This is a genomic window from Massilia frigida (assembly GCF_011682175.1).
Taxonomy (GTDB): Bacteria; Pseudomonadota; Gammaproteobacteria; order Burkholderiales; family Burkholderiaceae_D; genus Telluria_A; species Telluria_A frigida.
In genome coordinates this window covers 1-47,485 of the sequence record NZ_WHJG01000050.1, presented here as the reverse complement: position 1 = coordinate 47,485, position 47,485 = coordinate 1, and the positions used below count along the sequence as shown (strand labels likewise).

The window sequence follows — 47,485 nt, the reverse complement described above, 5'->3', positions numbered from 1 at the left end:
CAGCTTAGCCTCCACCGCGTCCAGGCGTGCGAACAAGGCGTCAATGAGACGATCCTTGTCTTCATGGGACAAGCCGGTGAGATTGAGACGGGGAGGTTTTGGTGGCATGCCCAAATCATGCGCGATAGCAGCACAGTTTACAACTGTTTATTGCGGCCTGTACTCCGGCTGAACAGTTACCTATCGGTTTTGGTTGTGCGCGAGACGCGCGGCCACGCACAATTGGAAGCCGCAATGGCAGCAACGCACGGAGCGGCCATCGTGCCGTCGCAGCGCTCGATTTTCTGGCAGACCAGCGTACGCGACCCCAACCTGTCGTCGATTAGTCAGGCCGGACTTGTGAATAACCTCAACGACGGCATGGCATGGGGGTTGTTCCCTTTTGTGTTCGCCAGCGCGGGCATGACTCTAATCCAAATCGGCACGCTCGCCGCGATCTACCCGACCGTTTGGGGAGTATGCCAACTCTTCACCGGCGCGCTGTCGGATCGGATTGGTCGTAAGGGATTGATCGTGGCGGGGATGTGGGTGCAGGCAGCCGGCATCGCAATTATCGCGTTCCGGTCCTCGTTCGCATGGTATGCGACGGGCGCGATTTTGCTGGGAATCGGGACTGCCATGGTCTATCCGACGCTTTTGGCTGCCATCGGCGACGTAGTCAACCCGGCCTGGCGTGCTTCGACCGTCGGCGTTTACCGCTTCTGGCGCGATCTCGGCTATGCCATCGGAGCGTTAATGGCGGGCGTTGTAGCCGACCTGTACGGCGTGGTCAGCGCGATATGGCTAGTCGCAGCAGTCACGTTCCTGTCGGGCGTGATCGTCGCAGTCCGAATGCGCCATTGACTCTCCACTATGCTAAAACGCAGTCGGTCGCAGGCTGCACAAGGGGCCAGAAATGACCTGCCATTGCCACCAGCGAGAGACTGAATCGAATGCCACGCCGCTCACTACTTTCTGAAACCGAACGTGCAAGTTTACTGATTCTGCCCCAAAATCAGGATGACCTGATTCAGCAATACAGTTTTACGGACGCCGACTTGGCGTTAATCCGGCAACGCCGTGGCGCCGCCAACCGCCTCGGCTTCGCGGTGCAGATGTGTTTGCTGCGCTACCCTGGTTATGCGCTGGCAAGCGACACCGCGCTGACCGACACGGTGCTCCACTGGATCGCCAAGCAGGTGCGCAGCGACGCTGGGGCCTGGCTTGAATACGGAGAGCGGGAAAAAACGCGCAATGAACACCTCCACGAACTGCGCGCCTACCTGGGGCTGTCGGTGTTCGGCCTGCCGGACTACCGCAAGCTGGTGCACAGCTTGGCCGACCTTGCGGTGCAGACGGACAAGGCAATGGTGCTCGCCGCTCACTCCCTTGAAACGCTGCGCCAGAAGCGGATTATCCTGCCTGCGTTGACCGTCATCGAGCGGGCCTGTGCCGAGGCCGTGACGCGGGCCAACCGGCGGATCTACCGAGCGCTGATCGACCCACTGGAGCGGCACCACAAGCGCTCCCTGGACAACCTGCTCAACGTCGCGCCCGACATGAGCATTACTTGGCTGGTATGGTTGCGCCAGTCGCCGCTCAAGCCGAATTCCCGCTACATGCGCGAACACATCGAACGGCTCAAGGTTTTTCAGTCGCTGGCACTGCCTGAAGGGCTTGGCCGCGAGATCCATCAGAACCGTCTGCTAAAGATGGCGCGGGAGGGCGCGCAGATGACGCCGCGCGACTTGGCCAAGTTTGAGGACGAGCGACGGTATGCCACGCTGGCGGCGTTGGCCATCGAGGGCATGGCCACCGTAACGGACGAACTGGTCGACCTTCATGACCGGATCATGATAAAGCTCTTCAGTGCTGCCAAGCACAAGCACCAGCAAGACTTCCAAAAACAGGGCAAGGCGATCAACGACAAGGTGCGCCTGTACTCGAAGATCGGCCAGGCCCTGCTCGAAGCCAAGGAATCCGGGCTGGACCCGTACGCCGCGATCGAGGCAGTACTTCCGTGGACCGACTTTACGCAAAGTGTCGCCGAGGCCGGCCAGCTGGCGCAGCCCGAGTCCTTCGATCACCTCTCTCTGATTGGCGAACAGTACAGCACACTGCGGCGCTACACGCCCGAATTCCTAGATGTACTCCAGCTGAAGGCGGCGCCGGCCGCGCAAGCGGTCCTGGACGCGATCGACGTGCTGCGCGAGATGAATATGACGGGTGCTCGCAAGGTGCCCGACGATGCGCCTGTTTCGTTCGTGAAAGCACGTTGGAAGCCGCTCGTCATCACCGACGAAGGGTTGGATCGTCGCTTTTACGAAATCTGCGTGCTGTCGGAGTTGAAGAATTCGCTGCGATCCGGCGACATCTGGGTGCAGGGATCGCGCCAGTTCCGCGACTTCGAAGAATACCAGCTGCCGCCGGCGAAGTTCGGGGAGATGAAGACGGCGAGGGAACTGCCGATCGCGGTCAACCCCGACTGCGACCAGTATCTGCAAGACCGCCTATTGCTGCTCGAAGAACAGCTAGCCAAGGTAAACCGCCTGGCTCTGACCAATGAGCTACCCGATGCGATTATCACGGAGACAGGACTGCGCATCAGTCCTCAGGATTCCCTGGTGCCAGACGAGGCGCAGGCGCTGATCGATCTCACCGGCGGCCTGCTGCCTCGTATCAAGATCACCGAATTGCTGATGGATGTGGACGATTGGACTGGGTTTACCCGGCATTTTGTCCATCTTAAGAGCGGGGAGCAGGTCAAGGACCGGACGCTGCTGCTGTCCGCGATCCTGGCCGACGCGATCAACCTCGGCCTCACCAAGATGGCGGAATCGAGCGCTGGCGCCACCTATGCCAAGCTGTCCTGGCTACAGGCATGGCACATCCGGGACGAAACCTATTCGGCGGGCCTGGCCGATCTCGTGAACGCACAATTCAAGCATGCGTTCGCCGAGAATTGGGGCGACGGCACCACATCGTCATCGGACGGCCAGCGCTTCCGCGCCGGCGGCCGGGCGGAGAGCACCGGTCACATCAACCCGAAATACGGTGCCGAGCCGGGCAAGCTGTTTTACACCCACATCTCCGACCAGTACGCCCCGTTCAGCACTAGGGTGGTCAACGTCGGCGTGCGCGACTCGACCTATGTGCTGGATGGCCTGTTGTACCACGAATCGGATCTGCGTATCGAGGAGCATTACACCGACACTGCCGGCTTCACCGACCACGTGTTCGCGCTGATGCACCTGCTCGGGTTCCGCTTCGCGCCGCGCATCCGCGACCTAGGCGACACCAAGCTGTACGTGCCAGGAAAGGTAACGGATCATCCGGCGCTGCGGTCTATGATCGGCGGCAGCCTGAACATTAGGCACCTGCGCGCGCATTGGGACGACGTGCTTCGCCTGGCCGCCTCGATCAAGCATGGCACCGTCACGGCATCTCTCATGCTGCGCAAACTTGGCAGCTACCCTCGCCAGAACGGCCTGGCGATCGCGCTGCGCGAACTAGGCCGCATCGAACGAACGCTGTTCATCCTGGATTGGCTCCAAAACGTCGAACTGCGCCGGCGCGTGCACGCAGGTTTGAACAAGGGGGAGGCGCGCAATGCGCTGGCCAGGGCGGTATTCATCCACCGGCTGGGCGAGATTCGCGACAGGACGTTCGAGCAGCAGCGGTACCGCGCCAGCGGCCTAAACTTGGTGACGGCCGCCATCGTGCTCTGGAATACGGTCTACCTGGAGCGGGCGACGCAGGCTTTGCGCGACTCTGGCACCCCGCCTGACCCCAGTATGCTGAAATTCCCGTCTCCGTTGGGCTGGGAGCACATCAATCTGACCGGAGATTACGTCTGGAGGCAGAGCAGAATGGTCGACGAGGGCAGATATCGGTCGCTGCGAGACTTCAAAAATCGGTAACAGGGCTTAGCGCCCGATTTTTTCCGTTTTCCCTATTCGCCCCTATATTGAAGCCATGAGCCCGCACAACGTCCCTCTCCTTCGCACCGGCCCGGCAGTCCATGCCGCTGCCGGCCTGCGCCTGGACGCGGGCGTGGCGCGAATTATCCGAGCGACCACACACGTCGCTCGCTTTCGTGTGTCGGTCGTCGGATAAATTTCAAGCGAGCACTTGGCGGTAATTCGCGAAGCGTTCCGCGCAAGTCTCATCCAGCTTTGCTCCCGACTTATCGGAGCACGTCATGCACACCGCGTTTTCCCCATCGCACGACCACGCCGCCAGCACGCCCGCGGCGCCAAGCTACGCCTTGCGGCTGAAGCAGCCCGCCTTCTGGAATACCCCCAACCCGCTAATGGAGGAGCGCCTGCTGGCCCACTGGCACGCCACCGGCCAGCGCCAGCAGCTCGATAGCGCGCGCCACGGCAAGCCGCGCTACTGGCTGCTCGACGGCCCCCCGTACGCCAACGGCGACGCCCATCTCGGCCACCTGCTCAACAAGACGCTCAAGGACGTACATGCCCGCTACGCCAGCGTGTGCGGCCACCGGGTCACCTGGCGTGCCGGGTGGGATTGCCACGGACTGCCGCTCGAACTGGCGGTCGAAAAGCGACACGGCGCGCACGCCAAGGACGACCCGCGCCTGTTCATGCGGCAATGCCGCGACGAAGCGACGCGCTGGAAGGATCAGCAGGCGTCGTCGATGGCGCGGGTCGGGCTGATGGCGGACCTGGACCGGCCCTGGCTGACCATGGACCCCGAGCGCGAGGCGTCCTCCTTGTCGCTGCTGCTCGACATGTGGCAGGCGGGCTTGCTGGTGGAACGCCATTCGCCGGTGCACTGGTGCCCGGCGTGCCGCAGCGCGCTGGCGGCCAGCGAACTGGAAAAGACCACGCGCGAGCGCATGGAAACCTACTTCACTGTACCGCTCGCGCCCGCCTCCTGCCAGGCGCTGGAACAAAGCGCGCGCCAGCACGGGGTGGCCTGGCCGGCCGGACCGCTGCATCTGCTGTCCTGGACCACCACGCCGTGGACACTCTGGGCCAATGCCGGTTTCGGCCATCCCCAAACAGGCGCCTTGACCGTCGCCACGCTCGATAGCGGACTGCGCGTCATGCTCGCGGTGCAGGCGCGCGAGCGTTTGCTGTGCGATTACCCGGCCATGTTCACTCACCCGGGCCATGAATACGATGGCGCGTTCGACTTCGCCCAGCTCGGCGCGCTGCGGCTGGCGGCCGTCAGTCCGCTCACCGGCCTCGCGGCGCCCTTGCTGGCAGCGGCGTTTGCCAGCGAAAGCGAAGGCTCCGGCTTCGTGCACCTGGCGCCGGCGTTCGGACCGGACGACTTCGTGCTTCACGAAACCGATGGCGTGCGCCTTGACTGCCATGTCGGCAAGGATGGCCGCCTGCTGGACGTCGGCACGCTCGCCATGCCGGACGCGCTGCGCGGCGCCACCTTGGACGTGGCGTCGCAGGTCTCATGCGACTTGCTGGCGCAGGCCGGACGGCTGGTGCATGTCGAGCGCAGGAGCGTGGAAACCACCATGTGCTGGCGCCACAAGATGCCGGTGTTCTATCGCGCCAGCCAGCAATGGGCACTCGATCTGCATAAGTCCTTCGACGGCTGCCCTGAGGGACTGGCACAGCGCGCCATGACCGCTCTCGGGCATACCGTGTTCGTGCCGGACGAGAAGGCACGCGCGCCGCTGGCCCTGATGATGTCGACCCGCCGCTTCTGGACCCTGTCGCGCGACCGCCTGTGGGGTTTGCCGCTGCCGTTCTTCCGTCATGAGACGAGCGGCGAGCTACATCCCGACACCGCCGCCATGTGGCGCGAGCTGGTGCTGCGCGTGCGTAGCGGCGGCGTCGAAGCCTGGCAGGCGTTCGAGACCCCGGCCGGCTACGCAAAGAGCATGCAAAGCGTCGACGTCTGGTTCGACGCCGGCGCCGCCTGGCATAGTGCGGCCGAAGATGGCTGCGGCCAGCCCGACCTGGCAGTCGAGGGCCAGGACCAGACGCGCGGCTGGTTCCTGTCCTCGTTCCTGCTGCACGCCTTCAAAAGCGCGCTGCCACCCTTCAAGAAGGTGATGACACACCGTTTCGTGGTCGATGAAAAGGGCATGAAGTTTTCCAAATCCGACGGCGGCACGCCGGACCACAAGGCGCTGTTCGCCAAATCCGGCGCCGATGTATTCCGCCTGTGGGTGTGCAGCCAGGACGTGGGCGACGAAATGAAGTGGTCCGCCACGTCGCTCAAGCAGGCCACGCAGGACGCCAGGGATTGGCGCAGTTTCCTGCGCTTTTATCTGGCGAACATGGAAGACAATCCGGATGCCGCGCGCCCGGCCAGTCTGCGTGACCTCGACCGCCTGGCGTTGAGAAAACTGCAGGAGGCACGCCGTCAGTGGCAAGCATGCATGGAGGGAGGCCGCTTCTATCAGGCGCTGACCTGCCTGGCGCAATTTCGCCAGTGGGCCAGTGCCGAGTGGTTCGAGCTGTCCAAGCGCACCTTGTACTGCGCAAAAGCCGGCAGCACCGGGCTGGCGAGCGTGCAATGGGCGCTGCGCGAATCGTTCCTGTGGTGCGCACAGATGCTGGCGACGGTGATGCCGTTCGCCTGCGAGGAAGCTTACCTGGCGTGGCCTGCCCATCCTCGTGCGTCGCTGTTTTTGCACCAGTTGGCGGAGCAGGACCATCCGCCCGGCATGGACCCGGCGCTATTGCACACCGAAGCGATGCTGGCCTGGCGCCGTTCGCTGCAACCGCTGGTCGAACGCGCGCGCGGTCTGGCCGATAAGGGCACGCCCGTGTGCCTGGCGTTCGAGGGCGGCCATGACCGGGAGAGCGAAGACCGGCTGCGCGCCCTGTTCCCCGGTTGCTTCGTTCTGCTTGGCGAGAACGCCAGCGCGCTCGACGCGTTTGAAGCCGGGCCGCCCGGCGACGCCGTGCCGGTGCGTGCCGGCAGGCCCGTTGCCGCCTTCCGGCCGCACAGGTGCGATCGCTGCCGGGATTATCTGAGGGGGGCGCTCGATCACCATGGGCTGTGCCACCAGTGCGCCGCCGAGGTAACGCGCTAGACACGGCCGCCGTTGCGCGCTGCCGGCTAAACATGTTCGTCAATACACAACGTTGTTGAACAGCGGCGCGCGCAGGGCTACCCTTTGTGCTCGATCACATTTGTATCAACGATCATCAGTGCCTGGGGCAAGCAGGTCGTCGCCGGCCCGGCCGACCTGAGCTGGAGGGAGTCGATCAGGAGCGACGGTGATGGCCCGGCCGGCGTCACCAGTCCCAACAACATCCGGACCGGCGAGTATGACCACGCCAATGAGCACAAGCGCAAGGTGTACAGCCATCCGGACGTGATCACGCTGGACAAGCTGCCGCGCTTCTGAGAATCAGACCATGTCGGTGGCGTCGAGGAAGGCCTGGACCATCGCTTCGAGGCCGACGCGATCCTCTTCGCTGAAGCGGTCCGGCAGCGGGCTATCGATGTCGAACACGCCGTACAGCTGGCCGTCCTTGAGCAGCGGGATGACGATTTCGGCGTTCGAGGCGCTGTCGCAGGCGATGTGGCCCGCGAACGCGTGCACGTCGGCGACCACGATGGTGCGGCGCTCCTGTGCGCAGGTGCCGCATACGCCCCGTCCCAGGGGAATGCGCGCGCATGCGACCTTGCCCTGGAACGGGCCGACCAGCAGTTCCTGGGCGCCGTCCTTTTTGCCCGGACGGAGCAGGTAGAAACCGGCCCAGTTCAGGTCCGGGATGGTGGAATAGACCAAGGCGGCGAATTGCGACGCGTTCGCGGTCAGGTCGCGCTCGCCGTCGAGAATGCTGCTCACTTGACGCGCGAGAAGAGAATAGTCACCTGTGCTGCTGGAAATGTCGGGGTGCATACGGCTGGCTGTTTGTCTGGTTAATGTGAAAAAGAAAGCGATGGATTGCGGGCGGCTGCATTGTAACGCGTGTCGCCAGGGATACTGTATCGAAGCTTGGGTGGACATGGCGAGGATCGATCAGCGCAAAGCGCTGTTTCAAGGCCTCGCTCCGCTTAGCCGCTTGCTCAAGCAAGGCATCCGCGTGAGGGGCCGATAGAGGCCGAATCTGAAACGGAATGCCTTAACGAACTATTTTTCCAGAATCCCGTATTCTCCCCTCATTGTCGGATGTCTGGCTCTGAGACACGGCACTGTGGGCTGGAATCGCGTACCGTTCGCGCAGTTTTCTCAGTGCCCCTGAGGCTTCGAGATGCTTGATGCCGTTGGCCAGGACGCGCAGCCAGGTCGCGCTGCGGCTGTCTTCGCGCGCGAAGCCGATCGTCAAGGGCAGTGCTTGCTTCAAGCATCCGGCTTGTCTAAGCTGCGCGGTCACACCCAGCTTGTGTGCTTGAAGGCCGACGACGGCTTCGTGCTCGAGCATGACCAAAAAGCGTCCGGCAAGCATTTTTTGCAGATTGGTCGTACCGGCCTTGGCGCCATGGGAAAAGTCGAGCGCATGGCGGTCTGCGCGCCTGGCCACGATATAGGCGTCCATGGCCCCGTCGTCATAACCGTAGTCGGCGATGACGCCGACGGTAATGCCTGCGAGCGAGCGCTGGTCGCGATAGGCCCATTTCGCGTTCGCGCGAGTATAGAAGCAGGCCGTGGAGTAGGCTATGGGTGCGCTCAGGCGCAACCTGTCGTCGACCGGTGGAGCGTAGACGCCTTCGATATCGCCGGTGCGCGTTTCGCGCATGGCCCGGTTCAGCGGCATCAGGATCGGCTCGACCAGATAGCCGGCGGCGCCCATCGCCTGCAACGTGGCATCCACGAGATAGCCTCCGGTGAGTTTTCCGTCCGTCGCACAGACAAACGGACACCAGTCGTCCGACGCCATACGGATCACGTCGCTGGCGGCGGCCGGTACGGGAAGTATCAGCACAGCGACCAGGCTGAAACAGAAGGCGGTGTCGCACACAAATGACATGGTCTCACTTCACTCGGGGATACGGTAAGGATTGCTTCGTGTTGGCGCTGGCGCCGACCAGGTTGGCAGCAAGGCCCGCACCGACTTTTTCTCGCCATGGCTAGCCGACTTCCCCCTGCGGCCAGGTCTGGCCGGACCGCTTCGGCCATCTTGAAAACGCCGACCTCCCGCATCAGCTTACCAGCCTGTTCCTGGGCGGCGCAAGCTTTGCGCGAAACCGGAAAGCTATCCAACAACGGCATGCTGCGATACTTGCCGCCCACCTTGCGGCTAAATGCCATTCAGAAAAGCGTCGCGCTAGTGCGCCAGGAAAGATTCGCTCGATTAAGTCGCACTTTGAAACTAATCTTGAAATTTCTCTGGTTCGTCGAGCCGCATGAAAAATAGCTTGCGGTTTCATTTTGAAACTAAGTACAATGAAAACATGTCAACTCAATCGAACCTTCCTCAGGAGTCCAGTGTGAATGACGTTATCTGCACCGTCGACACGGTCCTGCTCACGCTTGGCGACGAGGGCTTGGCGGTCGCCCTGCTCAAGCGCGAACGCGAGCCGTACAAGGCTGTCGCCGCCCTGCCCGGCGGCTACATCCACACCGACAAGGACCGCCATGGCTTCGACGCCGCCCTGCGCGTGCTCAAGACCAAAACCGGCATCGACGTTCCCTACCTGGAACAACTGGCCGCCTTTTCCGGTGCGGCGCGCGATCCGCGCGGCTGGTCGCTGTCGCTCGCCTATTACGCGCTGGTGCCGCACGCCGTCATCGCCGCGGCCGGCCATCCGGGCGTGAAGCTGGCTCCCGTCGACCGGCTGCCGCCCCTGCCCTTCGACCACGCCACGATCATTGCGGCGGCGCTCGAACGGCTGCGCAGCAAGAGCCAGTATTCCTCGCTGCCCTGCTTCCTGGTCGGTGAACTGTTCACGCTGCCGCAGTTGCAGCGCGTGTATGAAGCGCTGATGGGCGAACCGCTGAACAAGGTGAGCTTTCGCCGCAAGATGGCCGAACTGGACGTGCTGGAAGCGGCCGAGGGACAGATGGATGCGTCCAGCCCCAGCCGTCCGGCGCAGTTGTACCGGCTGCGCCCGCAATTTCGCGACCGCCCCGGGCTGCTCAAGCGCGGCATTTGACCAATCAAGCATGGAGAACACGATCATGGCCATTATCGACAGGGTGAAGTGGGACGGCGGCCCGAGCCAGCTGGCATGGAAATACCCCTCGCAGGAACTTTCGACGATGACGCAGCTGATCGTCAACGAGTCGCAGGTCGCCTTCGTGGTGCGCGACGGCGTGTACGAAGGGCCGTTCGGCGCCGGCCGCCACACACTCTCGACCGGCAACATCCCCTTGCTGCGCAAGCTGGTGGGCCTGCCGTTCGGCGGCCAGTCGCCGTTTTCGGCCGAAGTCTGGTTCGTGAACCTGGCCACCACGCTCGACGTACGCTGGGGCACGCCGGACCCGATCCAGCTGCAAGACCCGAAATTCGGCATCATGGTGCCGGTACGCGCCTTCGGCCAGTACGCCATCGAAGTGGCCGATCCGAAGCTGTTTTTGATGAAACTGGTCGGCACCGCGCGCAGCATGGATGCGGCCACCCTGGCCGAGTACTTCCGCGCCATGAGCACCACGCGCATCAAGAGCGCGATTGCCGGCGCGATCAGCGCCAGCGGCGTGTCGGTGCTGGAGATCTCGTCCCGGCTCGATGCACTGTCGGCCACCATCGGCAAGGCGCTGGCCGGCGAGGTTGCGCAGTACGGCGTGGCGCTGACGCAGTTCAGCATTGAATCGATCAACGTGCCCGAGACCGACAGCGCGGTCCAGAAACTCAAGGCGGCCCTGGCGCGGCGCGCCGAAATGAACATCATCGGCTTCGACTACCAGGAACAACGCCGTTTCGACGTACTGCAAGCGGCCGCGCGCAATGAAGGCAGCGCCGGGACGGTGCTCGGCGCCGGCATGGGCGTCGCCCTGGGCAGCACGCTGGGCGCGAGCGTCGGGAAGATGGCGGGATCGATCGTGCCCGATGCGCCGGCCCAGCGCATGGCACTGCTGCGCGACCTGGCGGCACTGCGCGAGCAGAACATCCTGACCGACGCCGAGTTCGACGCCGAGAAAAAACGCATCCTGGCATGACGTCGACATGACTCCGCTCACCCTGCTTTGTCCTCAGTGCGGCAGCCCGCTGCCCCGGCAAGCGCTGTGGCGCATCGTCACCTGCACGTATTGCGGGGCGGACGTCACGCGCAGCGAAGACCTGGTGCGCGCCGCCGATTTTCATGAAGCCTACCTGCGTTCGCGAGCCGGCGACAGCGCGGCGGACATCGCCTGCGGCGGCCAGTGCTACAAGACCATCGCCCACCTGGGCGCCGGCGGCAGCGCAAGCCTGGCGCTGGCCGAACGCAGCGGCGCCATGCCACGGCGCGTGGTGCTGAAAATCGCCCACGCCGGTGCGCCCGCCGGCCAGCTGGCGCGCGAAAAAGCGATTCTCGACCAGTTGCAGGCGGACGACGTGCCCGGCGCCGCCTATTTCACCCAGCGCCTGCCGCAAGCGGTGGCCGTGGGCAGCAGCGCCAGCCCGGATGGCCAGCAGCGCGAGGTGCTGGTGCTGCGCCACCCCACGGGATTCTGGGGCAGCCTGGCCGACGTGCGGCTTGCGTATGGCCGCGCGATCGATGCCCGCCACGCGGTGTGGATGTGGCGCCGCGTGCTCGAAGTGCTGGCCTATGTCCATGCGGGCGGCTGGAGCCACGGCCGCCTGGCGCCCGAGCATCTGCTGGTGCATCCGGCCGATCACGGCGTGTTGATCATCGGCTGGTCCGGCGCGCGCCGCAGCCGGCACGATGGCGGCGCTCAAGGGCGCGACCTGATGCAACTGGCCTGGGCGATGCGCACCATGCTGGCCGATGCACCCGGCGAGCCGGCCATCTCGCGTGCCACCCCGCCACCGCTGGCGCGCCTGCTGGAACGCGCCAGCCTCGATCGCGCCTGGTGCGCGGCGCTGGGCGCGGAAGGCATGCGCCAGGCGGTCGGCCGCGCAGCGAAAGAGGCGTTCGGTCCGGCCAGATTCATCGACTTCAATCCCACCCCGTCCAACTAGACAAACAAAGGAACTATCATGGGTCAAGGTAATTACTCCCACGCTGCCCACGCAGCACTGGTCGCCGACCGCGCGTCGGCATCCCGCAGCGAAGTGTTCACCCAGCGCGGTTGCCACCCGCTGATGAACCCCAAGGGCTTGAAAATCCGCGAATCGCGCGACAGCGACGACCATCCCAATTCGCTGGGCATCGTGTTCGCTCTCGACGTCACCGGGTCGATGGGCGATATTCCGCAAAGCCTGGCCACCAAAGAGCTGCCAACCTTCATGTCCCTGCTCAACGCGGTCGGCGTCGCCGATCCGCAACTGCTGTTCATGGCCATCGGCGACGCCACGTCCGACCATGCGCCGCTGCAGGTCGGCCAGTTCGAATCGACCGCGGAGCTGATGGACCAGTGGCTCACGTGGAGTTACCTGGAAGGCGGCGGTGGCGGCAGCGGCGAAGAGAGCTACGAGCTGGCCTTTTACATGGTGGCGCAGCATACCGACATGGATTGCTGGGTCAAGCGGCGCAAGAAGGGCTACCTGTTCATCACGGGCGACGAGCTGCCTTACCCGGCGGTCTCGCGCCACCAGATCGGCAGCCTGGTGGGCGACACGCTGGATGCGGACGTGCCGATTGCCGAAGCCATCGCGGCGGCCGCCGAAACGTATCACGTGTTTTTCCTGATTCCTGACCTGGGGCGGCGCGGCCGCTGCGAAAAGCGCTGGCGCGACCTGCTGGGCGACCATGTCATTTGCATGGAGGAGCCGGGCGATGCCTGTGCGGTGGCGGCCGCCATCGTCGGCCTGACCGAGCGCGCCATTCCCGACATGGATGCGCTGGTGGCTACACTGGGCGCCAATGCCATCGCGCCGCAGCGCGTGTCGGCCATCGTGCGCGCCCTGCGTCCGTATGCCGACCTGCTCGATCCGAATGCGGCCGCGCGCGTACACGTTACCGCAGCGGGCACGCCGGCAGTTCCGTCGGCGTGGTGGAAGCGCATGTTCGCGTAAGGATGGCCATGTCTTCGACCCGTCTGGTATCCCTGCTGGGGCTTGGCTTTGGCGATTGCGGCAAGGGCTTGTTCACCGATTACCTGTGCCGGCAGTGGGGCGCGCATACGGTGGTGCGCTTTAACGGCGGCGCCCAGGCCGGCCACAATGTGGTGCTGCCCGACGGCCGCCATCATACCTTCGCACAGTTCGGCGCGGGCAGCTTCGTGCCGGGCGTGGCTACCTTGCTGGCCTTCCCGGTGATCGTGCATCCGACCGCGCTGCTGGTGGAAGACGCCTACCTGCGCCGCGCCGGGGTCGATGATGCCCTTGCGCGCATCCTGATCGATGGCCGCTGCCGCGTCACCACGCCGTTTCACCAGGCGGCGGGACGCATGCGCGAGTTGCAGCGCGGGGTTGCGGCGCATGGCAGCTGCGGGGTCGGCGTGGGCGAGACGGCCGGCCATGGCATCGACCATCCGGACCAGATCCTGCGTTATGCGGACCTGGTGCGGCCGGCGGTGGCGCTGGCAAAGCTGGAACCGATGCGCCGCACGCTGCGCGCCGCTTTCGGGCCGCGTTGCGCGGAGCCGGCCAGGCAGGATGCCTACGCCGCCGAACTGGCGCTACTGGACGACGCCAGCATGGCCGCGCGCTGGCTCGAGCGCGTGGCGGAGCTGACGCGCCAGGTGCCGCCGGCCTCGCATGCGCAGGTAGCGCAGCGGCTGCACCTGCCGGGCTGCGTGCTGTTCGAGGGTGCGCAGGGCGTGCTGCTCGATGAGTGGCGTGGCTTTCACCCGCATACGACGTGGAGCAGCATCCATCCGGCGTCGGTGCAGGCGGTGGCCACTGACGCTGGCCAGCATGCGCGCATCGAACACCTGGGCATCCTGCGTTCGTACATGACGCGCCACGGCAACGGGCCGCTGCCCACGCACGACGCGCGGCTCGATCACCTGCCCGAGCCGCACAATGCGTCCGACGGCTGGCAAGGGCGCTTCCGGCGCGGCCACCCCGATGCGCTGCTGCTGCGCTACGCGCTACAGGTGGCGGGGCCGCTCGACGGCTTGCTGGTCAGTCATCTCGACGTATTCAAGCGCGAACGCGCGCTGCGCTGGTGCAGCGGCTACGAGGCCGATGCGGTAGCCGATGGTTTGTGTGTGCGCGACCCGGATTCGGGGCGAATCAGCGCGATCCTGCCCGGCGCCGCGCACGATCTGGCGCACCAGGAGCGGCTGGGACACTTGCTGGCGCGCGCCACCCCGCACTATGCGGGCGAGCCCGTGGCCGATGCCGCGTCGTTCGTGGCGCAGTTGGAAGCGCTGACCGGATTGCCGGTCCTGCTGGGATCGCATGGACCAACACACGCGACGGTCAGCAAGCCAGACCTGTTGGGGGCGTCTCAGAAAACGGAAAAAATCGTACGCTAAGCTGGGTCGCCTCAGAAGCCAGATCATCCAAGGCACGGACGATTTTTCGGAAACTGGACAAGCCGAATGGCACCATGCCCAAGTAGGTGCGCAATTCAAGCAGATGCTCGCGCCGGGTTTCCTCGCGCCCGGCATACTGTGGCCAACACGCAGGATCGATGCGAATTTGATGAGCGACCCACTGTACGAATGACGAGGGCAGGACCGCATCGACCGGCAAGCCATAGCCGGGGTAGCGTAGCAGGCAAAGTTGCACCGCGAAACCCAGGCGGTTGGCATCGCCACGACGCTGACGAATCAGCGCCAGATCGGATTCGTTGAATGTGTCGTGCCGGATTAGGTGATCTTGCGTATCCGGCAACGTCAGTAGGCTTTCCCGCTCTGCGGCGGACAGAATGGAACGACGAGGCATGTCGACTCTCGAAGAAGTGGAAATGCCCGCACACGATTCCCATGGCGTATACATGGTGCGTAAATGTATTGCATAATGATTGTCATTGGCAACAGGTTTGTGCTGAACGAACCGTATCGAGGAGCAAGCTGGTGGAACCGCAAGACATACAAGCTGCAGCCGCAACAACCGGTCTGGCCGGCGACATTCGCGTCTTGATCGGCGAAGCGCGGGCCGGACTGGCCGCCACGGTCAATTCGGCCTTAACCATGCTTTACTGGCGCATTGGCCGACGCATATGTGCCGAGGTGCTCCAAGGGGAGCGGGCCGGCTACGGCGAACAGATCGTCGCTTCGCTAGCGCGACAATTAGAAGTCGAACACGGGCGCGGCTTCGGCGCCAAGAACCTGCGCCACATGCTGCGCTTTGGCGAGGTGTTCGAGACCGAGGAGATTGTCTACGCGCTGAGTAGACAATTGAGCTGGACCCATTTGCGTAGCCTAATTTACATCGACGATCCCCTCAAGCGGGAGTTCTACCTGGAGATGTGTCGCGACGAGGGCTGGAGCACGCGCACCTTGCAGGGCCGGCTCGACTCCATGCTGTTCGAGCGCACGGCGCTTTCGCGCAAGCCCGACGAATTGCTGACGAACGAACTGGCGACCCTGCGCGATCAGGGGGTACTTGGCCCGAACCTCGTGCTGAAGGATCCCTACGTGCTGGACTTCCTGGGGCTGCGCGATCGCTACCTTGAGAAAGATCTCGAAGACGCCATTCTGCGTGAATTGGAAAATTTCCTGTTGGAGCTGGGGAGTGGTTTCAGCTTTGTCGCCCGCCAAAAACGGCTACAAATTGACAACAACGATTTTTACATTGACCTGCTGTTCTACAACCGCCGCTTGCGGCGCCTGGTCGCCATCGAACTCAAGCTCGGCGAATTCAAGGCGGCCGACAAGGGCCAGATGGAGCTCTACCTGCGCTGGCTGGCCAAACATGAACAAGAGCCGGGCGAAGCGCCGCCACTGGGCATTATTCTTTGCACGGGCAAGAACCGTGAACAGATAGAACTGCTGGAACTTGACCAAAGCGGCATTCACGTCGCCGAGTACCTGACCGGCTTGCCGTCCCGGCAACTGCTGGAGCAAAAGCTGCATGAAGCGGTGGCGTTGTCGAGGGCGCGGCTGGAGAATCGGCCCGGCCCGGATCGGCCCGGACCGGCCGCAACCGAAGTCAAGTAAGAAAGGACTGCTCCATGCGAATCGGATATGCCCGCGTCTCCGCCCAGGACCAGGACAACACGGCACAGATCGCGGCGTTGAACGCGGCGGGATGCGGACGGATATTCGAGGAGAAGGCGTCGGCGGGCCGCTGGGATCGCCCCGAACTGAGCCGCCTGCTCGATCAGTTGCGCAAGGACGACGTGCTGGTCGTTTGGAAGCTCGACCGCCTATCACGCTCGCTCAAGGACGTGCTGACTCTCATGGAGACGGTGGAAAAGACAGGCGCGGGATTCCTCAGCCTGACCGAAGCCGTCGACACCACCTCGCCGGCCGGACGCATGATGATGCAGATCGTGGGATCGTTCGCCGAGTTCGAACGCGCCATGCTGCGCGAGCGCACCCGCAGCGGCTTGTTGGCCGCCCGCGGAGAAGGCCGCATCGGCGGCCGTCGCCCCAAGCTCACGGCGCGACAACAAAAGGAAATTGTCCACTTGGTCGATTCCGGTCAGAAAACGGCCGCCGAATCGGCGCGCCTGTTTAATGTCCATCCGTCTACGGTGGCGCGACTGCTGGCCCGCAACAAACTCACAAATTAGCTGAGCAACCCGGAAAAAACCTTAGCGTACGATTTTTCCCGTTTCCCCTGTTCTCCCCTTTTAGAACGCACCAACAAGCAGAACAACCAGGATTGAAAAAAGTGACAAATATCGACGACGACACGCCCATCATCTATTCCCCTCTGAATCGGACAGTAAGCCGTAACGGAAGGAGTGTCGAGGTGGAAATCTATCGCGCAGAGAATGAGGATTGGATACTCGAGGTAGTCGACGAGCACGGTAACTCGACCGTTTGGGATGATCTATTCCCGACCGACCAGGGGGCGCTGGACGAGGCCATGCGCACCATTGATGAACAGGGCATCGACGCGGTGATCGGCCCGCCGCCCGGCAAGGACAAGCGCAACCCAACCATGCACGGCTTGTCCGATCCCGAACTTTGCGAGCTTGATGATTTTCTTGGCGACGAATCGATAGAATCGACGTCGATGGATCTCGCGATGCTCGACGGCTACCTTGCCGCGATCGCCATCGGTCCCGGGCTGATTCCCCCGTCCGCATGGTTGCCATGGGTATGGGACCATGTCGATGGCCGGGCCGAGCCCGTGTTCGACAACTCGCATGCGAACCGCGTCCTCTCGTTGCTGATGCGGCATTACAACGCGGTCGTCGAGGCTTTCAACACCGACCCGGCCGGTTTCGAGCCCATGTACATGCGCGGCGCAGACTACGGCGCCGCCGAATGGTCAGATGGTTTCCTCTGCGGTTTCCAGTTCGACGAGCGCGCGTGGAGCCTGCTCGCCGTCGGACAACCGACCTGGTTCGCGCCATTCATGCGTTTGGGGACCGAAGACGGCATTGCGATCACCGACAAGCAAGGCGATGCTGCCCGATGGATCGGTGCCATAGTGCCGTCGTTGGTCGAGATCGCAGCCTATTGGAAATCGAGGCGAGCGATGCCCGGCCACGCGCCCATGCGGGCGATGCCCATCGTCCGGGCGACACCGAAGGTCGGGCGCAACGATCCTTGTCCTTGTGGCAGCGGTAAGAAAGTCAAAAAATGCTGTGGCGGTACGCCGACGGCGCCATCAACACTGCACTGAGGAGGGAGCAGCATGTCTGAAATCGTCTGTGAAGATTGCGGCCAGAAATGGCCGCCGATTCGGCACGCCTGTTCAATGTTCATCCGTCCACGGTGGCGCGACTGCTGGCGCGCAGCAGGCTGAAAAAATAGCTGCGCGGCTTGGCGTACGATTTTTTCCGTTTTCTGAGACGCCCCCCTGTTGCTTTAAACGCAGGGTTTGTGTTGCATTAATAGATTCATTTGTTGAAATAAAGTTAATTTGCTTGTATTGTTGAAAACACAAACCCGTGGTTTGGGCTAAACCTTCAAGCAAAGGCGCCAATCTTGTCTACCAACCTACCCGAAGTGAGGCCGGCGATGTTTGCCGTTCCAATGATGCGGCTGTGGAGGAGCTTGAACGGTTGGCGACAGCTCTCGGTCGGCCCGGTTTCCCTCTTCTACCGTTTCGGCCGCAGCGTGCCGGTATCGAATAACCGGCGCCGTCAGCATCAGCGCGTGAAGCTCGATCGGGGCACGCCGGTGCCGCCGGCGAGCGCCGCCTCCCCTCTGCGCGACTATGACAGCGAACGCGATGCGTCGACCGAAACGGCGCTGATCGTCGGCGTCGGCCCCGGGTATGGTTTTGAACTGGCGCGGCGCTTCGCGGCATCCGGCATGCGGGTGGCGCTGGCGTCGCGCAACGCCGAGCGGCTCGACGACCTGGTGGATGAATTGAGCGCTGCGGGCGGACAGGTGAACGCCTATGGCTGCGACGCCACCGACGAACGTTCGGTCGCCGCCTTGCTCGCCACGGTTACCGCCGAACTGGGCGCACCGCACCTGGTGGTCTATGCGGTGCAGGGTTTTTGCCCCGGAACGGTGCTCGACACCGAAGTGCCGGCGTTCGAAGAGAGCTGGCGCCAGAACTGCCTGGGCGGCTTTATCGTGGCGCGCGCCGCGGCCCGGATGATGGTGCCGTTAGGCCGGGGCAGCATTATCCTCACCGGTTCGACGTCGTCGCTGATCGGGCGTGAAGATCACCTCAATCTGGCGGTCGGCAAATTCGGACTGCGGGCGCTGGCCCAGGTGCTGGCGCGCGAGGTGTGGCCGTCGGGGATCCACGTGGCGCACGTGGTGATCGATGCGGACGTGAAGGATTCGGATATTTTTGAGGCCGGCTATACCCAGGCCGAGCCACGGCACCTGGCCGATGCGGTGTTCGGCCTGCACCGCCAGCCGCGCACGGCGTGGACCAGCGAAATGGACTTCCGTCCGTGGAACGAGAAGTTCTGGCAGCATTGCTGACCTGGCATTCACGGCCCGTCGCATCCCCTGCCTGGGCGGGGGTGACGGGCCATCCGCCTATACGCTGACGCCGAACGAGGACGCCAAGGGGCCCAGGCCGCCATTGAAGCCCTGGCCGACCGCGCGAAATTTCCAGTCGCCGGCATGGCGGTAGACTTCGCCGAAAATCATGGCAGCTTCGGTCGAGCCGTCTTCGGACAGATCGAAACGCGCGATTTCGGTGTTGTCGGCCGCATTGATGCAGCGTACGAACGCATTCGATACCATGCCGAAGTTCTGCTTGCGCGCGAGCGCTTCGTGGATGGTGACGCACACCGAAATCTTGTCGATGTCGGCAGGTACGCGGCTCAAGTCGACGGTGATGCTTTCGTCGTCGCCATCACCGGCGCCGGTCCGGTTGTCGCCCGAATGCGTCACGCTGCCATCGACGGATTTGAGGTTGTTATAGAAGATCATGTCGGTGTCGGCGCGGACTTTGCCGTCGGCCTTCAACAAGAACACCGAGCCGTCGAGGTCGAACTCGACGCCGCTGGTGGACCGGGCGTCCCAACCCAGGCCGATTACCATTTTCGTCAGGCCGGGCGCTTCCTTGCTCAGGTTGACGTTGCCACCCTTGGTCAGACTGATTGCCATCTTGAATTCTCCTGTTTTAATGACTGCACAAGCCCTCATTATAGGGGCTGCGCGCGCGCGGGGCTGAAGGCGGCCTTAAAAAATGGCGCCTGTTTCACTGCGCTTTCAGGTAGTCGAGCAGGTCGAGGCGATCTTCCCTGGTCAGCGGGGGTACGGTTTTGTCGCCCTTGACGGCGGCGACCGAGCCGTATTCGTGACCGGCGTTGCTGTTTCCCGGCAGCCGGGTGTCGAAGGTGAAGCCGTCGTAGCCGCCGCTGCGGAGGCCAACCTTGACGGGATCGAATTCGCGCGATCCGACCTGGAATGTGGCGGGGCGGCATTCGGCCTGCTTGTCGCCCGGCTGTTCGAGCGCCATGAAGAAGTCGTAAGGCAGCAGGTTCGAGCCCTGCGTGGTGGTGTAGAACCACAGGCTGTCTTGCGGCTGCCAGTTTTGCTCGAGGTAGGCCACCTTGGTGAAACTGTCGCCGAACGCGTCCTGGGCAACGGTGGCGGCGCCGCGGCCGGGGTCGGAATCCGACGCCTCCTGGTGGTGCAATAGCGACAGTACCAGCGGCGGCACGGCGAACACCAGCAGCAGGACGAGCACGAGGGCAAGCAGCCAGTGCCTGAATATGCGGCGAACCATGGTCAAGTACCTCCCGAGGGTGGGCTTGCGTCCAAAAAACAGCGCATTTCATGGCACGCCCGGCCGGGGGCCGGCACAATACTATCTAAACGACCAGCTCGCAGAAAACCGGGCTTTATGCACACGCCTCAGCACGAGGCATGACGATGGCGCTTGCACCGGTGAGGCCGGGTGTAGGCTTGTCATCTATTTCTGGCGATGATTCGACCTGAGCAGGGTACCGGCGGCGTTGTCCTCGAAGCGGCCGGCCTCTTCTATATAGCCTTGCACGGTGCCATCGTGGCGCCAGCCGCCCTGCCGTTTGATATCGCGGAAATTGGCGCCGGCGCGGTGCGCGCTGGTGGCCATGCCGCGCCGCAGGCTGTGGCTGGACAGGTCGGGAACGTAGTCGAGTCCGGCCAGCCGCGCGCATTGCTCAAGGATGGTGTTGACGCTGCCTTCGTGCAGGGAGGCGGCCGACACCTCGCCCCATTTGCTGATCGGGCGGAACACCGGGCCGCTGGCGATGCCGGCGGCATCGAGCCAGGTGCGCAGCGCCGTGGCCGGGCAGCAGGCGCCGTCGCCGTAAGGAATCGCCTTGACGATGCCCTCCCCCGTCTGGTCGGTTTTCGAACGCGGCAGGGTGATGGTCATGCCTTCCGTTTGCAGGCCGATGTGGCTCACGTCAATGGCCACGAGCTCGCTGCGGCGCAATCCTCCGAAAAATCCGATCTGCAGCAAGGCGCTGTCGCGCGCCGCTTTCAGCGTGCCCAGGCGCGCGAGTTCCCCGACGATCCGTTCCAGGTCTTCCACCGGCAGTGCCTTGGCCTTCTTTTTCGGTTTGCCGTTGGTGCGGGTGATGCCGGCCAGGGTCTTGCGGACGGTCGGCGTGGACGCCGGATCGGCAAAGCCCTGATGTACGTGCCACTGCGACAGCGCAGTAAGTCGTAGTGCCAGCGTGCGCGGGTTGAGCGAGGCGGAAAATGCCAGCAGGTAGCGGATCATGGCCGGCTCGTCGGCCGGCAGCACCCCGCCCCAGGACAGGTAATGCTGGATGGCCGAGCGGTAAGTGCGGCGCGTGTTGTCCGAGGTGGCGGCGGCGAGGAAGGCACGGTGCTGCGCGCTCAGCTCGGCATCGAGGGGCGTAATGGCGTTACGCGGGGGCGCCAGACCGGCGGCGGGCGCTACAGGAACGGGCAGGATGGTATCGGGCATGGCGGGTCGCGGGAAAACGCGATTTGTAACGGGTATTACGCAGCATATCACGGCGGGAAGACGGATAACTCACGATAACATCTCTTATCGCGATCAACAAAAACGCTGTTTAAGGATGCGTCTTAACGTAATATAAGGTAATATTACGTAACACGTAATATGTTACCTTATTCAGGAATCCCCCAATGGCACGTGCCGGCATCCTCTATTCCCACGTTGCAGCCGCCGCTGCCGGTCTCGCTGCCGATAACAAGAACCCCACCGTGGACACCGTTCGTGAAGCGCTTGGCGGCACCGGCAGTAAAAGCACGATCGCGCCCATGCTCAAGCGTTGGAAGGAAGAACACCAGCAGGCGCCCGCCCCCGCCACGCCCGGCGTGCCGCCGAGCCTGTTGCAAGCGGTCAAGGGGGTGTATGAGTCGATCAAAACGGATTTCCAGCAGAATCTGGACGTGGAAAAGCTCGCCCACGCGGCTGGGCTTGAACAGCTCGCCGATGAGTTGCAACAGTCGCGCGCGGAACGGGCCGTGCTGGAACAGCGGGTGAAGGCGCTCGAAACCGAGCTCGATGGCGCAACCACCACCCTCGCGCAGGCCCATCAGGCGAACCACCTGCTGACGGTCGACCTTGCCGGCGCCCGCAGCGAACAGGCTGGCCTGCAGCAGCGCCTCGCCGACCGCGCCTCGGAAGTCGTCTCGCTCAACGCCCAGCTGACGCAGGCGCGCGCCCAGTTCGACCATTACCACGCGGCCACCGCCGCCCAGCGCGCCGAGGAACGCCAGGGTTTCGAGCAGCGCGCCGCCCTGGTCGACCGGGAATTGGTGACCTTGCGCCAGCAATTGCTGCATCACAAGGGCCAGGCCGCGCAGCTTGGCGGCCAGCTCTCCCAAGCCGGAACCGAGAATGCACGCCTGCACCAAGCCGCCGAGGCCGCACACAGCGAGGCCGCGCGCGCACGCACCGAATCCGAACGGGCCGCGTTCCAGGTGGCGGCGCTGTCCGCCCAGCTCGACAAGTTGCAAACCCGGCACGATGCCATGCAGGCCGAACTGAGCGACAGCAAGATCGCTTTGGCGGTACGGGCGCGCGAGTCGGAAATCGCCGCCTCGCGCCTGGCCATCGCCGACAGCGCGGCACACGCCGGCGCCCAGGAAAAACAGGCGTTGATGCGTCAACTGACCGTGCTGGAAACCGAGTTGCGCCAGGAGCGGGCGTTGAAGGTACAGTGGAACGGAAAATCGGATTAAGCCGCTGCGTCACTCTCAGGTATTGATAGAGGAACTCGCGACTGAGGCCGAACTCCCGCGCAAGCGCAGCTTTCCGCTCGCCGGCACCAGCGCGGCGACGCAGCTCGACAACCTGGTCGTTCACTAGCGCTTTCTTGCGACCTCAGTAAGCGCCGCGCCGCCTGGCCAGTGCGATTCCTTCAAATGATCGTGGCCCCGGGTTGGCGGTACGCCGACCCGGGCGCCAGGGCGGACGGCGCCGCCCTTACCCGGTATGCGGCGCGCTCAATGAGTTGCCGTCAAAACCCCACGCTCAGGCCAAGCTCGACCGAGCGCCCGTGACCCGGCAATGGCTGCAAAGCGCCGGCGGCACGCAGCCCCGACAAATACACACCGCCCAGCGGCTCGGCGTACGCCTTGTCGAGCAGATTGCTCACGGCGGCCGTCAACTGCACGTTTTTGCGCATCTGGTAGCTGGTGCGGGCGCCCAGCAGCGCATAGCCGGCGGTTTCCGGTTCCAGGCGGCGGGCATCGATCCGCTCCTTGCGGGCCACCAGCTTGCTCTCCACCCGGCTGTTCCAGGCGCCATTGCTGTGTTCGAGCGTCAGCAAGGCGTTGAACGGCATGATGTGGTACAGGTCGCCGCCGTCCGCGCGCTTGCCGCGCGTATAAGCCGCGTTCCCGCCGAATTTCACTGATCCCAAGCTGCCGCTGCTGGCCAGCGGCATGCTCCACGACAGATTGGCCCCGTACAGTCTGGCGTCATGATTGGCGAAGCGCAGCAGCGCGCGCCGCGCGTTTGCGACCCGGTAGGGCGTGAACTGACCCACCACATCGACGTCGATGTAATCCTGCACCCGGTTGTAATACGGATTGAGCTTCACGAACCAGCTGGACGGCCCGCCGGCGCCGCGCCAGTGCGCGGTAAATCCCAGCGTGGTGGCCGTTTCCGGCTTCAGGTCGACCTTGCCCACATAGCCATTGCCGTCGCCAAACCAGTTGGTCATCGTCATCGCCATCGTGCCCCGGCCCCAGGAATAGCGCTCGTACAGATTGGGCGAACGCGTCTTGCGCGCCGCCGCCAGTTCGTAGGTGCTGCCCGCGTCGGCCTCGAAGCGCGCCAGTGCGGTCAGGTCCAGATTGCGGTCGCGCTGGCTGCGTCCGGCCGCGTTGAAGGCGGCTGCGGCGGCGGCATCGGCCGCATTCATCATGTTCTGGGCATACGGCTGGACCACGCCGGCGTCCATGCGCACCGATTCCCAGCGCGCGCCCAACAGCGAAGTCCAGCGCGCGTCATGCCGGGTTTCGGCCTCGCCGAACAGCGCGACGCGGTCGCGCCGGCCATCGTTGATATTGATATAGGTGTTCGGACCCATCATCATCGAGCCCGCCACGGCCGGCCAGAAATCGTCCAGCCGGAACCGGTGGAACTCCTGGCCCAAGCGCAGCGTGCTGGCATCGCTCAAGGGCAGCGTGGCTTGCAGCGCGTAGCCGGCGTTGCGGCCCTGCGTCAGCATCGGCATGTTGCCGGGCCGCTCAGGCGAGAAGAAACCCATCTCGTGGTCGGTGCTTTGCCAGTAGGCGCTGGCGTCGAGTTCACCCCAGCCGAACTTGCCGGCATAGCCCGCGTTCGCGAACTTGCCGTCGTTGCCCGTCATGTCCATGAACTGGTTGGGAAAACCCTGGTAGGGAATGCGCTGGGTGCCGACACGCATTGTCAGCTGCTGGTTCTGCTCGCGCAAGGCCAGCACGGCCGACTGGTTGATGCTCTCGTACAGGCTGCCCGCCACGCGCCTGCCGTCGCCATCCTCGTAGCTATGAGCGTGCGAATACGCCGCGTTGTAGCCGAAACTCATGCTGTCGCTGGCGACCGTGGCCGACACCCCCGCGTTGACCGCCTCGCCGTTGCTGCGCCCGCTCAACACGAGCTTGCCGCCGGTGCGCAGCGCCTCGCCCGCCTTGGCGAACACGGGCGCCGCCGACTTCACGGTGATGGTGCCCCCGATGCTGTCGCCACCGGCGCTGACTGGCGTCACGCCGGCCAGCACCTCGATGCGGCCGACCTGGCTGGACGCAATGTTCGACAGCGGCGCATTCATATGGTTGGCGCAGGCCGAGGTGATTTCCATGCCGTCGATGCGAATCTTGAGGCGGTCGTCGCCCAGGCCATTGACGAACGGCAGGCCGGATACGCCGCCGCCCTGTGCCACGCTGTAACCCGCCGTGGAACTGAGCAACAGCGCCGTGTCGCCGGCGCCGGAGCTACGCGGCTGCAAGCCTTCGCCAATCGCCGAGACGATGACTTTCATGTGCGGCGCGAGTTCCTGTGCGGCGTCGCTCTGGGCGTGCGCGTTCAGGCCAGCGCCGCCGGCGGCGGCCAGACAGACGGACAGATAAAGCGGTTTCATGGTAATTCCCTGATAAGTGATGTGTTGTGAAGTCAAAAACGCTGTTGCAAGGGCAAATCGACGCAGCTGGTCACGATGCTGGCCGCGGCGCGGCCAGCATCGATGCATCCGGCTTGCGGACGACTGCCGTGCGAAATCAGTGCACTGGCTGGGTCAGCGCAATGAGCTGCATCGGAAAGGCCGGCAACGGCGGCAGGCAATACGATGCGAAATAGAAGAACGCCAGCGCGACAAAAGCGGCGGCGTTAAAGCAGCGCAGCGTGCGCAGGAAGATGGCCAGGCTGGCTGGCGCGGCAAAAAACGATGGGTTCATGGAATACTCGTCAAACAGGTTTCAGATGGCCGCGACAAGGCGGCAGCGTGCACCGGCGGACCGGCGGACCGGCGCGCAAGGCTGTAACTGGATGTGTGGCCGCGCGGACGCACGAATGTGCGCCGCAGCGGTCGATCAGACGAGGTGGGGAGGCGCGCGCGGATTGGCCGTGGACCAGGCGTGCAGGGATCCGGGTGCGGTGTAGAAAAGCGGCGGATAAACATCGCGCACGGCATCGAACGCCAGCCTTTCGGGCAGCGCGCCGCTCAAGCCGAGCGAGCCGCCGTGCGTGAGGCAGAAAGCGCAATGCTCCATGCCGTGTTGTGCCGACCCCGGCGTCTTGCTGGCGTCGGCGTCACCGACCTTGACCAGCTTGTAGCCATTGGCGGTACAGATTTCCATCGTGCCGGCGGTGGCGCCGGAAGCGGACATCGCGCGCGCCATTCCGGGCGCCAGCGTACTGAACAGGATGGCCAGCATGGCGATCCAGATGTGCAGTGTTTGTCGCTTTGCAATGTTGATCATGGCAAATATTATAGCCGAAGGAAGGCTTCTCCACGACACCATTTTTGCCGTTCGCGCCTGCTCCCATTCGCAAAATGGCAGGCACTCCATCGGTCATCCACCGACGCGGTACAATCATTGCCCGCACGGCGGCCGGTGGCCGGTGGCATTCATCCCGAAGGAGTCCCATGTCCGACAGCAAACCGACATTTCCATCCACGCGGCGCCAGTTCTGCGCTGGCGGCGTCAGCCTTGCGGCACTCGGTTCGCTGGGTCTCACCGGCTGCGGCGGTGGCGGCGTGGACGACGCCGGCAGCTCCATCAGCGTCACCGAATCGAAGCGCTCGAACGCCATCGCCCCTGCCGCGCCACGCCGCTTCGTCCACCCTGGCCTGCTGCATACCGCCGCCGACTTCGAGCGCATGCGCGCCAAGGTCGCCGCCAACGCCGAGCCATGGACCGGCGGCTGGAAAGCCCTCATCGCCAACGGCCGCTCCCGGCTGAACGCCACGCCGCGTCCCCTGGAAACCGTCATCCGTGGCGGCGCCGGACAAAACTTCGCGCAGCTGTACATCGACATCGCCCGCGCCTACCAGCTCGCGCTGCGCTGGAAAGTCTGCGGCGACACAGCCTATGCCGACCGCGCCATCGCCTTCCTCAACGCCTGGTCATCCACCCTCACCACCATCAGCGGCAACGCCGACCGCTTCCTCGCGGCCGGCATCTACGGCTACCAGTTCGCCAACGCCGCCGAAATCATGCGCACCTACGCCGGATGGGCGCCAGCCGATGTCGCGCGCTTCCAGCACATGATGCTCACCGTGTTCTACCCGCTCAACCATCAGTTCCTGGTCCAGCACAACGGCGCCGAGATCACCAGCTACTGGGCCGCCTGGGATCAGTGCACCCTCGCCTCCATCCTCGCCATCGGCGTGCTGTGCGACCGCGAAGACCTGTACCACGAGGCCCTGAACTATTACATGACGGGTCCCGGCAACGGCGCCAGTTCCCAGGCTGTTTACTACCTCCACCCCGGCCACCTCGGCCAGTGGCAGGAAAGTGGCCGCGACCAGGGCCATGCCACGCTCGGCATCGGCCTGGCCGGCGCGTTCTGCGAAATGGCGTGGAACCAGGGCGACGACATGTACGGCTACGACAACAACCGCTTCCTCGCCGGTGCCGAATACGTCGCCAAATCCAATCTGCGCGATGGCGCCGGCGCCTTTTACCCGGTGCCCTACACGCCCTACCAGAACATCAACGCCTGCCAAAGCGCCTTCTCGTCCGAATCGCAAGGCATCCTGCGTCCCGTGTGGGAAATGGTTCACCAGCACTACGCCAACCGGCGCGGCCTGGCCGCTCCCTGCACCGGCGCGCAAGCACTGCAAACCCGTCCCGAAGGCGATGGCGGCAACGGCGACCAGCTTGGCTTCGGTACCCTGACCTTCACGCGCGAACCCATGGCCGGCAGCGTCCCGAGCGGCCTGTCGGCGCGCCAGACTGCGGGCAAGGTCGTTCTCAGCTGGTGGGGCTGCGCCCAAGCCAGCAGTTACACCGTCAAGCGCGCCACGGCCTTGGGTGGCCCCTACAAAGTCCTGGCCAGCGGCATCGGCGGCCTGCTCAGCTACACCGACACCAGCATGCCCGCCGGCGTCGTTTACTACGTGGTGACAGCGCATATCGCCGGCAAGGAAAGCGCCCCCTCGGTCGCGGCGCGCGTTATCGCGGGACTGGCGCCGCACACCCGGCTGAACATGAACGAAGCATCAGGCACGGTGGCGGCGGACGCCAGCGGCAACGGCCACGCCGGCACTCTGGCCAGGGGCGCCACCTGGACCGCCGGCCGCACCGGCAGCGCGGTCGCCTTCGATGGCGCGGGCGGCCATGTCAGCCTGCCCAACAACCTCGTTGCGGACCTGGCCGACTTCACCGTGGCCACCTGGGTCTACCTGGACGCGGCCACGCCATGGTCGCGCGTGTTCGACTTCGGCAGCGGGCCGGGGCACTACATGATGCTTACGCCGCGCAACAACAAAGGCGTGGTCCGCTTCGGCATCAGCACCAACTTCCCCGCCGGCGAACAAGGCATTTCCGGCAACGCCGCGCTGCCCGTGGGACAGTGGGTCCATGTGGCGGTCACCCTATCGGGCAGTACGGGAATCTTGTACGTCAACGGCGCCGAAGTGGGCCGCAACACGGCCCTGGCGCTGGCGCCCTTCCGCCTGGGACCGACCAGCCAGAACTGGCTAGGCCGCTCGCAGTTCCCCACCGACGCCTCCTTGCACGGCAACATCGACGACTTCCGCCTCTTCCACGGCGCCTTGGGCGCCGCCGAACTGGCCGCCCTGATGCGCGCCTGACCCCAGCATGATTCCACACCACCCGCTCACCAGCGAGCAGATCGACATCTGGCTGGTGTTCTACCAGACCCTCACCGCCCCCGCGCTGCAGGCGGCCATGCTCGAGCTGCTCAACGACGCCGAGCGCCAGCAGCAAATCCGCTTCTACCGTGAGGACGACCGCCTGCGCTACCTGGCCACGCGCGCGCTGGTGCGCACCACGCTCTCGCGCTATGCGCCGGTGGCGCCGGCCGACTGGACCTTCATCCCGAATGAGTACGGCCGCCCCGCCATCGGCAACGCGCACCCCGACGCGCGTTCGCTCAACTTCAACGTCTCGCACACGCGTGGCCTGATCGCGCTGGCCGTCACGCGCGACCGCGTGCTGGGCGTCGACGTTGAAAACCTCGCTACGCGCCAGGTTTCCGGCGACCTCGCCGCGCACTGTTTCGCGCCGGCCGAAGTGGCCGAGCTGGCCACCGTGCCCGAAGAACGGCACCAGGACCGCTTCTTTGAATACTGGACTTTCAAGGAAGCCTACATCAAGGCGCGCGGCATTGGCTTGTCGATCCCGCTCGACCGTTTCAGCTTCCATTTCCCGGACGAGCGCAGCGTCGCCCTTGCCGTCGACCCTGAACTGGGCGACGATGGTGCGCGCTGGCGCTTCTGGCAATTCCGGCCCACGCCCGAGCACCTGCTCGCGCTATGCGCCGAACGCCTCGACGGCGCCGTCCCGCAGCTCACCGTGCGCAGCGTGATTCCGACCGGCGCCGACACGCCTTTCGCGTGGAACCTGCTGAAACGCAGCCCATGACAGCGTCCCCCGACCCGATTGAAGCGCTACGGCGCGAATTCCATGCCGATGACGGCTTCCTGGTCGAGCTGCGCTGTTTCGCCCGCTGGGACAAGGCCGCGTTCGCGCGCCTCATCGCCGTCATGCAGCGTTATCTGGAAAGCGCCGACCACGGCGACCGGCTGGAGCGCTGGATGGCCGAAGGCTTCTGGCTGCACGACGACATGGTCAAGGTACTCTCATCTTCCCCAGGATTTCGCAACCAGCTAGGCCAGGCCTACCTGGATGCCGCATACCAGCGCTTGAGTGAACTGGCCCACTGGTTCTTCATCGGGGAGTCGGCTTATCAGGACAACACCATGCCGCCATTCGACGCCTGATTCAGGCGGCCGCATCCCGGCTTGGAATTTCCAGCCCTTTCGCCACCGCCGGACGCGCCACGAACTGTTCCAGCGCGCGCGTCACATGCGGGAAATCGGCGATACCGACCAGGTCCCCGGCCTCGTAAAACCCGATCAGGTTACGCACCCAAGGGAAGATGGCGATATCCGCGATGGTGTACGTATCGCCCACGATCCAGGTGCGCTGCGCCAGCCGTTCATTGAGCACGCCGAGCAGGCGCTTCGCTTCCGCCACGTAGCGGTCGCGCGGGCGCTTGTCTTCGTAATCCTTGCCCGCGAATTTATGGAAGAAGCCAAGCTGGCCGAACATCGGTCCGACGCCGCCCATCTGGAACATCACCCATTGAATCGTCTCGTAGCGCCCCGCAGCATCGGGCGGCAGGAACTGGCCACTCTTTTCGGCCAGGTAAATCAGGATTGCGCCCGACTCGAACAGCGCCAGCGGTTTGCCGTCCGGGCCATTCGGATCGATGATGGCGGGGATCTTGTTGTTCGGGTTGAGCGACATGAATTCCGGCGTCAGCTGGTCGTTGTGATCGAAGCGCACCAGATGCGGCTCGTAGGCCAGTCCCGTTTCTTCCAGCATGATGGAGACCTTCACGCCGTTCGGCGTCGGCAGCGAATACAGCTGGATGCGCTCGGGGTGCCGGGCGGGCCATTTTTTCGTGATCGGGAAAGTCGTCAGGTCGTTCATAGCTCTATCCTTTAAAGCGTGTCAAAGTGATCTGACAACATAGCAGAAATTTCATGTTTGCTGTTGTCGCGCCCTCCCCGCGCGCCAGGCGATGGCCAGCGCCGCCGCCAGCAGCACGGCGGCGAGCGCGAACGTCCTGCGCATGCCCGCCGCCGCCGCGTCCGGCGGCGCCGTGGCGGCCGCCGAGCCGAACGCAAAAACCGCTCCCATGAGCGCGGCGCCGGTGACCAGCCCCAGATTGCGCGCCAGATTGAGCATGCCCGACACCACGCCGCGCTGGTCGGCGCTGGCATTGGCCATCAGCGCCGTATTGTTCGCCGCCTGGAACAGCGCATAGCCAATGGTGATGACGACCAGCGGCACGACGTAGCCCGGTACGCCGCTCGATGCCGGCAGCAGCGCCAGCGGCAGCGTCCCCGCCAGCATCAACACCAGCCCGGCGATGGTCACGCCCGCAGTGCCGGCGCGGTCCACGATCCGGCCCGCCGGCACGCCGCACAGCGCCGCCACCAGCGGCCCGGCCGACAAGACCAGGCCGATGGCGGCCGGCGCCAGCGCGAGTGCGCGCGACAGATAGAACGGCCCCACGACCAGGGTCGCCATCATCACCGTCGACACCAGCGTCGTCGTACCAAGGCGCGCACCGAACAGCCGGTCGCGCAACAGCGCCAGCGGAATCAGCGGCGACGCGACCCGTGTTTCGGCCAGTACGAACAAGCCGGTTCCCACGGCTGCGGCGAGCAGCAGACCCAGGTTGAGTATCCCAAAGCTGCCGCTGCCCGCCGTCATGGCCAGTGCGTACGCGCCCAGCGTCAGCGCCAGCAGCAGCGTGCCCACATGATCGAACACCGCCTGCCGCCGCACGTCCCCGGGCAGCGTGCGATACGCCAGCACCAGGGCCGCCATCCCCAGCGGAACACTGACGAAGAACAGTGCGCGCCAGCCGGCCGCCGCGATCAGCACGCCGCCGAGCGACGGCCCGAGCGCGGTGCCGATGGCGGACATCGTTCCCAACAGCCCCATCACGCTTCCGGTGCCCGATGCTGACGCGGTTTCGGTGGCGAAGCTCATGGTCAGCGCCATCATTACCGCCGCGCCCAGACCTTGCAACGCGCGCGCGGCAATCAGCCATGGCAGCGCGCCCGCCATCCCGCACAGGGCCGAGGCAAGGGTGTACAGGCCGATGCCGGCCAGCAGGAGCCGGCGCCGTCCCGCGATGTCGCCGAGCCGTCCGACGCCGACAATGAGCGTGGTAATCGCCAGCAGGTAGGCCAGCACGACCCACTGCACCTGCCCGAAGGTGGCGCCGAACGCCTGCGCGAGCGTCGGCAAGCCCACATTGGCGATGCTGGTACCGAGCGACGACAGCAGCATCGACAGCGACAACGCGGCCAGCGTCCAGCGCCGCTGTGCGGACGGCTGCGGGTTCATTGCAGCAGCCACACCGCTTCTGCCGCCGGAAAACGGCCCTTGAAGCCACCGGCCACCCCGGCCCTGGCCAGCAAGGTCAATCCATACGCGTGGCCGTAGCGCTGGGCGACTTCCTCGTCGCTGATGGAAAACGGCGGCCCAGCCATCAACGCCTGCTCGTACTGGTAGCAAACGAGCAGTTGCGGCGCCCGCCCCGCCAGTTGCGTCACGTGGGTGGCGTACGGCCCGCGCATCGATGCCGGCAATGCGACGAACGCTGCGCGGTCGTACACCGCGTCCACCTGGCCGAGCGTCTCGCTATCCAGGCAAAAGATGTCGCCTACAAAGATATCGATGTCTTGCGCGCGGTAGTGAAGCAGTTCTCCCGCCTGGCGCACGTCGGGCGTCAAACCCAGATCGGCAAACAGCTGGTCGACGGCAATCTGGCTCAATTCGGCGCCCGCCACGCGGTAGCCTTTGGAGAGCAGCCAGTGCAGGTCGAGCGATTTTCCGCACAAGGGCACGAACACGCGGCTGCCTGCAACCAGTCCCAGCCGGCCTACATGCGCCACCAGGAGCGGATTGGCCGCGCATTCATGAAACCCGATCTCGTCGATTGCCCACTTGCGATGCCAAAATTCCCTGTCCATATCATTCCTTGTCTGCTGGTGCCGCCCGCCGGCACCCAAACCCAGTCTAGCCGCCCAGCAATCATGGCGGAAGATGCACGGCTTGCACTTTATTGCTGCGTCGAACGCCATACCTCATGAATGCAAATAGTTTTCGACTATCGTTTCGATATTTATAATTGCGTATACATATCGCGGTGATTTCCTTATTGTTTAAACACGCTTACAAAAAAAGGAATCGACATGATGATGACAACCCAACTGCGCACTTCCGGAGAACGTGGCGCAGCAAGCTCGGCAATAGCATTTGCCATCGCCGCGCTGATCTCCCCCTTCACCTCGGCGGCGCCACAACTGACGCGCGACAATGGCGCCCCGCTCGGCGACAACCAGAACTCCCAAACCGCAGGCCAGAACGGCCCCACCCTGCTGCAAGATGTTCACCTTCTGCAAAAACTGCAGCGTTTCGACCGCGAACGCATTCCCGATCGCGTCGTCCACGCGCGCGGCACCGGCGCCCACGGCGTCTTCGTCGCCAGCAGCGATGTGTCGGCGTTGACCCGGGCCAAGGTCTTTACCAAAGGCACCGAAACGCCGGTATTCGTGCGCTTCTCGACGGTTATCCACGGCAATCATTCGCCCGAGACCCTGCGCGATCCACGCGGTTTTGCCACCAAGTTCTACACCGGCGAAGGCAACTGGGATCTGGTCGGCAATAACCTGCCGATCTTCTTCATCCGCGACGCCGTCAAGTTTCCGGACATGGTGCACTCGCTCAAGCCTGCGCCCGAGACCAATGTGCAAGACCCCAACCGTTTCTTCGATTTCTTCTCGCACCAGCCGGAATCGACGCACATGCTGACCCAGGTGTACTCCGACCTCGGCACGCCCAAAGGCTACCGCTTCATGGACGGAAACGGCGTGCACGCTTATAAATTCGTCAACGCCGCTGGCACGGTCAACTATGTCAAATTCCACTGGAAGTCGCTGCAAGGCATCCAGAGCCTGACCGGCCCCGAAGCATCGGCCGTGCAAGGCAAGGATTTCAACCATGCCACCAACGACCTGGTCGACGCCATCAAGCGCAAGGAATTTCCGCGCTGGGAACTGTATGTGCAGGTGCTCAAGCCGGCCGAACTGGGCAAATTCGACTTTGACGCGCTCGACGCGACCAAAATCTGGCCGGGCGTGCCGGAAACCAAGCTCGGCACCATGACCTTGAACCGCAACCCCGCCAATATCTTCCAGGAAACCGAGCAAAGCGCCTTCGCGCCATCGAACCTGGTGCCCGGCATCGAGCCGTCTGAAGACAAGCTGCTGCAAGGCCGCGTGTTCTCGTACGCCGATACCCAGATGTACCGCCTTGGCCCCAACGCCTTGCAATTGCCGATCAACCAGCCGCGCGTGGCGGCAGTCAATCACCACCAGGATGGGGCGATGAATGCCGGCAAGCGCGCCGGCAATGTCAACTACGAGCCGAGCCGCCAGTCGCCGCTGGCGGTCAACCCCGACTTCAAGTCGAGCCAGCTGCCCCTGTCGGGCAGCACGGTACAGCAGCGCATTGCCAAGCCGCAAAACTTCCGCCAGGCGGGCGAGTTCTACCGTTCCTTGCCTGCGCAGCAGCAGAAAAACCTGGTGGCCAACCTTGCCGGCGACCTTGGCCAGGTCAAGGATGAGGAAGTGCGCTACATGATGCTGTCGTACTTCTACAAGGCCGATGCCGCCTACGGAACGGCGCTCGCCGCCGCGCTGGGCGACAAGGTTGCGCAAGTCGCGTCGCGCGCCGCGGCCCTGGCCGACTGATGAGAATGCGGCCGCCTGCGGGCGGCCGCATGGGAGACTGCCATGACATACCTGATGACAATTGCCGCGCTCGCCATGGCGCAACTGGTGCACGCGGCGCCACCCGAGCCGGCGCGCCTGGCCGAACAGCTCAAGGGCTACTACTTCGACGCGGCCCGGCGTGGCGATGTGGCCATGCTCAAGGAATTCACCAGCGCGGCCTACGATCTGGACACGCGCGACGAGAAAGGCTACACGGCGCTGATCCTGGCCGCCTACCACGGCCAGGGGGCGGCGGTGGACCTGCTCATTGGCGCCGGTGCCGACCCGTGCGCGGGCGACAAGCGCGGCAACACGGCTTTGATGGGGGCGATATTCAAAGGCGAGCTGCGCATTGCGCGGCGGCTGGCCGATACCGCGTGCCAGCCGAACCAGCGCAATCATGCCGGCCAGACAGCGGCGATGTACGCTGCGCTGTTTCAGCGCAGCGAAATCCTGCAAGCGCTGGTCGAGCGCGGTGCGGACCTGAAAGCGGCCGATGGCGCCGGCAACACCCCCGCCAGCCTGGCCCGGGGTGAATTCCGCCAGGCGCAGCGCCAACCGTAACAACGACGCCGTGCCTGCGGCGGCGCCCGCAATCCCGCCTGGCTGCCGCGCGAGCATGGCGCACGACGCACGGCTTGCCCCGGATTCGCGCGTCTGACGCCACACCCGGCGCAAATTGCGCTATCGTAAGCACATGTCCCTGCCCGACCTTAATCTCTTGATCACCCTCGACGTCCTGCTTGCCGAAGGCAGCGTCGCCCGTGCGGCGCGCCGTTTGCGCCTCAGTCCCTCGGCCATGAGCCGCGCGCTGGCCCGCCTGCGCGACACCACCGGCGACCCGCTGCTGGTACGGGCCGGGCGCGGCCTGGTGCCCACCCCGCGCGCCATCGAACTGCGCGAGCAGGTCAGCCAGCTGGTGCACGACGGCGTTGCCGTGCTGCGCCCCGTCGACAAGCTCGACCTGGCACAGCTGGCGCGCACCTTCACCATCCGCACGCGCGAAGGCTTCGTCGAAAATTTCGGTGCGGAACTCATCACACGCCTGTGCGCCGACGCGCCCGGCGTGCGCCTGCGTTTCGTACCCAAGCCGGACAAGGACAGTACGGGTTTGCGCGACGGCAGCATCGACCTCGAAACGGGTGTCGTGGGCAAGTCCACCGGCCCTGAAGTGCGCACCCAGGCCCTGTTTCGCGACCGTTTCGTGGGCGTGGTGCGCGCCGGCCATGCGCTGGCCGAAGGCGCGCTCACGCCGGAACGCTATGCGGCGGGCGAGCATATCGGCATCGCGCGCGAGGGCGCAGCAAAAGGCCCGGTCGATGACGCCCTGATGCCGCTGGGGCTGGAACGCGCGATCGCGGTCACGGTCGCCGGCTTTTCGCCCGCGCTGGCGCTGGCAAGGGGAAGCGAACTGGTCGCCACGGTTGCGGAACGGCACACCGGCCTGTTACGCGGCGGCATGCATAGCTTCGCCCTGCCCTTTTCCATGCCCGAATTTACCGTGTCGATGCTCTGGCATCCCCGGCTCGACGCCGATCCCGCTCACCGCTGGCTGCGCGGGCATGTGCGGGCGGTGTGCGGTGCGCTACGGTAGTTCGGGGCGACAACACTGAAACTTACCCAAGTGCACAATTTCAACAATGAAGCTCAGAGAACACATTGAAAAGCTTGTGGACGGCAAACCATACCGCCACGCCTTGTTTTACAACTTCCCCGGGGGCTTGCGCTTGCGGATGTCCGAAGGCGGCGACTATTTTGGCCGTGTTCTGACTGCCTTGCGCAAGGCAACGGCGGTATGCGAGGACGTGTTTGCCGGCGCGGATACCATGGTGGTGCACCTTCAACGCTATGCGACGCCGAAGCGCTTCGATCTGCGCTTTGCGCTCAAGCAACTTGACCTGGCCGGCATCACAATTCCACGCGCTCGCGACATCTGGGCGGAACTTGTCCCGCGCGACGAGCCCGACGACGATGACAATTGGTGGGTCCATCTGGTCTTTGAACTGCCCCGATCGCAGTTACAGAACCTCCTTTGGTGCGCGTTTGCGTGCGATGTCTGGGAATTGCGTCCGAATCCGCATTGCCTGGTCTACCTGATCAACCCCGAACTGGGACTCATCGTGCATCCCTACGACGACAGGGGGATGGATGTGATCGGAAAAAATGGGAGTGCGCTCAAGCACCTGTACACCGTCCATCAAACATTGCTGCTCGAGTATGACCTCGACGTCATGTACCAGACATTCGCTGTCGACGCCACCGGTCCGGCGCACTAGCAGTTCGTGTATTTCCAGTTACGCTGCTTGCGGGAGCAATCCGGAAAAAGGGTATGATCCAGACGTAATATTTGTCACAACATGCGTAGACAAAGGCCGACACCATGCACGCTCCCTCGCAGCCACTGCCGCAAACCGGATCCGACGTCCGGGCCGATGCCGTTTCGACGGCCGCCTCCAGGACTGTGCCTCAACGGAAGGCTAATGCAGGCAAGCTGCCAGAGACGGTGGCGCAACGCAAGTTGGCAGCGATGATCGACAATAGTGCGCACATGCTGCAACGGCAAGCGATCGCCGACAGGATCGATACCAGTACGCGCATGCTGCAACGACAGCCCGGAAACGCCCTTCACGATCATCCACGGATGGTGGCGCAGCGAAGGGAAACGGGCGCGCCAGCCTCCAACCATACCGGCCTGCCCGACCAGCTCAAATCGGGGATTGAATCCCTTTCCGGCATCAGCATGGATCATGTGAAGGTCCATTTCAATTCATCGCGCCCGGCCCAATTGCATGCGCACGCGTATGCGCAGGGAAGTGATATTCATCTTGGGCCGGGCCAGTCGGCGCATTTGCCGCATGAGGCGTGGCATGTCGTACAGCAGGCGCAAGGTCGGGTGCGTCCGACCATGCAGATGAAGTCCGGTGTGGCGGTCAATGACGACGCAGGATTGGAGCGCGAAGCCGATGTGATGGGGGCCAGGGCGATGCAGATGGCTTCAGCAGCGGGCGGCCCGCAGCAGCATGGTGCCACTCCGGCTTTCGCCAATTCCCCGGTCGCGCAGCGCGCGATTATCGTGAGCGGAACCGAGATTGCTTTTACCGATCCGGCTATCGCTTTCGAGGAATTTCGGGCCAGTTTTCCCGAAGCGAGCAGCGAGCATCTGTATGCGGTATTGACCGAACTGTGCACGCAAGTGCGCGATGAGTATAAGAGCCTGGACGAGGTCAAGGTGAATATTGGGAATTTGCTCACTATGCAGCCCGCTGCCGCCGAGGTGAATATCGGACAGGTGATGGAGTCGGTCGCATCCCTGGACGAGTTCACAAAAAGGCAAGATCAGTTTCAATCGTCCTTGCTCTCCATGGACGGCTTGCAAAGTGCCGGCTTTGAATTCGAGTTCGCTTCTTTCACGCAGACACCGGACACACCCTACTCCGACCAGGAAATTATTCCTTCTCACCAGGAGATGGGGAAATCTATCGATTTCGGAAATTTTTTCAAATTGCCTTGGAAGCTGGAATCGGACGCGCTCAATACCCTGGAATTGGTGACACCACCATTTGTTTTTCCCAAAAACCAACACGGCGATGCGGCACGGATTAGCGTAAACGAAAAAATCGCCTCCGTTTTGCCGGCGATTTCCACGACCGCCAAAAACGAGAAATTCACTTTGCCGCAGCTCGTTGCCGCGCTGGCGGCAAGCGGACTCGGTAGAGGATGGACGATTGACGGCACTTATCTGAATTTCGGCGCGATAAAGAAAGTGAAATCGGGTTCGGAAGTCTACGGTCAAACCAATGCATCGCTGTATCCCGCCGAAATCGGCCAGCTTCTGGAAAACAAATTTGCGGAATACGATAGTTTACAAGGTTCGTTTGACGGTACCGCCCCGACCAACCTGGCCCGCAAGATTCGCTATGCATTTGGCTTGAAAGCGGACGATGAAGGGCCGCTGAAACAGGCCGTGGCAGTGTTTGCACGCTACGCGTCGAATGTGCTTGCCATTCCCAGCATGATGCACCGTCAAGCCACTCAGACGCGAAAAGACAACATGCCGACGGATGTGAAGGAAACGTTGGCAGTGTGGGTGAAAACAGATGCCTTGAATCTATTAAAAGGGATTTTAACGACAGGTGAGAGCCGCATAGATTTCTCCACCAAGCTCAATCAATTCGCGCCGGTCGTGGTTAACCTGGTGTCTGTCGAAGGAAAGAAAATGGAGGCCGCCGCAAGAACGGCAGTAGCGTCGAAGGAGAAGAAGTTCGTTGAAGACCATCCATTGAAAGACTATGTGCCGAGCCAGGAAGTGTTAAAAGATCTGGATTCCAATGGGAAGGTGGCTGCGATGAGAAAGGGGAGAGATGACCAAATGGCCGCACTTGATACGTTCAAGCTGACCCTGATGGGCGAGGTGCCCGCGATGGACTCCTATGTCAAACACATGATGGTTGAAGCCCAAGCGTTCATCGCAAGAGCGCTCGATGTCGAAAATCACGAATTAACCATTCCCACGTCAACGACCAAGGAATTCTTGTCCGAGAAATATGGTACTGGCGAAGGCGTGCGCAAGGGAACCTATCTGGGCGGGATAGCGACGAAGGATGGTCCGATGTATGTCACCGAAACGCGGTAAGCGCACTGACTGGCGAACGAAAAAACCCGCCGGCGTATCACGCGGGCGGGTTGCTGTCGGCAGAACAGCGGCGGCTTAACGCAGGTTGAGCGCCTCGGCCAGCGACCACTTGAGCGGAGTGCCACTGGCGTCGGTGATCGTGGTCAGGTCGCCGAAGATGCGGCCTTGCATGCTGTCCGGCAGGCGCACGAAGTTCGCATTGCCGATAATCGCGTCACCATGCGCAAAACCCCATGCGAAGAACTTCAGGGCGGCAATCGTCTTTTCCGGATTGTTGGTGGCCTGTGCCGCCACGATGAAGGTGCCCGACGTGATCGGCCACGTGGTCGGACCGACGCGGTCGGTCAGCATTTCCTCATACTTGGCCTGGGTAGCCCATGGGCTGTTCAGCAGTGCTGCCGTAAAACCATCAGCGCCTGGCGATACAACCTTGCCGTCGCGGTTTTTCAAGCGGGTGAATGCCAGCTTGTCCTGCACCACGTACTGATAATCGACGTAGGCAATTGCGCCCGGCGTCTGCTTCACCGCATTGACGGCACCGTTGCTGCCGTTGACCTGGGTCACGCCATTCGCCCACGCAACCGTGAAGTTGCGGCCGTACGCCTGTTTCCACGCCGGGCTGGCCTTGCTCAGATAATCGCTGAAGTTGTAGGTGGTGCCCGAGCCGTCCTGGCGCGCGATCACGGCAATGGACAGGTCAGGCAGCGCCACGCCTGGGTTGATGGCGGCCAGCTTGGCATCGTTCCATTTGGTGATCTTGCGCGAGAAGATGTCGGCCAGCAGTTCGCCGGTCAGCTGGACTTCGCCGCGCTTGAGGCCCGGCAGATTCACGACAGGCACCACGCCCGAGACCGCGCTCGGGAAGCAGATCAGCTTGCCGGCCTTGAGGTCCGCCTGGGACGGGGCAATGTCGGTCGCGCCGAATTCGACCGTTTTGGCCTTGGCTTGCTTGACGCCTTCGCTGGAACCGCTCGGCTGGTAAGTGAGCTTGACGTTTTGCGACTTGCCATACACGTCGGCAAGTTTGACGTACAGCGGCTGCGCAGCGGACGAGCCGGCACCGCTGATATCGATCGCATGGGCCGCAAATGCGGAGACAAGAAGTGTCAAAGTGACAGTGGTTTTTACAGCAGAGAACATATATCCCCGGGATCTAGAGAAAATCGGAACCGCGCCGGCCGCCAGGCAGCCAGGAAACGAACAACCGACGATAATAGCAGAGCTACAACATTGCAGCAATGCGTGTAAATACGTAGTCAGCCGATAAAATCGGCTAATTTCCGCTATTTGCAGCGATATTATCGGTGTTGCATAAATTTCATTCTTTATGCATGATTATCTATCCCGACACCTGCGCATTTGCGCATCTGCTGTTACAATCCGGCCATGCGACGCCTGCTGATTATTTTTTTGCTGATGGTTTTCCCGCTCCAGGTGAGCTGGGCGGCGGCGAGCGCCTATTGCGGGCATGAACCCGCCGCCACCGTCGCGCATCCCGGCCACCATCAGCATGCCGATGATCACCAGGCCGACCCTGACGATTCTCCCTTCGGTTTCGACACAGACTGCGGCGACTGCCATTTCACCAGTGTCGGCATCACCGCCACGCCAAGCGGCGACAATGCGCCGCCACCCACATCGTATGCCGATGCAGCCGACGCGGCATGCCTGGCGACCCTGCGGCCCGCCCGCCCGGAACGGCCCAAATGGCAACGCGCCGCCTGATCCGGCTGCCGCTGTCGCTTTCCTGATATCCGCTTAGCGCGGTTCATCATCGCCGTCAACAATACGCACACCGCTAGCGCGCCTGGCCGGATTCCCTTGTCTATTTAACCAGGAGAATTCGATGTACAAACTCGTCTTGCCATTGGCAATTGCCGCGGCGTGGCCCTGCCATGCGCAGGCCCGGAACCTGCCAGCGCCCGCATTCACAGTGGCGTCAACGGTGACGCCAGAAACCCAAGCTGTTCCCACGCCGCTCATGGCCACTGTATTGGCGCTTTCCGGCGCGGCGTCCGTCGCACCTCATCAGGGTGCGCATACCGACGCGCCGTCCGCAGCAACTCCCCATGGCGCGCTTGCTGACGCACCGTCCGTCGCACCTCATCAGGGCGCGCTTGCCGACGCGCCCCCCGTTGGCGCTCCAGTATCGGCCGCCGCGCCCTTGTCCCTGGCTGGCGCGCTGTCCCGCGTCCTGCAAGCGAACACCGACCTGCGCGCAGGTGCCCTCGAAATCGACGCCCAATCGGGCGCCGTCTTGCAGGCCGGGGTTGCCCCCAACCCGGAACTGGCCACCCTGGTCGAAGATGCACGCGAACCGACCAGAACCACAACGGTGCAACTTAACGTGCCGATCGAACTGGGCGGCAAGCGTGCGGCGCGCGTCAACGCCGCCCAGCTCGGGCACGACGCCGCCGGCGCCGGACTGGCCGTCAAGCGCAATGCCGTGCTCGCCTCGGCACGCGCTGCCTTCCACGACCTGCTCGCCGCCCAGCAACGCCAGCAGATCGCCGCCGAATCGCTCACCCTTGCCAATGGTGCGCTCGCTGCCGCGACCAAGCGCGTCCTGGCTGGCAAGAACTCGCCGGTCGATGAAACGCGTGCCCGCATCGCCGCGTCCAGCGTCAAAGTCGACCTGGCCCAGGCAGCCGGCGAACTGGCCGGCGCAAAAAACCACCTCGCCGCGCTTTGGGGCGGGACCGGGCGCGACATCGGCCGCGCCGAGGGCTACCTCGACCGTCTGCCCACGCGCGCTTCCCTGCCCCATCTCATGGAACAGCTCAAGGCCGCGCCCGCGTTACGGCTTGCGCACATCGAACTGGCGCGCCGCCAAGCCTTGTCGCAGGTCGAACGGGCCGGCCGCGTGCCCGACCTGACCGTCAGCATCGGCGCCAAACGCGACCAGCAAGCGGGCCGCAACCAGGCTGTGTTCGGCCTGGCCATTCCCCTGCCCCTGTTCGACCGCAACCAGGGCAAGCTGCACGAAGCGCTGCAACGCAGCGAGAAAGCCCGCGCCGAACTCGATGGCGCCCGCGCGCGGCTAAGCAACGAACTGGCGCAGGCGCACGAAGCGCTGAGCGTCGCCCGTGAACAAGCTCAGTTGCTGAACGACGAGGTCCTGCCCGGTGCGCAAAGCGCCTACGAGGCGGCCCGCACCGGTTTCGAGTACGGCAAGTTCAACCTCATCGATGTGATCGACGCCCAGCGCACCTTGCTGCAAGCCCGCACCCAGCACCTGCGCGCCCTGGCGGACGCCCATCGCGCCGCCGCCGATATCGACAGCATCCTCGGCGTCCCCGGCGCCGCCCAGACAGTGGAGTAATGCATGAAATACCCTTTCGATAAAAAACAAACCATCGTGATGATCGTCGTCCTGCTCATTGGCGCCGTGCTGACAATGCTGATCGTTGCGCGCAAACCCGCCCAGCCGCAGCACGACGACCACGAGGAACACGGCGGGCAAGCGGACGCCGCCCAGGTGGACCACGGCGGCAAGCCGCACCAGGAAGACGCCGTGCCCGCACGCGGCCCCCATGGCGGCAAGCTGTTCGTCAGCCAGGGCTACGGCCTGGAGGTCACTATCTTGGACCACAGCGCCGGCCCGCAGTTCCGCCTTTTTACCTACCAGGATGGCAAACCGCTCGATCCCGCGGCCACCAAGGCCACGCTGACCCTGGAGCGCCTGGGACGGACGCCGCAAACCATCCGCTTCGCGCGCGAAGACGACTATCTGCGCGGCGACGCCATCGTCGGCGAGCCGCATTCCTTCAAGGTGGCCGTTGCGGCCCAGTCCGGCGGCAAGACTTACCGCTTCGCCTACCAGCAGGTCGAGGCGCGGGTGACGATGTCGGAAACACAAACGGCGCAGAACGGCATCGATGTCCACACCGCCGGCCCGGCGCGCATCAAGAGCGTGCTCAAACTCAATGGCGAGATCCAGCTCAACGCCGACCGCACGGTGCACGTGGCCCCGCGCCTGGCTGGAATGGTCGAATCGGTCAGCGCGAACGCGGGCCAGACGGTGCGCAAGGGCCAGGTGCTGGCGGTGCTGTCGAGCCAGGCACTGGCGGGCGAACGCAGCGCCTTGCTGGCGGCGCAACAGCGTTTGGTGCTGGCGCGCAGCGTATTCGATCGCGAACGCACGCTGTGGCAACAGAAAATCACGGCGGAACAGGATTACCAGCAAGCCCGCGCCTCCCTGCAGGAAGCCGAGATCGCCACCCAAAGCGCGCGCCAGAAACTCGACGCGCTCGGGGTCGGCGCCGGTAGCCTGAAACAGCTGGCGCGTTACGAAGTTCGCGCGCCGATCGATGGCGTAATCACCCAGAAAACCGTGGCCGCCGGCGAATCGGTGAAGGAAGAAGCCAGCCTGTTCGTGGTGGCCGACATGTCGACCGTCTGGGCCGAGCTCTCCGTGAGCGCACGCGACCTTGAAACCATCCGCCAGGGCCAAAACGCGACCGTACGCGCGGGCGCGGCCGATACGGTGGCCAGCGGCACCATTTCCTACGTCAGCGCCCTGGTCGGCGAGCAGACGCGGGCCGCCAAGGCGCGCGTGGTCTTGCCCAATCCGAAGGGCGTGTGGCGGCCCGGCCTGCCGGTCACGGTGGATGTGGTCGCCGCCGAGCTCACCGTGCCGGTCGCTGTGCTGGTCGAAGCGATCCAGACCGTGAACGAGCTGCCCGCCGTGTTTGGCCGCTATGGCGACCATTTCGAAGCACGCCCGCTGGTGCTCGGGCGCAGCGATGGCGAGTCGGTCGAGGTCGTCAGCGGCCTGCTGCCCGGTGAAAAATATGCGGCAAAGAACAGCTTCCTGATCAAGGCCGACCTCGGCAAAGCCGGCGCCAGCCACGACCATTAAGGAACCGCCATGTTCGATACCCTCATTCGTTTCTCGATAGAACGGCGCTGGCTGGTACTGATGCTGGCCGCTTTCGTGGCGGCGCTCGGGATCTACAGTTACCGCCAGTTGCCGATCGACGCCGTACCCGACATCACCAACGTCCAGGTCCAGGTCAATACCGCCCTGCCCGGCTATTCGCCGCTGGAAGCCGAGCAGCGCATCACGTTTCCGATCGAAACGGCGATGGCCGGTTTGCCCCATCTGGAACAGACCCGTTCGCTCTCGCGCTACGGCCTGTCGCAGGTGACCGTGATTTTCAAGGATGGCACCGACATCTATTTTGCGCGCCAGCTCGTCAACGAGCGCTTGCAGCAAGTGCGCGCCAGCCTGCCCGCCGCTGCCTCGCCCGCCATGGGGCCGATGTCGACCGGCCTGGGCGAGATCTATATGTGGACCGTGGAAGCCAAGCCCGGCGCCCTGAAAACCGACGGCACGCCTTACGATTCCACCGACCTGCGCCAGATCCAGGACTGGATCGTCAAGCCGCAGTTGCGCAACGTGCCCGGCGTGACCGAAATCAATACCATCGGCGGTTATGCCAGGGAACTGCACATCGCGCCGAATCCGGGCCAGATGGTGGCGCACGGGCTGTCGCTGGCCGACATCGTCGAAGCGCTCGAACGCAACAACAGCAACGTCGGCGCCGGCTACATCGAGCGCGGCGGCGAGCAATACCTGGTGCGCGTGCCGGGCCAGGTTGGCTCGGCCGAGGAGATCGGCGGCATCATCCTGCGCTCCAGCCAGGGCGTGCCGCTGCACATCCGCGATGTGGCCGAGGTGGGCGTAGGCAAGGAGTTGCGCACCGGCGCCGCCTCCGAAAATGGCCAGGAAGTCGTGCTCGGCACCGTGTTCATGCTGATCGGCGAGAACAGCCGGGCGGTGTCGGCCGCGGTCGACAAGAAGCTGGGCGAGATCAACCGTACCCTGCCGGCCGGCGTGCTGGCCCGCACCGTCTACGACCGCACCGACCTGGTCGACAAGGCGATTGCCACCGTGCGCCAGAACTTGCTGGAGGGCGCGGCGCTGGTGATCATCGTGTTGTTCGTCTTCCTCGGCAATATCCGTGCGGCCCTGATCACGGCGCTGGTGATACCCCTGGCCATGCTGGCCACCTTCAGCGGCATGGTCGCCAACGGCGTCAGCGCCAACCTGATGAGCCTGGGAGCGCTCGACTTCGGCATCATCATCGACGGCGCCGTGGTCATCGTGGAAAACTGCGTGCGGCGCCTGGCCCATGCCCAGGCCGCCGCCGGACGCCCGCTCACGCGCGAGGAACGCTTGCGCGAAGTCTTCGCCGCCGCCGGCGAGGCGCGTCGTCCGCTGCTGTTCGGCCAGCTCATCATCATGGTGGTGTACCTGCCGATCTTCGCCCTCACCGGGGTCGAGGGCAAGATGTTCCATCCGATGGCATTCACGGTCGTGGCCGCGCTGGTGGCGGCGATGGTGCTGTCGGTGACCTTTATTCCGGCGGCCGTGGCGCTGATGATCGGCAACAAGGTCAGCGAGCACGACAGCCGAATCATGGGCTGGGCCCGGCGTGCCTATCTGCCGCTGCTGCGCTTGTCCAGCGTCAACAAGGGTCCGGTGATGGTCATTGCTGGCGTGGCGATCGGCCTGTCCGCGCTGCTGGCCACGCGTCTGGGTAGCGAATTCGTGCCCAGCCTCAATGAAGGCGACATCACCATGCATGCGCTGCGCATTCCGGGCACGAGTTTGTCGCAGGCGGTCCAGATGCAGCTTGCGCTGGAACGCACCATCAAGCAGTTTCCCGAGGTCGATACGGTGTTTTCCAAGATGGGCACGGCCGAAATCGCCAGCGACCCGATGCCGCCGAGCGTGGCCGATACCTTCATCATGCTCAAGCCGCGCTCCGAATGGCCCAAGCCGACGCGCAGCAAGGAACAGTTTCTTGCCGCGTTGGAACAGGCGGTCGGCAAGGTGCCGGGCAATAACTACGAGTTCACCCAGCCGATCCAGATGCGCTTTAACGAGTTGCTGTCGGGCGTGCGCAGCGACGTGGCGATCAAGGTCTTCGGGGACGCCACGGAGCTCATGGGCCGCAGCGCCGCCCAGATCGCCGCCGTGCTGGAAACCATCCCCGGCGCGGCCGACGTCAAGGTCGAGCAGACCACGGGCTTGCCGATGCTCACCATTCGCATCGACCGGGCCCGCACCGCGCGCGTTGGCGTCAACGTTGGCGACGTGCAGCAGACCATTGCCACGGCCATAGGCGGGGCCAACGCCGGTTCGCTGTTCGAGGGCGACCGCCGGGTCGACATCGTGGTGCGCCTGCCGGAAGCCTTGCGCGCCGACCTGGACGCCATCCGGCGCCTGCCGATCCGCGTTGCTGTGCGCGAAGGCAATCAGCCGGCCGCGTACGTGCCGCTGGGCGACGTGGCGCAGCTGGACATGAGCCCCGGCCCGAACCAGGTCAGCCGCGAAAACGGCAAGCGGCTGGTGGTGGTCACGGCCAATGTGCGCGGGCGCGATATCGGCTCGTTCGTGGCCGATGCCGGGGCGGCGATTGGCCAGCAGGTCAAGATTCCACCCGGGTACTGGATCACTTGGGGCGGGACGTTTGAGCAGTTGCAATCGGCCACCAGCCGGCTGCAACTGGTGGTGCCGGCCACGCTGGCACTGGTGTTCATGCTGCTGTTCGTCATGTTCGGAAATGTGCGCGACGGCTTGCTGGTGTTTACCGGCGTGCCGTTCGCGCTGACGGGTGGCATCGTGGCGCTGTGGATGCGCGGCATTCCACTGTCGATCTCGGCGGCGGTCGGGTTCATTGCCTTGTCCGGCGTGGCGGTGCTCAACGGGCTGGTGATGATTTCCTTCATTCGCGGCTTGCGTGCGGAAGGGATGCCACTGGCGCAGGCGGTGGAAAGCGGCGCCATGACGCGCCTGCGGCCGGTCTTGATGACGGCGCTGGTGGCCTCGCTCGGCTTCGTGCCGATGGCGCTGGCGACCGGTACGGGGGCGGAAGTGCAGCGTCCGCTGGCGACCGTGGTCATCGGCGGGGTGTTGTCGTCGACCTTGCTGACCTTGCTGGTGCTGCCGCTGCTGTATCAGTGGGCGCACCGGCGCGACGCGTAATTAATAAGGACGCGATGCCAGGTCGGCTGGTGAACTTCACCGACCTGGTACTGCGGCTCGCATCTACGGTAACGTAGCCTGCTTCGCGTTCCGGGAGATGGGCTGTTATAAGCGATCCGGGTCTTCGAGGAGAAGTGCTTGGACCATTGCATCGAGTCATCTGCCGGCACGGCTGCTATCGTCCCTTTTGGCGCCGTAGCAACGCCCGGAAGCCGAGAATAAACGCGGAAGTGAGCGGTCAGCGCGGCGTTTTGCGCAGCTCCGCTGACTGTAAGGTTGGGGAAACGGCATAGAACCCGGGCGCAACGATGATCACCGTTGCGATCCTTTGGTCTCGACCGGTGGTATTCCGAAGCGTTGTTGCGTTAAAAATCCGAATCGTTCCAGTTGTTTTTCGTTCAGTGCCTTCACATCAGCTAATAGTGCAGGAAATGTATTGGCGAAAGCACAGGCATCATTGGGATTTTTATTCTTAGCTTGAAGAGCCAAAAAAGTTTTTAGATGCGCCAATTTCTCGCGTTGAATTTCTATAACAACCTCATCAACCATCATTTCTTGAGTACCAATCATTACGTCTATTTTTCCGCAACGCCCCGAATTGAAGCAATACATCGCTTGCTCGAACATTTTCTTGTATGTAGCCGTCCCCGCATAACTCGACATTGTTGTATTGAGTTCCCTAATTTGCTCATCGGCTCGCTTGGAGCAGTCGTTTTTATCCTCGGCAAATGCAGAAATATTTAAAAGCACGCCAACCAGGAAAAGCGTTGGTATTTTACAATTGTTCATAGTGTATCCTTGAAGAGCCAATTGCAAAACGATTTTTCTGAACTGGCCGGCATCACGGGAGCGCGACTTTCCATCGCATTTTCGTGATGCTGGACGAATTCTGGTCGGTTATGGTGGCGGAATCATGGTTAATCTCATTC

The 47,485-nt window shown here is 63.8% G+C and carries 40 protein-coding genes and 2 pseudogenes; 26 read left to right on the top strand and 16 right to left on the bottom strand.

Annotation, left to right across the window (positions count from 1 at the left end):
* The 4 genes from F2P44_RS30005 to F2P44_RS29990 form a co-directional block, all read left to right on the top strand.
* On the top strand, positions 1-843 hold an 843-nt coding region (locus tag F2P44_RS30005; RefSeq protein ID WP_229423835.1), incomplete at its 5' end, for an MFS transporter.
* Between the two features lie 89 nt (positions 844-932).
* The gene (locus F2P44_RS30000; RefSeq protein WP_167093025.1) at positions 933-3,899 is read left to right on the top strand and encodes a Tn3 family transposase; all 2,967 of its coding nucleotides are present in this window, start codon (positions 933-935) and stop codon (positions 3,897-3,899) included.
* 281 nt (positions 3,900-4,180) lie between these two features.
* Entirely contained in the window at positions 4,181-7,012 is a 2,832-nt protein-coding gene (locus F2P44_RS29995; RefSeq protein WP_167093023.1) for a class I tRNA ligase family protein, read from the top strand.
* An 84-nt stretch (positions 7,013-7,096) separates the two neighbouring features.
* Positions 7,097-7,330 (top strand): hypothetical protein, encoded by a 234-nt coding sequence (locus F2P44_RS29990; protein ID WP_167093021.1) that lies wholly within the window; start codon positions 7,097-7,099, stop codon positions 7,328-7,330.
* 3 nt (positions 7,331-7,333) lie between these two features.
* On the opposite strand, the gene msrC is transcribed toward F2P44_RS29990, so the two are convergent.
* Both msrC and F2P44_RS29980 read right to left on the bottom strand, forming a co-directional pair.
* Positions 7,334-7,831, bottom strand: a complete 498-nt coding sequence (gene msrC, locus F2P44_RS29985; protein ID WP_167093019.1) for a free L-methionine (R)-S-oxide reductase MsrC — start codon at positions 7,829-7,831, stop codon at positions 7,334-7,336.
* 223 nt (positions 7,832-8,054) lie between these two features.
* Positions 8,055-8,900 carry a substrate-binding periplasmic protein gene (locus tag F2P44_RS29980; RefSeq protein ID WP_167093017.1) on the bottom strand — a complete coding sequence of 282 codons (846 nt, stop codon included), beginning with the start codon at positions 8,898-8,900 and terminating at the stop codon, positions 8,055-8,057.
* Between the two features lie 460 nt (positions 8,901-9,360).
* Between F2P44_RS29980 and F2P44_RS29975 the strand changes: the two genes are divergently transcribed.
* Genes F2P44_RS29975 through F2P44_RS29955 form a run of 5 tightly spaced genes read left to right on the top strand, consistent with a single transcriptional unit; the run spans position 9,361 to position 14,398 of the window.
* The gene (locus F2P44_RS29975; RefSeq protein ID WP_167093015.1) at positions 9,361-10,026 is read left to right on the top strand and encodes an NUDIX hydrolase; all 666 of its coding nucleotides are present in this window, start codon (positions 9,361-9,363) and stop codon (positions 10,024-10,026) included.
* A 25-nt stretch (positions 10,027-10,051) separates the two neighbouring features.
* On the top strand, positions 10,052-11,029 hold the full coding sequence (locus tag F2P44_RS29970; RefSeq protein ID WP_167093013.1) for an SPFH domain-containing protein: 978 nt from the start codon (positions 10,052-10,054) through the stop codon (positions 11,027-11,029).
* Positions 11,030-11,036: 7 nt separating this feature from the next.
* On the top strand, positions 11,037-11,993 hold the full coding sequence (locus F2P44_RS29965) for a protein kinase family protein (protein ID WP_167093011.1): 957 nt from the start codon (positions 11,037-11,039) through the stop codon (positions 11,991-11,993).
* A gap of 18 nt (positions 11,994-12,011) precedes the next feature.
* Positions 12,012-12,989: a VWA domain-containing protein gene (locus tag F2P44_RS29960; protein WP_167093009.1), complete on the top strand. Its 978-nt coding sequence runs from the start codon at positions 12,012-12,014 to the stop codon at positions 12,987-12,989.
* A gap of 8 nt (positions 12,990-12,997) precedes the next feature.
* Complete coding sequence (locus tag F2P44_RS29955) at positions 12,998-14,398, top strand: adenylosuccinate synthetase (protein ID WP_229423834.1); 1,401 nt, start codon at positions 12,998-13,000, stop codon at positions 14,396-14,398.
* A gap of 16 nt (positions 14,399-14,414) precedes the next feature.
* Here the strand turns inward: F2P44_RS29955 and F2P44_RS29950 are convergent.
* Positions 14,415-14,810 (bottom strand): annotated as a pseudogene (locus F2P44_RS29950) (DUF4158 domain-containing protein); the annotation flags it as partial.
* Between the two features lie 131 nt (positions 14,811-14,941).
* On the opposite strand from F2P44_RS29950, the gene F2P44_RS29945 reads away from it, so the two are divergent.
* The 3 genes from F2P44_RS29945 (at position 14,942) to F2P44_RS29930 (ending at position 17,669) form a co-directional block, all read left to right on the top strand.
* On the top strand, positions 14,942-16,027 hold the full coding sequence (locus tag F2P44_RS29945; protein WP_370662763.1) for a PDDEXK nuclease domain-containing protein: 1,086 nt from the start codon (positions 14,942-14,944) through the stop codon (positions 16,025-16,027).
* A gap of 14 nt (positions 16,028-16,041) precedes the next feature.
* A complete protein-coding gene (locus F2P44_RS29940; protein WP_167093004.1) occupies positions 16,042-16,605 on the top strand; it encodes a recombinase family protein in 564 nt (187 codons plus the stop codon).
* A 101-nt stretch (positions 16,606-16,706) separates the two neighbouring features.
* Positions 16,707-17,669 (top strand): UPF0149 family protein, encoded by a 963-nt coding sequence (locus F2P44_RS29930; RefSeq protein ID WP_370662762.1) that lies wholly within the window; start codon positions 16,707-16,709, stop codon positions 17,667-17,669.
* A gap of 72 nt (positions 17,670-17,741) precedes the next feature.
* On the opposite strand, the gene F2P44_RS29925 is transcribed toward F2P44_RS29930, so the two are convergent.
* Positions 17,742-17,963, bottom strand: coding sequence for a hypothetical protein (locus F2P44_RS29925; RefSeq protein ID WP_167093002.1), 222 nt, complete (start codon positions 17,961-17,963; stop codon positions 17,742-17,744).
* Positions 17,964-18,043: 80 nt separating this feature from the next.
* On the opposite strand from F2P44_RS29925, the gene F2P44_RS29920 reads away from it, so the two are divergent.
* Entirely contained in the window at positions 18,044-18,934 is an 891-nt protein-coding gene (locus F2P44_RS29920; RefSeq protein ID WP_223165126.1) for an SDR family NAD(P)-dependent oxidoreductase, read from the top strand.
* Positions 18,935-18,991: 57 nt separating this feature from the next.
* On the opposite strand, the gene F2P44_RS29915 is transcribed toward F2P44_RS29920, so the two are convergent.
* The 3 genes from F2P44_RS29915 to F2P44_RS29905 all read right to left on the bottom strand — a co-directional run bounded on the left by F2P44_RS29915 (position 18,992) and on the right by F2P44_RS29905 (position 21,386).
* Entirely contained in the window at positions 18,992-19,567 is a 576-nt protein-coding gene (locus F2P44_RS29915; RefSeq protein ID WP_167093000.1) for a TerD family protein, read from the bottom strand.
* A gap of 94 nt (positions 19,568-19,661) precedes the next feature.
* A complete protein-coding gene (locus tag F2P44_RS36465; protein ID WP_167092998.1) occupies positions 19,662-20,192 on the bottom strand; it encodes a hypothetical protein in 531 nt (176 codons plus the stop codon).
* A 186-nt stretch (positions 20,193-20,378) separates the two neighbouring features.
* Positions 20,379-21,386, bottom strand: a complete 1,008-nt coding sequence (locus F2P44_RS29905) for a site-specific integrase (RefSeq protein WP_167092996.1) — start codon at positions 21,384-21,386, stop codon at positions 20,379-20,381.
* Positions 21,387-21,571: 185 nt separating this feature from the next.
* Between F2P44_RS29905 and F2P44_RS29900 the strand changes: the two genes are divergently transcribed.
* Positions 21,572-22,633, top strand: coding sequence for a DNA-binding protein (locus tag F2P44_RS29900; protein WP_167092994.1), 1,062 nt, complete (start codon positions 21,572-21,574; stop codon positions 22,631-22,633).
* Between the two features lie 25 nt (positions 22,634-22,658).
* Here the strand turns inward: F2P44_RS29900 and F2P44_RS36820 are convergent.
* From F2P44_RS36820 to F2P44_RS29880, 4 genes and pseudogenes are all read right to left on the bottom strand, one after another.
* Positions 22,659-22,763: pseudogene (locus F2P44_RS36820) on the bottom strand (recombinase family protein); the annotation flags it as partial.
* 148 nt (positions 22,764-22,911) lie between these two features.
* Entirely contained in the window at positions 22,912-25,020 is a 2,109-nt protein-coding gene (locus F2P44_RS29890) for a TonB-dependent receptor plug domain-containing protein (RefSeq protein ID WP_167092992.1), read from the bottom strand.
* A gap of 136 nt (positions 25,021-25,156) precedes the next feature.
* Positions 25,157-25,333, bottom strand: a complete 177-nt coding sequence (locus tag F2P44_RS29885; protein ID WP_167092990.1) for a hypothetical protein — start codon at positions 25,331-25,333, stop codon at positions 25,157-25,159.
* Positions 25,334-25,468: 135 nt separating this feature from the next.
* Complete coding sequence (locus F2P44_RS29880; RefSeq protein ID WP_167092988.1) at positions 25,469-25,858, bottom strand: DUF2946 domain-containing protein; 390 nt, start codon at positions 25,856-25,858, stop codon at positions 25,469-25,471.
* Positions 25,859-26,025: 167 nt separating this feature from the next.
* Between F2P44_RS29880 and F2P44_RS29875 the strand changes: the two genes are divergently transcribed.
* Genes F2P44_RS29875 through F2P44_RS29865 form a run of 3 tightly spaced genes read left to right on the top strand, consistent with a single transcriptional unit; the run spans position 26,026 to position 29,349 of the window.
* The gene (locus F2P44_RS29875) at positions 26,026-28,197 is read left to right on the top strand and encodes a LamG-like jellyroll fold domain-containing protein (protein ID WP_167092986.1); all 2,172 of its coding nucleotides are present in this window, start codon (positions 26,026-26,028) and stop codon (positions 28,195-28,197) included.
* Between the two features lie 7 nt (positions 28,198-28,204).
* The gene (locus F2P44_RS29870) at positions 28,205-28,990 is read left to right on the top strand and encodes a 4'-phosphopantetheinyl transferase family protein (protein WP_167092984.1); all 786 of its coding nucleotides are present in this window, start codon (positions 28,205-28,207) and stop codon (positions 28,988-28,990) included.
* Complete coding sequence (locus tag F2P44_RS29865) at positions 28,987-29,349, top strand: hypothetical protein (RefSeq protein ID WP_167092982.1); 363 nt, start codon at positions 28,987-28,989, stop codon at positions 29,347-29,349. The genes F2P44_RS29870 and F2P44_RS29865 overlap by 4 nt, the downstream gene beginning before the upstream one ends.
* A 1-nt stretch (position 29,350) precedes the next feature.
* Here the strand turns inward: F2P44_RS29865 and F2P44_RS29860 are convergent, their stop codons facing one another.
* Genes F2P44_RS29860 through tmpT form a run of 3 tightly spaced genes read right to left on the bottom strand, consistent with a single transcriptional unit; the run spans position 29,351 to position 32,124 of the window.
* Positions 29,351-30,064 carry a glutathione binding-like protein gene (locus F2P44_RS29860; protein WP_167092980.1) on the bottom strand — a complete coding sequence of 238 codons (714 nt, stop codon included), beginning with the start codon at positions 30,062-30,064 and terminating at the stop codon, positions 29,351-29,353.
* Positions 30,065-30,115: 51 nt separating this feature from the next.
* Positions 30,116-31,495, bottom strand: coding sequence for an MFS transporter (locus tag F2P44_RS29855; RefSeq protein WP_167092978.1), 1,380 nt, complete (start codon positions 31,493-31,495; stop codon positions 30,116-30,118).
* A complete protein-coding gene (gene tmpT, locus F2P44_RS29850; RefSeq protein ID WP_167092976.1) occupies positions 31,492-32,124 on the bottom strand; it encodes a thiopurine S-methyltransferase in 633 nt (210 codons plus the stop codon). The genes F2P44_RS29855 and tmpT overlap by 4 nt, the downstream gene beginning before the upstream one ends.
* 222 nt (positions 32,125-32,346) lie before the next feature.
* Between tmpT and F2P44_RS29845 the strand changes: the two genes are divergently transcribed.
* The 5 genes from F2P44_RS29845 to F2P44_RS35895 all read left to right on the top strand — a co-directional run bounded on the left by F2P44_RS29845 (position 32,347) and on the right by F2P44_RS35895 (position 38,560).
* On the top strand, positions 32,347-33,906 hold the full coding sequence (locus F2P44_RS29845; RefSeq protein WP_229423833.1) for a catalase: 1,560 nt from the start codon (positions 32,347-32,349) through the stop codon (positions 33,904-33,906).
* A gap of 42 nt (positions 33,907-33,948) precedes the next feature.
* Positions 33,949-34,491: an ankyrin repeat domain-containing protein gene (locus F2P44_RS29840; RefSeq protein WP_167092974.1), complete on the top strand. Its 543-nt coding sequence runs from the start codon at positions 33,949-33,951 to the stop codon at positions 34,489-34,491.
* A 133-nt stretch (positions 34,492-34,624) separates the two neighbouring features.
* Positions 34,625-35,521 carry a LysR family transcriptional regulator gene (locus F2P44_RS29835; protein ID WP_167092971.1) on the top strand — a complete coding sequence of 299 codons (897 nt, stop codon included), beginning with the start codon at positions 34,625-34,627 and terminating at the stop codon, positions 35,519-35,521.
* A gap of 46 nt (positions 35,522-35,567) precedes the next feature.
* On the top strand, positions 35,568-36,203 hold the full coding sequence (locus F2P44_RS29830) for a DUF3885 domain-containing protein (protein ID WP_167092968.1): 636 nt from the start codon (positions 35,568-35,570) through the stop codon (positions 36,201-36,203).
* 104 nt (positions 36,204-36,307) lie between these two features.
* Complete coding sequence (locus F2P44_RS35895; RefSeq protein WP_229423832.1) at positions 36,308-38,560, top strand: eCIS core domain-containing protein; 2,253 nt, start codon at positions 36,308-36,310, stop codon at positions 38,558-38,560.
* Positions 38,561-38,635: 75 nt separating this feature from the next.
* On the opposite strand, the gene pstS is transcribed toward F2P44_RS35895, so the two are convergent.
* Positions 38,636-39,670 (bottom strand): phosphate ABC transporter substrate-binding protein PstS, encoded by a 1,035-nt coding sequence (gene pstS, locus F2P44_RS29820; protein ID WP_229423831.1) that lies wholly within the window; start codon positions 39,668-39,670, stop codon positions 38,636-38,638.
* 276 nt (positions 39,671-39,946) lie between these two features.
* Between pstS and F2P44_RS29815 the strand changes: the two genes are divergently transcribed.
* The 4 genes from F2P44_RS29815 to F2P44_RS29800 all read left to right on the top strand — a co-directional run bounded on the left by F2P44_RS29815 (position 39,947) and on the right by F2P44_RS29800 (position 46,556).
* Positions 39,947-40,285: a cobalt-zinc-cadmium resistance protein gene (locus tag F2P44_RS29815; protein WP_167092961.1), complete on the top strand. Its 339-nt coding sequence runs from the start codon at positions 39,947-39,949 to the stop codon at positions 40,283-40,285.
* Positions 40,286-40,505: 220 nt separating this feature from the next.
* Positions 40,506-41,882: a TolC family protein gene (locus F2P44_RS29810; protein ID WP_167092958.1), complete on the top strand. Its 1,377-nt coding sequence runs from the start codon at positions 40,506-40,508 to the stop codon at positions 41,880-41,882.
* A 3-nt stretch (positions 41,883-41,885) separates the two neighbouring features.
* A complete protein-coding gene (locus tag F2P44_RS29805; RefSeq protein WP_167092955.1) occupies positions 41,886-43,421 on the top strand; it encodes an efflux RND transporter periplasmic adaptor subunit in 1,536 nt (511 codons plus the stop codon).
* Between the two features lie 9 nt (positions 43,422-43,430).
* The gene (locus F2P44_RS29800; RefSeq protein ID WP_167092952.1) at positions 43,431-46,556 is read left to right on the top strand and encodes an efflux RND transporter permease subunit; all 3,126 of its coding nucleotides are present in this window, start codon (positions 43,431-43,433) and stop codon (positions 46,554-46,556) included.
* Positions 46,557-46,868: 312 nt separating this feature from the next.
* Here F2P44_RS29800 and F2P44_RS29795 read toward each other — a convergent pair whose 3' ends face one another.
* Positions 46,869-47,345, bottom strand: coding sequence for a hypothetical protein (locus F2P44_RS29795; protein ID WP_167092949.1), 477 nt, complete (start codon positions 47,343-47,345; stop codon positions 46,869-46,871).
* Between the last annotated feature and the right edge of the window lie 140 nt (positions 47,346-47,485).

Excerpts from the sequence above, each read along its gene's own strand:
- F2P44_RS29915 (WP_167093000.1), bottom strand. The coding sequence starts at position 19,567 with ATGGCAATCAGTCTGACCAAGGGTGGCAACGTCAACCTGAGCAAGGAA.
- F2P44_RS29855 (WP_167092978.1), bottom strand. The coding sequence starts at position 31,495 with ATGAACCCGCAGCCGTCCGCACAGCGGCGCTGGACGCTGGCCGCGTTG.
- F2P44_RS29845 (WP_229423833.1), top strand. The coding sequence starts at position 32,347 with ATGATGATGACAACCCAACTGCGCACTTCCGGAGAACGTGGCGCAGCA.
- msrC (WP_167093019.1), bottom strand. The coding sequence starts at position 7,831 with ATGCACCCCGACATTTCCAGCAGCACAGGTGACTATTCTCTTCTCGCG.
- F2P44_RS29880 (WP_167092988.1), bottom strand. The coding sequence starts at position 25,858 with ATGATCAACATTGCAAAGCGACAAACACTGCACATCTGGATCGCCATG.
- F2P44_RS30000 (WP_167093025.1), top strand. The coding sequence starts at position 933 with ATGCCACGCCGCTCACTACTTTCTGAAACCGAACGTGCAAGTTTACTG.
- F2P44_RS29835 (WP_167092971.1), top strand. The coding sequence starts at position 34,625 with ATGTCCCTGCCCGACCTTAATCTCTTGATCACCCTCGACGTCCTGCTT.
- F2P44_RS36465 (WP_167092998.1), bottom strand. The coding sequence starts at position 20,192 with ATGGTTCGCCGCATATTCAGGCACTGGCTGCTTGCCCTCGTGCTCGTC.
- F2P44_RS29940 (WP_167093004.1), top strand. The coding sequence starts at position 16,042 with ATGCGAATCGGATATGCCCGCGTCTCCGCCCAGGACCAGGACAACACG.
- F2P44_RS29960 (WP_167093009.1), top strand. The coding sequence starts at position 12,012 with ATGGGTCAAGGTAATTACTCCCACGCTGCCCACGCAGCACTGGTCGCC.
- F2P44_RS29905 (WP_167092996.1), bottom strand. The coding sequence starts at position 21,386 with ATGCCCGATACCATCCTGCCCGTTCCTGTAGCGCCCGCCGCCGGTCTG.
- F2P44_RS29870 (WP_167092984.1), top strand. The coding sequence starts at position 28,205 with ATGATTCCACACCACCCGCTCACCAGCGAGCAGATCGACATCTGGCTG.
- F2P44_RS29860 (WP_167092980.1), bottom strand. The coding sequence starts at position 30,064 with ATGAACGACCTGACGACTTTCCCGATCACGAAAAAATGGCCCGCCCGG.
- F2P44_RS29885 (WP_167092990.1), bottom strand. The coding sequence starts at position 25,333 with ATGAACCCATCGTTTTTTGCCGCGCCAGCCAGCCTGGCCATCTTCCTG.
- F2P44_RS29800 (WP_167092952.1), top strand. The coding sequence starts at position 43,431 with ATGTTCGATACCCTCATTCGTTTCTCGATAGAACGGCGCTGGCTGGTA.
- F2P44_RS29995 (WP_167093023.1), top strand. The coding sequence starts at position 4,181 with ATGCACACCGCGTTTTCCCCATCGCACGACCACGCCGCCAGCACGCCC.
- F2P44_RS29795 (WP_167092949.1), bottom strand. The coding sequence starts at position 47,345 with ATGAACAATTGTAAAATACCAACGCTTTTCCTGGTTGGCGTGCTTTTA.
- F2P44_RS29830 (WP_167092968.1), top strand. The coding sequence starts at position 35,568 with ATGAAGCTCAGAGAACACATTGAAAAGCTTGTGGACGGCAAACCATAC.
- F2P44_RS29980 (WP_167093017.1), bottom strand. The coding sequence starts at position 8,900 with ATGTCATTTGTGTGCGACACCGCCTTCTGTTTCAGCCTGGTCGCTGTG.
- F2P44_RS29965 (WP_167093011.1), top strand. The coding sequence starts at position 11,037 with ATGACTCCGCTCACCCTGCTTTGTCCTCAGTGCGGCAGCCCGCTGCCC.
- F2P44_RS29865 (WP_167092982.1), top strand. The coding sequence starts at position 28,987 with ATGACAGCGTCCCCCGACCCGATTGAAGCGCTACGGCGCGAATTCCAT.
- F2P44_RS29815 (WP_167092961.1), top strand. The coding sequence starts at position 39,947 with ATGCGACGCCTGCTGATTATTTTTTTGCTGATGGTTTTCCCGCTCCAG.
- F2P44_RS29970 (WP_167093013.1), top strand. The coding sequence starts at position 10,052 with ATGGCCATTATCGACAGGGTGAAGTGGGACGGCGGCCCGAGCCAGCTG.
- F2P44_RS29890 (WP_167092992.1), bottom strand. The coding sequence starts at position 25,020 with ATGAAACCGCTTTATCTGTCCGTCTGTCTGGCCGCCGCCGGCGGCGCT.
- F2P44_RS29875 (WP_167092986.1), top strand. The coding sequence starts at position 26,026 with ATGTCCGACAGCAAACCGACATTTCCATCCACGCGGCGCCAGTTCTGC.
- F2P44_RS29805 (WP_167092955.1), top strand. The coding sequence starts at position 41,886 with ATGAAATACCCTTTCGATAAAAAACAAACCATCGTGATGATCGTCGTC.
- F2P44_RS35895 (WP_229423832.1), top strand. The coding sequence starts at position 36,308 with ATGCACGCTCCCTCGCAGCCACTGCCGCAAACCGGATCCGACGTCCGG.
- tmpT (WP_167092976.1), bottom strand. The coding sequence starts at position 32,124 with ATGGACAGGGAATTTTGGCATCGCAAGTGGGCAATCGACGAGATCGGG.
- F2P44_RS29840 (WP_167092974.1), top strand. The coding sequence starts at position 33,949 with ATGACATACCTGATGACAATTGCCGCGCTCGCCATGGCGCAACTGGTG.
- F2P44_RS29955 (WP_229423834.1), top strand. The coding sequence starts at position 12,998 with ATGTCTTCGACCCGTCTGGTATCCCTGCTGGGGCTTGGCTTTGGCGAT.
- F2P44_RS29900 (WP_167092994.1), top strand. The coding sequence starts at position 21,572 with ATGGCACGTGCCGGCATCCTCTATTCCCACGTTGCAGCCGCCGCTGCC.